This is a genomic window from Psychrobacter sp. 1176_08 (assembly GCF_052850615.1).
In genome coordinates this window covers 115,344-173,014 of the sequence record NZ_VXCU01000005.1, presented here as the reverse complement: position 1 = coordinate 173,014, position 57,671 = coordinate 115,344, and the positions used below count along the sequence as shown (strand labels likewise).

Sequence of the window (57,671 nt, the reverse complement as noted above, 5' to 3'; positions counted from 1 at the left end):
ATATTACGGCGCTCCGCTTCTCTTACCGTATGATAAATATAGCGACTGGCACGCGCTGTCAAACGGTTTAGATAATCTTGACGACTGGTAAACCAACTTTTTTGTCCTTCGATACGTTGGTTATAAATTGGCTGACCACCATTCATGCGATAACCAGCACGTAGACGATTCCACAAATCACCATATTGTTGAATCGCAAGTTTGTTACCTTCCACCATAGTCATGTCAGTGGCTTCTAGCAAATCTGCTAACTCATCCAAGCTTTCCGCATCCAAAAACGCAGTTGAATAGTCATCACTGCTATTTGCTTTAGGTGCCTGATTAGAAGGACGTTTAACAAGAACAGATGAGCCATTGGTCACACCTTTATCTTTTACCGCTGACGTATTACTACAAGCACTGATAAGTAAAGTGGATACCGCAAGCGTCAATGGCAGCGCGATAAATGAGCGAGATTTTGATAGCACAGTAGACATGATATTGGAAGTTTCCTAACGACAAGAAGTGATAAGATAAAGTTGTTTGGTAGTATAGTATGCAATGTAAAGCAAAGACTACTTTAATATTAAAAGATAGTAGACAAAAGCTAGACCCGCATTCATATCAATAATTAGTTAATTGTAACTTGCGATACTGCCCGCAGCAGTACTGCATTACCAGTTGCCACTGTCAAAGTCACTCTTGATGTCGTCACAAATGAAACCTTTTGGCCATCTTTTACCCAGCTTTCATTGGTCGTGACATTTGCTTTGGCCTGTGTGCCAGTAATAACGATATTATCAACAGAAATATCATAATTATAATTGGACGTGTCATTCCAGCTATTCTGCAATAATTTTAGATAGGCATCTTTATCTAAACTGGTAGACTTACCCTTTCTAGATAATGAAATCAGTGCATCATCAGAAACCAGACGAGCAACTTGGTTAATACTCTGGCTATTCGCTGACGACTTCATGGCTGCTATATAGTCTAGTACCAAAGCTTCCGTCATGGTTGCTGCTTGGGCAGTGACACTTACTGTACTTACCGCTGCAGCAACTGCAGCAACGCTTGTGCTTTTTATCAATAGCGCGAGCCACTTTTTACCCCATAATTGTTTCATGGTAATCCTTAGAAACCCTTTTTTCATTGCAGTTAACATCATTGTATTTAAATAATGACAATCAATATTTTTCAGACTTTATATTTTTGTCACTCACCTTTAATACCGAAGATTCATTTCAATAACATGTCAATCGATATCCATGACAGCATACTTGTATCATAGAGTGAGCGTATCATTCAATTCTCACAGCTATGTGACGCCCTGTGTAATTATTGCGAAGACTAAAATACACAGGGTGTGTTATAGAACAATCTTTACAGTTCCGATAACGCTGCATTCAAACCATCAAAAAAAGCCTGATCCATTGAACGTACTATACAATTTGCAGCTCTATTCTTTTGTAGCTTAGCAACTTTGTCTTAAAGCTTATTATTACCACTAATGTCTTCGTATTCTTCATCATCGCTAAGCTTCATACCTAAACGCTCTACCCGTCTGTCCATCATTTGACGAGCCAACGCTTGCATATCTTCAACGCGATCTATTTCATCTACAATTTCAAGACCCAATAAGGTTTCAAACACATCCTCTAGCGTGACCAAGCCTTTGACTTCACCGTACTCACCCACAGTAATGGCAATATGAATACGATTTTTTAGCATCAGCTCTAATAAATCAAACAGCTTCATTTTGGAGAATACAAAAGTAATTTCTCTTTTGAACTGTGTCAATGGCTTATGCATGGCATGGTTGACTTTCGCCAACAACATATCTGTTTTTAAGACAAAACCGGTAATGTTATCTAAATCACCTTCGTAAACTGGCAATCGTGAAAACGTAAGCTTGGGACGATCAACCAGTAACTCAGCCACGGTTTTATTTTCTTCAAACGCTAACATCACCGAACGTGGCGTCATAATGTCTTCAACCTTAATGGCACCAAACGCCAGTAAGTTACGAATAATACGCGACTCCAATGGATCAATTTGCCCTGACTCTTCACCAATACTGGCAAGTGCAGCAAACTCACGACGGCTAAACGCTTGAGGCTCTTTGCCACGCACAAGCAATTTTGTAAGTCGCTCTGAAATCCAAATCAAAGGATATAGCAGTAAAATAATACCTCGGACAAAGTAAGCGACAACGCCACTTATTTGACGCCAATACATGGTTCCTAATGTTTTTGGAATAATCTCAGATAAAAATAAAATCGCCAAGGTCATAAACGCAGAAAACAACCCAAACCACGCACTACCAAATACAATTGTGGCTTGCGCACCCGCTCCAATGGACCCCAATGTATGAGCCACTGTATTCAAAGTCAAAATAGCGGCCAAAGACTGATCGATATTGTCAACCTTCAGACGTCTTAGCATATTTGCTTTTTTTGGATTATGCTCTTGAATATCAGCAATGTACGACGGTGTCATACTCAATAATGCTGCTTCTGATAAAGAGCAAACAAACGAGATACCGATAGCGATAACCACAAAAAATATCAGTAAAAATATACTTGTAACCGTTGGATCTGCTATTGCATCTGTCGCTACCGCACCTGCTGCAAAAGAAGAATAAGGCACTAGCAACATCAAAGATACTATTAGCGCTGTTATACCAGAAACTGACTGATAACGACTAAGCCGCATGGTATGACGTATCGTCGGAGGAGGTTTGGCAGACGCTTTTTTATGAGCGCGTGAACGACGTAAACGAGGTATAAACATAAGAGTGTTAAACAAGTTAGGGGACCTAAACAGAAAAAAGGAAAAGGGATATAATAAGTAAGTTAAATCAGACAACAAAATCACTTGTCAAAATAGGTCAAGATGTCTGTAAAACTAATGACCAATAGCCGCTCAAAAACGATTTGTGACTTCATACTAGAACTTTATCACATCTCAGTAGATTGCATGCTAAATACAAGTAATTATTACCATTTGATAGTAGCATTGATGATAGCATTTCACAATAAGTCGCTATTTTTGAGCCTTGATTTTTTAACGTTTCTTATCACATAGACTTACCTATTAGTCATCAAATACTTAGAATTTGATATACTTTCAAAAATTTGGCAGCACTGTCTAGGTAGAATTACTGATTGGCAGGGCAAGCATGAATTATCAGTATACTGTTAACTCAATAAAAACGTACTTCGCCTATGATTAACAGTTACCAAGACTGAGATTTTTTGTTACTATGCGTTTAATTTTATTATTATCTATGACTTACTGAGAGAAATTATGTTTTTATTCATTCAAGCCGCTCATGCTGCTGAAACTGCCGGCGCAGCATCGTTATTCGGTCAGATCCTATTACCAGTCGCTTTCTTTGCCATTTTTTACTTCTTGGTGATTCGTCCACAATCTAAGCGTACCAAAGAGCATCGTGCGATGGTCAATGCATTAACGGTTGGCAGCGAAATCATCTTTGCTGGCGGCTTGATGGGTCGTATTAAAGCGATAGAAGGCGACTATGCTGTCGTAAGCTTAAACAACAACACTGATGTAAAAGTACAACGTGCTTCTGTTATTTCAGTATTGCCTGCTGGCACGATCGAAAGTGTTTAATCATCAATAGTATTTTATTGATGGTGATTTGATGGTCGTATTATCAGTATGTGCAATGATTCAAAATGACCGTATATGATTTACGGTCATTTTTTGCTATAAAACAGAGATTTAAATCAAATTTGTAGACTTAGAACGATCCGTCCGTACTCTGTTGAGTGACTGTTTTTATGGATCGTATCTGTTATATTTTTAATGACTATATAAAGATACGACTGTATCATTTGCCTTTCTGTTTTACGTTTTATTATTATCGCGGATGATTGCAATGGTGTTGAATAAATAATGCTTAACATAGCATTTGACCATTGTTATCGCTAACTTCCCATCTGCTAACTTGTGGCTCATGTCGCCAGTTGTTTATCAACTTAAAGAAGTGATTATGCAATATCCCGCTTGGAAATACTTACTTATTACCGTCGTGCTAATCATTGCCGGTCTATATGCTGCTCCTAACTTATACCCTGACGAACCTGCTGTGCAGATTACTAGTGCGGCAGCAGGTACACAGCTGTCTGAAGGTATTTTGACCCAGTCTCAAAGCTTACTTGAGGAGGCAGGTCTTGAAAACCATAATGGCACATTTGAGGACAACAGTGCACTGGTGCGTCTCAACAATCCAGTCGATCAGCTGAAAGCTCAAGAAGTACTACGTCAAAAATTGGGTGAAGACTACGTGGTCGCGCTGAATTTAGCGCAGACTACCCCGCAATGGCTACGTGATATTGGTGCAAGACCAATGAAGCTTGGCCTTGATTTACGCGGCGGTGTACGTTTTGTACTAGAAGTCGATATGGATAAAGCGCTCGAACAACGCTTGAATAGTGCCAGTCGTGATGTGCGTCGTGACCTACGTGCTGAAAAGGTTGCAATTAAAGGTATTAAGACTGAAAGTCAAAGCATAGTATTGCATTTTGCTGATACAGATGCGCGTAACCGTGCACAGAACGTTCTACAAAGCTCGATGGGTAGTACATTTAGTTTACAATCCTCTATTGATGCTCAAGGCTCTGCTTTAATCTTAGCATATAATGAAGCTACGCTTGATGAGATCAATAGCTATGCAGTCAATCAAAACTTAACGACCCTACGCAATCGTATTGCCGAGCTTGGCGTTACAGAAGCCTTGGTACAGTCACAAGGTGCCAGTCGTATTGTAGTAGAGCTACCAGGTGTACAAGATACAGCTGAAGCTAAGCGTGTTCTTGGCCGTACCGCAAACCTTGAGTTCCGTATGGTCGCCGAAAACAGTGAAAACTACACTGGTGGGATTCCTCCAGCGGGTACTGAAGCGTTCCCATTTGAAACCCTAGATGGCCCACCTGTACTGTTACAGCGCCAAGCAATTGTCACTGGTGATAAAGTCACCAACGCTCAAACAGGTGTTGATGAAAACGGTTCTCCTGAAGTTAGCATCACGTTAGATAGTGCGGGCGGCAAGCTGATGCAAAACGCCACGCGTACTGCAGTCGGTAAGCAGATGGCAGTATTGTTTATCGAAAATAAGCAAAGAATTACTTATGAAGAAGATCCAGCAACTGGAGAAACTGTCGAAGTAAGAACACCTTACGCCGAAACTAAAGTCATTAACCGCGCCAATATTCAAGCGGTGCTTGGCTCTTCTTTCCGAATTACTGGTTTGGATAGTACTGCTGAAGCAGCAGAACTTGCACTTTTATTACGTTCAGGGGCACTTGCTGCACCAATGTACTTTGTAGAAGAGCGCACTATTGGTCCATCATTAGGTCAAGAGAATATTGATAAAGGTCTATTTTCTACTCAGATCGGTTATCTATTAGTCTTTGCCTTTATGATTATTTTCTACCGTCTGTTTGGTGTAATTGCTAACGTGGCACTTGCTGTGAACGTCATTATCATCATTGCCATTATGTCGATCTTAGGCTCATCACTAACGTTACCTGGTATCGCTGGTATTGTTTTAACCATCGGTATGGCAGTTGATGCCAACGTACTGATTTTTGAGCGAATACGAGAAGAACTTGCAAATGGAGTACGACCAAAGTCCGCCATCGTAGCAGGTTTTGATCGAGCCTTTAGTAGTATTTTCGATGCCAACATCACTACCCTATTAATTGCTTTTATCCTATTTGCCATTGGTACGGGTCCGATTAAAGGCTTTGCGGTTACATTGGCTATTGGTATTGTCAGCTCGCTATTTACCGCTATTATGGTGACGCGTGCGCTGGTACAAATTGCTTATGGTAAGCGTAAATCTATCAAACGTTTGAGCATCGGTTAGGAGAATATTATGACGATTGATAAGAATAATCCTTTAGAACAACAAAACAATCCAGATCGAGACGGTTCAAATGGCTCGAATGTTGACGCAAGCACACGTCGCCGTAAAAAACCACGTCGCAACGGCAAAGGTAGCAATACCCAAACCAACAATTTTACTGCCGAGTCAACGACAAGCAAGTCTCGTCGCAGTGGTAAAGGTAGCGAAAAAGACAATAAGGCATTGGCAACTCAGGTAACTGATCCAAACTTACCATCAAGTGACGCTGCCGATGATGCAGCTGCAGCTGCTGAAGGTGGTATCAAAGCGGTAGGTGATCAGCGTATCATTCCATTTATGAAGATAGAAAAGCCAATGATACTTCTATCTTTGTTTCTTGTGATTGGTAGTATTATTGCGATTGCAGTCAATGGCTTGAACTTGGGTCTTGATTTTACTGGCGGCGTCTCAGCAGATGTACGTTATGAGCAGCCCGTCGAGCAGGTTGAAGTGGTACAATCATTGGCTGATAATGGTTTTGATGATGCAGTAGTACAGTATCTCGGCACTCGAGAAGAGCTATTGATTCGCCTTCCTCCCCAATCGGATAGCGTTGATGGATTGAATGCTAGCCTTAACGAAGCGCTGTCTCTACCTAATAATGACGTCGAAATCAGTAATGTTAATATTATTGGTAGCCAAGTTGGTAATGAAATTTACCTAAACTCAGTTATGTCACTCGTATTGGCACTGGTATGTATGTTGGGCTATGTTGCCTTACGTTTCCAGTTCAAACTTGCTCTTGGTGCGGTACTATCGCTGTTTCATGATGCTATCGTAACCATTGGTGTCTTTGCCCTATTTGGTTTTCCTTTCGACTTAACCGTTTTGGCAGCTGTCTTGGCATTGGTCGGTTATTCTATCAACGATACGATTGTCGTGTATGACCGTATCCGTGAGAACTTCCGTCGTGTCCGCGGTATCACACCGCGTCAGACTATTGACTTGTCATTGACAGAGACACTACGTCGTACCATTATGACAATCTCTACCGTGTTATTGGTGGTTTTAGCGATGTTGTTCCTAGGCGGGGATGGCTTGTTCTGGTTCTCAGTAGCATTGTTTATCGGGTTATTGGCGGGTACTTACTCATCAACCTATATTGCCAGCTCAATCCCATTACGTATGGGTCTGTCTCGCGATGATTTTATTGTCAAAGTAAAACCAGAGTTCGAAGAAGAAATTGTTACTTTTAATGATCCAAAAATGTTTGAGCAAGAAAAAATTTAACACTTTCAATATTTACTGCTGATTGCAAAAAAATGACTGTTAAATCGAAGCACCTGACTCATGAATAATGGGTCTAGGTGCTTTTATCTTTATGGCTATTTTTTTAATTATCAAACATGCTATGGCGATTTGGTGATTTGATTAACTGACAACCTTGATTAACTAACCGCACTCTCTTTATTACCTAAATATAAACGAGCCGCAAATGTCCATTACTACACCGCCCTCTAGTACGATGCCACCGATTGATACCAGATATGCGCGGATCATTGCTATTGCTTTGCCAGTATTATTGGCCAACTTAGCCATGCCACTACAAAGTGTGATCGATACGGCAATCGTCGGTAACATGAATGAAACTGCCAAACTTGCTGGGATGGGTCTCGCCATACAATTGCTATCCTTATTACTCGTCAGTTTTAACTTTTTGCAATACGCCTCCTCTGGATTATCGGCTCAAGCAATTGGACAACTGGCTGGTCATAGTAATGGCTCTGTCCAAGAGACAAATGGTTCATCAAACATAATTCCATCGCCTCTACTTTCTATCTTACAGCGTGCCTTACTATTAGCATTTGTCATTGGCGCTATTTTACTATTGGCAAAACCTTGGATCATTGACTTTGGTTTACAAGCATTATCAGCAAATCCTGAAAGTGGTCTCGCCGCAAAAACCTATTTGGATGTAAGATTTTGGGGTGTGATAGCTGAATTGATGAACTTTGCTTTTATCGGTTGGTTTGCAGGCCAAGGTAAAACACGTTATATGCTGTATCAACAAGGTTTTATTGCCATACTAAATATTATTTTAACCCTATTTTTTGTGTTTGGTCTGCAAATGGGCTTGGTTGGTGTGGCACTAGGGACTACTATTGCGTTTTGGTCAGGTGTTCTACTAGCACTATGGCTAAGCCGTCAACATCTAGGAATATCTTGGATAGAATTGTTTCAAGCTGATGCTAAGTATTTTACCAAGAAGAAGATACTTAGGCTATTTTCTCTGAATAAAGATATTTTTATTCGCACTCTCATCTTGACTCTTAGTTTTGCTTGGATCACCCGACTATCAGCCCAAAGTGGAGATGTCATACTGGCAGCCAATGCTATCTTACTTCAAGTGCTTAGCATCTCCGCTTTTGCCCTTGATGGCGTAGCGGTATCTGCTGAAACTTTGAGCGGACAAGCAGCAGGACGGCGAGACTGGCCACGTTTTCGCCTTATTGTTAAGCGAACGGGAATTGTTAGCTATGGACTTGCTATAATTCTAAGCACCATATGGTGGCTTTTGATGCCAACTTATTTACAATTTATGACCAATATTGACGCCGTTTTTGCCCTTGCTAATGACTATCGTCTGTACGCTGTCTTGCTACCGCTCGTGGGTGTGGGAGCATATTGGCTAGATGGTATATTTTTTGGTTTAACGGCTGGTAGTGTGATTCGCAATGCCGCCTTAATACTTGCTGCCATCTTCTTCCCATTGAGCTGGTTACTGTATCAACAATGGGATATGACAGGTATTTGGCTGAGCGTATGGTGTCTCCTACTACTAAGACTCTTTATTTTGGGTATCTTTTTATATCGTGCTCATCAGACAGGCAGCTATGAAAAGCTACAGCCCACTGTGTGATATTTGCTTAATAAACATGCTCTTGTCTAAATGAATTTTTTAATTCAGTATTTTTGATAATGCTTAATTTTTGATTAACCAATTTAACAACCAAAGAATAATAGTAAAAAACTAGGATGTTACGTGACGACTCGCTCAAATGAATTAAATCAACCGTTTGAAACCAACTATGATTGGGTTGAAGGCTTTAAAAAAAGTCTGCCAGTAGCCATGGGGTATTTACCCGCAGGCATCGCTTTTGGCGTACTGGCGCAAGTTGCTGGTATCCCTATATGGGCAGTAATGATGCTCAGTATCGTTTTGTATGCTGGTGCAGCTCAGTATGCTTGCTTACCTATGCTAAGCGCTGGTTTGCCGATTGGTAACATCGCCACCAATATTGCCGCCATCAACTTGCGTCATGTGTTCTATGGTATGCCGTTACTGAATTACTTACCCAAGCAAAAGCTTGCCAAAGCCTATTGTTTATTTGCATTGACTGACGAGACTTTCTCAGTCATAACCAGCCTACCTAACGAATCAAAACAGGCGTTGATGTTGCCCATAAGTCTGTTTAATCAAAGCTGGTGGGTGTTGGCAAGCTTGGTTGGCGTAATAATTGGAGGTGCGCTTAGTGACTTGGTGCCACACTTAGATTTTGCATTGGTTTGTTTGTTTGCCATTTTGGCTTATGAGCAGTTTCAAAGCATCAAACGCTATTTCCCTATTGTTATTGCTGTCGTTTCTTTAGCCATTGCCTCTTTATTTACGAGTAATTGGTTATTACTGGTGGCTATCACCATTTGTATGGTGATGATTTTAGTACGTGGTATTTGGACACAGCACAATGTAACAGGAGGAACTCATGAGTAGTAGTTATCTTATTTTTGCTACTTTTGCGATGGCGGCTGTTACTTTTGTCACTCGTGCATTGCCTGCTTTGATACCAAAAAAACTTTTAGATACGCCTTGGCTGCATCGGTTGAATGAGAGTCTACCCCTTTCTGTTATGGTACTACTTATTTTAACCAGTCTCTCTTATCAAGGCTTGTCTGCTACTACTGGTATCAATAGTGCAGAGCTACACTTATTGATGGCACAAGTTGGTGCTCTATTTTTGGTCTTACTCGTTTATCATGTTAGCCGTCAGTTGCTGGTCAGCATGGTCGTTGGTATTGCGGCAATCAATGGTCTATTATGGGTGTTTACTCATTTTTTAAGCTAAGCATAATCTCATATTGAATACTTTAATGAAGTCAGTTAATCGCAGCTTGTATTAAGTAAAGCATCAGTAAAGTATGAAATATAGCTTAGTCATATTTTGGACAAAAAAAAGCTGCATTCTAATGAAGATGCAGCCTTTTTTTGGAATTATTTTCTAGCTAGAACTATTTACATCTCTTCAACACCTGTCATATCGACTGGTGTATCAGCGACTATTTGTACGCCTTTTTTACCTGTCTTGGCAGTATCACTACGCTGTTTTTGTAGATGATCAAGGTAGGCTTCATTGATTTGACCCGTGATATAACAACCATTAAAGACGGCACAATCAAAGCCTTCAACTCTACTGTGCTTGGTGTCTTTGACGGCATCAATCAAATCGTCTAAGTCTTGGAAAATTAGACGATCAGCACCAATAATGTCTCGTACCTCTTCTGTGGTATGACCTGACGCAATCAGCTCACTACGCACAGGCATATCAATACCATAGACATTTGGGTATTTTACTGGTGGCGCTGCACTTGCAAAAAATACTTTATTCGCACCCGCGTCTCGAGCCATTTGAATAATCTCATGACACGTCGTACCACGAACGATAGAATCATCTACCAACAGTACGTTTTTACCTTTGAATTCTAACGGTACCGCACTGAGCTTTTGACGAACCGACTTTTTGCGTTGCTGCTGGCCTGGCATGATAAACGTACGACCGATATAGCGGTTTTTCATAAACCCTTCACGGTATTTAACATTCATCTTCAGCGCCAACTCCATCGCAGAAGTGCGAGACGTATCTGGAATAGGAATGACGACATCGATATCGTGATCTTCACCCCATTCAGCCAAAATTTTATCTGCCAGTTTTTCACCCATGCGTAGGCGTGACTTATAAACAGAGATATTGTCCATGATTGAATCTGGACGAGCAAAATAAACATATTCAAAGATACAAGGTGTGTATTCTTTTGGCTCTACACATTGATGCGTATGAAGCTTATGGTCTAAATCGATAAAAATGGCTTCTCCTGGCTTCACATCACGAATAATGCTAAAGCCTGAACCTGTCAATGCGACTGACTCTGAGGCAACCATATACTCAGTGCCACCATTTTCTGCCATACGTTTACCAAAGATAAGCGGACGAATACCATTCGGGTCACGAAAAGCCAATAAGCCATGACCGGTAATCAAAGCCACTACTCCATAAGCGCCTTCACAGCGACTATAGACAGCTTTTACTGCTTCAAAAATATCATCAGCTGTTGGATTGGTTTTACCCAAATTTTGCATTTCATGAGCAAGTACGTTTAGTAATACTTCAGAATCTGAGTCAGTATTGAGATGGCGACGATCTTCAATATACAGTGATTTAGCCAAGCTCTCAGCGTTGGTCAAGTTACCATTGTGAGCAAGCGTGATGCCATAAGGCGAGTTAACATAAAATGGCTGAGCTTCAGCACTACTAGATGTACCCGCAGTTGGATAACGTACATGACCGATACCAAACTTACCAACCAATTTCATCATATGATGATTCATGAAGACGTCACGAACCATACCATTTTCTTTACGTAGATAAAGTCGTCCATCCTGCAAAGTAACGATACCTGCTGCGTCTTGGCCGCGATGCTGTAGCATCGTTAAACCATCATAAAGAATCTGATTGACTGGCTCATGAGCTGCAACCCCAATGACTCCACACATAGTTATATCCTATTTTGACCCATACATTAGTATTACAATAACGGTAATTTTTGACAGCACGCTAGTAAATATTTGAGCTGTCAGTCACCGCTGACCTGATGATGTTAAACGTTTAAAAAGTATATATATCTTTGATTGTTAGAAAAATGAGCTATCGATACTTTATCTATCGTCATTTATGTAGCCTAAATGCTATCAAATAATTTTTTATCAAGGATAGGTTACAAAGACGAGGTTGATGTTATAGAGGCTATAAAAAGCTGAAACCATAAGGTATGAGTATTTGACTCATGAGGACGAAAATTCGAAGTATAACAATTATGATTGGTTGATTTGATCCCAAGCCATACCAAACACATTTGACACAAGCTCTCTGCCCATCGGTGCATAAGGTAATAACTCAGGCGCAAGAACTGAAGTTTGCCATTGCGGCATTTGTACCAATAAGGGCGCACTGACACTAAGGACAACCAATATCATCAGCACGTTTTTGGCAGCACCCAATACGCCGCCTGCCATTTTATCAAAAATGCCCAGGCGCAAGGTTTTCAGCACACCTGAAAACACAAACGCGACCAAATGCATGATGGCCAATATGATAATTACCACTAGTAAAAATGCCAGCGCCAACTGTAACACAGGGTTTTGCACAACTCCTGATAATTGAGGCGACACCGCACTTGCCAAACGCGTAGCAGCAATAAAGGCGATAAACCAGCCTGCCAAACCAACGGCTGTTTTAATCAGTCCTACTTGAAAGCCGCGCCATAAGCCAATCAAGACAACAACAGCAATCACGATATCTAGACCACTCATGTGTTACGCCTCATACTTTATTCATGTTTGTTGGGGTTTGTTCAGGTTCTATAACGTCATAGATGGTTAAAAGCGCTTTCAAGAGCCAGTATTTTCAAGTAAATAGCGAGGTCTTAATTTCACTCTAACCTTCCATAGCGTCGTAATAGCCACCGATTGCTTGAATACAGGATTGTACCAGCCCAGGACCACGGTAAATAAGCCCTGTATAAAGCTGTACCATATCTGCACCTGCCTCTATTTTTTTGACGGCTTTGGCACCACTATCAATACCGCCAACACCGATCAATGTGACTTTATCACCCAACTGATCAGAGAACTGTTGTAAAATCTGGGTACTAATGTGGTTCACTGGTCGACCTGATAATCCGCCCATTTGATCACCATCTTGTAAATCTTCAACCCCCACACGGCTCAACGTCGTATTGGTCGCAATCAAACCGTCTATTTCGAAATCTAGTAACTGCTGTGAGATGTAATCGACTTGCATAGGCTCTAGATCAGGTGCAACTTTGAGTATCAAAGGCACATAAAAACCGTATTCGGTTGCCAGCTGACTGTGACGATTTTTAATCGTATCCAATAGCTGAGTTAAGGCATCTCCACTTTGCAGATCGCGTAAATTCTTCGTGTTGGGAGAAGAGATATTCACCGTGATATAAGAAGCATGCGGATAAGCACGTTCTAAACAATAAACATAATCATCTGCTGCTTGCTCTACTGGTGTATCGGCGTTTTTGCCAATATTGATGCCAATATTACCTTTATATTTACAGCGTTTAACATTTTCGACCAGATAATCGATACCTTGGTTATTAAACCCCATACGATTGATGATAGCATCGGCTTGTTTTATTCTGAACAATCTCGGCTTATCATTCCCTACTTGAGGACGCGGCGTAACCGTACCGACTTCTATAAAACCAAATCCCAGTTCCGCAAGGGCATCAATGTAATCACCATTTTTGTCCAGTCCTGCCGCTAAGCCAACTGGATTCGAAAACTGTAATCCCATACAATCGGTTGGTTGCATTGATTGACCATATACCAGCCCTAAGACACGGGCTTTGTGAGCTTTGTCTAATAAAGACAAAGTCATCTCATGGGCATGTTCTGGATCCATATTAAACAAAAAAGGGCGAAGTAAGGCATAAGACATAGTAATGACAGACCCTGCTCGAAAGACATAGTGGATGAAAAGTGCTGATAAAATCAAGCGCTGCGATTATATCAGCTTAACAGAAATAAGAGCAAAGTTTCATGTGCTAATTTTTCAGATTTACCTCTCAGCAATTCATAAATCAATTATTACCAATTAATTAGGAGTAGTCACTAAACGTGATTGCTATTCAATGAATTTTGGATGAGACCTAAGGCACAGGACGATTATCCGTTAATGCGATCCACCCTCGAATGACGCGATAAAGATGCCAAATAAAGGTAAAGGTCATAATAAGAAGACCAAAAGCAGCCAAGAGCACAGAACCAATAGCAATGTTTCCACTGTCTGCCAATACACTCACACCTACACCGCCCAAAGCAAACACAATAATAATAATGCCTAAGAAAAACCAGACGATACTGTACCAAAAGGTTTTGATTTGCCAATCGAAATGCGTAGCAAGCCAGGACCCCTCTGCATCATGGCGCTTCACATAGTTCATGACAATCGGCACAATCCAAAGCAAACCTGCCGTAAAATAGCTGATGACATACAAAAAATAAGTAACGTGATTATAAGTGATTAAAGAACGGCGCTTATTGTCGCTCATCATGCTGTGTTTTCCTCGTTGGGCAATATTGTGATCAGACATTGTATCAACAGAATCATGGTAATGGTGGTCAGCAGTACGAGTTTTTTGACGCACAGCATCATCAGGTTTGCGCTCAGAAGAATGATTCATTGTAATTATCCCTATCTGACAGTGACTAATCATTATTTGATTGTGCCAGAGCAGTGGTTTTTCAATATCAGCAACTATGCGAGTAATAAGCGCTAAACAGCTTCGGTTATCAGCCATCACAGTAGAATATCATTGTATAGTTAATCCTAAATAAAAAAGGTACAACAATGATCATGTATTGCCAACGACATATTTTTGTAGCCTCTGTCTGCGAAGGCATAGCAAGCAAGAAAATATGACGTTGGCAGCACTGCTTTGGTTTTATATTGGATTGACTATAGGAAAAGGCTAGAGAGACAGCCGTTTATAGGGCAACTGTTGCTTGTACCTGAATGGACTTATTAGCGGGATCTTGTTGCATGGATAATTGAGTGAACTGCCAACCTTGCTGCTCAAGCTTACCAAGTGCTGTACTAACCACTGCTTGACTGCCATGAGTAAAGCTCAATTGAACAGCATCGCCAGCTGCCACTACTTGAGCGTTTGAAATACCAGCACTATTTAACACTGTATTCACGCTATTAGCAGGTGGCAATGCCTCACCATCAGGCGTGTTGGCCTGCATCGCATTGCTATCGATATTACCAGCTTGTGCGCGCAGCCAAAAATAATCAGCCACCTCCTCCTGATAGCCACTCTTGCTATCACTTGCCGCTTGGTGAATGCTATAACCGCCATAGCCACCCACAAATAATAATAAAAATGTAGACAATATGATTAATGCCAACTGATCACGTGGAGATAATGACTGCCAGCGCGTTGACAAAACATTTTGAAAGTTATTCATGCGCTTTGATAATGCATGCGTTTCTATACTGCTACTGAATGCAGGATTAACGTTATGACGTTTGCTACGGCGTAGTAATCTTTTCATTGTTTGACCTTGTTTGCCATGGCTAATAGAGATTATGATGCCGCCGTATTTGCTTGCGTATCGTTATTTTCTATCACGCTTACCGTGATTTGACCACTAAACTGCCCTTGCTCATTGCCGCTCACTTGCGCAAGCTTGGCGCTTAACCCTTGTGCCGTCAGTGTGCTTGTAAATGTATCCAAACTAGTACGGTCAGGCGCTATCAAGGTAAAGCTGAGTGATGAAGGCTGCATCACCAGTGCTTGTGCATGCAAGGAAGACTGTTTGATAAGAGGTGATATGCGAGCCAATGCAGCCATGTGCGAATCAGGCGCTTGGCTGTCACTACGCAATTTCGGTTGCAATTGTACTTGTAGCTTTGTACGAGTGCTCAAAGGCTCATCAGCAAACCACGATTGGTACTGCTTAGCAATCTCACTCTTGGTTGCGATAGCTGCATTATTATATTGATACCATTGCACACCATCCGTCGCCATCTGTAGTACCAATGCACTCAGCGCGACCATCATAGCCACGCGCAAATAAGGTGACAATTGTGAATCTGTGGACTTGATGAAGAAATTTAGCGCATGACGATCAGGGTTTTCAATGGGTTTTGGCGTCGTTGTCAGTGTGGTCAATAACAATTGATGCTCAGTGATCATCGCCGAGGTTTGCGCCATAAAATCGGTTGGCATGGTCGATGTTGGCGTTTGTAGCTCACTATTATGAGACGAAATAGAGTCACCAAATGTATCCGTAAGAGGATTACTGTTGAAGAGCGTTGACGTGTCTTCAACAGACGCTATGGGCGATAATACGTTGACTTCACTAAGATGCGGGAAACGCTCAAAAATCAATGGCAAATAGCTGACCGCCATACCTTGACGTAAAGATTGACGCAGCAGCATGGTTTGAGTGTCTTGATATAACGTCACTTGCTGTCCTGCCCCCTCTTCTGGCGTTGGCAGCAATAAAAAATCAGGCAGTAGCGCTGTAATGGTCATACCAGCAAGTTTGGTACTTTGCTGCCACGACTCGATATCATTTTGTGACAACGCATAAAGTTGATGACGATCGGCATGACTGATTTGTCGAATGGCCAATTGTTCAACTGGGGTCAATGACATCTCTTCAAATAGATACTGCTTACCACTAACGCCCAGTTGTTTAAGTTGGGCAGCCGTAAACTCCGTATCGACTTGTAATAGATGGCTTGAAGGAAAATACAAGCACAATGTTTTGTGAGCATTGTTTTTATGACTACCATAGATCGCTTGTAGCTGTTGCCACCCATCGACTGTTTGCCATTGTTGTGCATCTTCATGCCAGACAGCTAGTGGGCTATGCTGCGCTCGTAACCAAACATGTAACACTAAGCGTGTCCTTAATTATTGAAGCAATGATAGAAGGGCTATTATCAATAAGGCTGATCAGGAACAAAGCGGTCGATCTCTTTTGCCATACCGCTCATGACAAAGTCCATTTCGAACACGCGCGCTTCTGCCAGAGAAAATGACTCAGGATAATCTCCTGTCAGTAATCCAGCAATGTAGGCAACGATGGACATATGGCAGACCACCACAAGACAATCCACTTCGATATTACCGATATCTATTAAAGCTTGGCGCGCATCATCAGAAGGCGTAATATTATTCTGTATGGTTAACGGCACTTTTGGCGCTCGTGCTTGGAATTCAGCGAGTGTTTGCTGCGCTCTATCATAAGGGCTTACAACAAAACGATCAGGATGATAATGAGTTATCACGTATTCTGCGGTTTGGGCGGCTTGCTTACGTCCAAATTCAGTCAGCTGACGGGCGCTATCAGGACGTGTTTCATCTTCTGCTTGACCATGACGTACTAGTATAATTTTCATGACAGTCCTTGTTAGACATTTTTGGGTACAAGGCATAGCTTAATTTGATTTTATTGCTGCATGATGAAATTAGATGATGCAGCATTAATCGCAATGGCTTTACTTGTGGTCAGTGTCGTCCTTATTATTTTCAGCGCTACTACTCGATGTTTTCATATGGGCAGTCAGTGCCGCATTACTATGATCATGCGCCATGACGAATTCAACATCACTACGGAAACCAGCTTCCATCAAATGTAGGGCAACCCCTAGAGCCGCTTTATCTTCATAAATGACCGCATACAGAGCGTGAGTGATAGGCATATAGATGCCTTCTTTGGTCGCTTTTTCGTGTACCTGCTGAATGGTATTAACACCCTCAGCTGTTTGACCAAGTTTTTTGACAGCAGCGTCTATGTTCATTCCACGACCGAGCATCGTACCAATGCGATAATTGCGACTCAATTCTGAGCTACAAGTGGCATATAAATCACCAACCCCTGACAACCCTAAAAAAGTGAGTGGGTTTGCACCTGCTTCGACACCGAAACGACTCATTTCTGCCAAAGCACGTGTCAGTATCATCGCTTTGGTATTTTCGCCAACATCATAGGCCGCCGCCATCCCCATCGCAATCGCGTAAATGTTTTTGAGTGCACCACCAAGCTCAACACCTTTGACATCATCGCTGGCAAAAACTCTAAAAAATGCACTGTGCAGCGCTGCTTGTACCGCATGACGTAACGGTTCAGACTCACTAGCAATGACCGTCGCAGAAGGCATGTTTTTCATGATTTCTATGGCCAAATTTGGCCCTGACATCACGCCAAAATTCACTTCTGGTAGCTCATCCTTGATGATATCGCTCATTAAGGCAAACGTGTCCTTTTCCATGCCTTTCGTTAATGAGACGATAGATTGACCACTAATAAATGGGGCAATATTTTTTAAGGTTTCTCTGAAGGCCAAACCTGGTATAGCGATAAAAACAATGTCCTTGTCTTTTACCGTTGCTGCCAAGTCATGACTATATTTTAGACGGTCATCTAGCTTATAACCCGGCAAGTATTTTTTGTTGGTCTGAGTTTTTATCATTGCCTTCACGGTACGTTTATTGCGCACCCACAGTGTGGTATCACAGCCATTTCGTGCGGCCAAGTTCGCCATTGCCGTACCAAAGCTGCCGCCACCTAAAAAGGCCAATCGCAGCTTAGTAGGGTTGCTGTGAATCTCTGCCATGTTTTTTGCCACTGCTGATTCGACCGCACTAGGGTTCAGTTTTTTACGACCAAGACCGGATTTGGTCGCACGTTCGATGATGCCTAGTAACAAACTGTTTTGCTTATCAGGTGTGCTCTTCTCTGTGTTATTGTCATCGTTGCCAATGTTTTTATTGCTATCATTTGGGCTGGTCATGTTCTTTTATCCATATTGACTGACTGATTATTCATAAAATGTATCATTATGTGCCTACCAAGTTTGGCTACTGCGGCTGACTGTCTTGTTAGAAGATAGTTTTACTTAGTAGACAGCGCTTAGCTATATTATGACTCAAATCGTACCAATGGCTCGATATCAATGGGTTTACGTGTGGGTTCATTTTTTGGGCTGGTACCAGTATAAACAAAAGCCGTCACATAATCATCTGACCCAACATCAAAATAAGTTTTCACAGCAGGCTCGTTACATAGCAGTCCAGTACGCCATACAGTACTAAAACCTTGTGCTTTTAGTGCCAATATAAGGTTTTGGACAGCAGCACCCGCACTTAACATCTGCTCGAAGGGAGGAACTTTTTTATGCGCTTGTATTTTAGTGACCACAGTAATGATAAGAGGTGCTCGCAGTGGCATACTTTGGGTTTTTTTAATGTCTTTTTCAGACAACACCTTACCCTCCTTCGCCGCTTTTTCTTGAGCAGCTTCAAGCAATGCTTGCCCTAATTGATTACGAGCTTCGCCCTGCGTCACTATAAAACGCCATGGGTTCAACTTTTTGTGATCTGGCGCGGTGGCAGCACATTCGATTGCCGCTTCGATCTGGGCGCGCGTCGGTGCTGGCGCATCTAAGTTGCCCATACTGCGTCTTGAATTGATCCAACCAATCAGCGTCTCAGCAGCCAATGGTGAATCAGTAGCTGTGACGTTCTTAACGGCCAATTTTTTACCATTTTTTCCATTATCATCATTATTAGATTCGGTCATTGTCATTCCTTATTTATTATTATCTATATCTATTTGTGTTAATACATTCATTCTTTTATACGCTAATTTTTGTCAGCGTATACATTTTTATTAAAAAAAGCTAAAACTGAACGCATCATAGACATTCAGTTCTAGCAAAGGGTTTAAAAGATCCCTATTAGGCGCCGTCTTCGACGCGGTGCGCCATCCGTAAATAATCTTCTGATTGCATTTCAAGCAAACGTGAGCGCGTACGCTCAATCTCAAATGCCAGCTTCTCACCTTGATATAGATTTAAAATCGACTGCTCTGCTCGAACCAAGAGTTTTACGCGGCGATCATAGAACTCGTCCACAAGGTAAATAAAACGACGCGTCGGATCGCGCAAATCATCATCTAATGCTGGTACTGAATTGACTAAGACGGTGTTGAACTGCTTAGCGATTTCAATAAAATCAGAGGCTGAACGCGGCTCCATACATAGATGACGGAAATCGCAAAATAAGATGTCTTCAGTACGCGCGTTAATCTTAATTTCACGGCCATTGATCGTAATCGGAGCATGACTGATTTTTTGGTTATTAGACAAACTGGCAAAACGGTTGGCAAGCCAGTGATGGTTTGCCTTGGTCAAAGGCGACTCATAAAGTTCTGCTTGTTGCAGCACACGTAAGCGATAGTCAATACCAGAGTCGATATTCATCACTGTCGTATGACGCTCAACTTCAGCAATGGCTGGCAAAAAACGGTCACGATGCAGCCCATCTTTATAAAGCCCTGACGGCTCAATGTTTGAAGTGGCAACCAATGTGATACCACGATTGAATAGCATGGTAAATAGATCGCCCAAAATCATAGCGTCAGAGACATTAGATACAAAAAATTCATCAAAACAAATGATGACGGCTTCTGCATGAATAATATCTGCGACTTTTTCTAACGGGTCACTCTCACCTTGCAGCTTATGTAGCTCTTGATGCACACGCTTCATAAAATGATGAAAATGCAGGCGCATCTTACGATCAATAGTCAAAGAATCGTAAAACATGTCCATCATCCATGTTTTACCGCGGCCCACACCGCCCCACATATACAAACCCTTTGGTGCGGTCGGCTTGGACTTTAGAAAGCTAAAAAAGCCTTTTTTTTGCGGCGCACTATTGATGAGCTGATGATAAATCTCATCAAGGTAGCTCATGGCCTTAAATTGCTGTTCATCTTGAGTAAAATCGTCCGTACTGACGGCTTGCTCGTAACGTTGCAATGGAGATAAACTCATAATACGACTCATCGTTGGATAAAATGAATATGAAAGTACTAACGTGTTTCGGCTTCATCACATCAAGACAAAGCCATCAAAAACTTTATGAAATAAAACGACTATACGCTAAGACGAATGAGAAAAACTACATCTCACTACCAAAGCTGTGTTTTTCTAACAAACCTTTGAGCTCTGATAGGCGACCATGAAAAAAGTGACCTGCGCCATCCACGACGCTGACCTCAATTCCTAAATGATCAGCAAATGCCTGCATGTTTTTGGGATCAATGACTTCATCTGCATTACCATAAATCTCAAACGTCTTATCAACTGGCAAACGTATATCGCTACTCTCATTTTTTTCGATAGAGGGCGCAATCAGGGCAATATTAACAATTTCAAAATCGCTTACGCCCCAGATGTGAGAGGCCTCAATTACTTGCTCAGCCACACGCGCTGTCACATAGCCACCAAAAGAAAACCCGCCAAGCCATAACTTACGAGCATTGGTTTGTTCGGCAATCCATTGTAACACGGTCATCGCATCTACCACTTCACCTTCCGCGTAATCGTGCTCGCCCGTTGATTGACCCACGCCTCGAAAGTTGAAACGTACCACATGCATTCCACTATCACGGGCAAAGCGGTACATAGTCGTCACCACTTTATTGTTCATCGTCCCATCGAATAATGGATTAGGATGACAAAGTAACGCCACGGTATCCGTGTTAGGGTCATTAGGATTGTTTTGTTGCCACAGTGCGTCGACTTCGAGCACGCCAGCAGGAGCAGGAATCAATTGCATAAAATTGCTTACTCGTTAAGAATGAATAGACCAATTATCCTAGATATGGTTTTTATTTCAAGTGATTTGCTGTGTCAGCGTGCAGCTTGTGTCAATTTTTGATAGATAGCGACAAACAAAGTCTATCAATAGTGGCATTATCAGCACGTTTTACATACCTTTAAACTTAACCTAGTCACAATATAAAAGATAAAATATGCAGTAGTCATGCCACACAATAACAGTCTAGACACCCAAGATAAGAATGAGTTAGATTTATAATCTATATTGAGCAAACCACCACACCTGCTTAACTTTGATAGTCAACTGACAGAAATTAGGAATCATTTATGAATACTTTGAATAAAACCGTTACATTGACGGCAACTTTAGCCGCTGCACTTGCCTTGAGTGCTTGCCAAAGTACGCCTTCATCTCCCGTTATTCAGCGTGCCAACTCGGTTTATGAAACCACTGGCATCGCAGATACTAAAGTCAAAGCACAACAAAATGCGATTGATAGTGCACAAAAAACCTGTCGAAGCAAACAAGTCATTATCGTCAATGACACCGTCAAATATAACGGGATTTTAGATGAGCGCACTGGACGTATGGTCGGTCAAGTTGGCGCGGTTGTTGGGTCCATTTTTGGTACTGGCACACCAGACTTATCACGTAAAGATGATTATGAGTACACCATTAATTTCCGTTGCCAATAAAATATATCCGTTATCTCATTTTTCAGATAACGCCTTAGATCATCTCTGAGACTAAGACATCAAGACGACATTTTTGCTAGGACATATGTTTCGCATTGTCTTTGTTGAATGACGATTAACTTACATATTGCCAGCAAGTTTGCATGAATTTTATTGCTGCTTGTTGGCTTTACTTTTTGTGTCCGTACTTTTGCGTTAAACTATGATCAGTTTACTATAACTCCGGCATACAGAAGACAAGTGAAAATACTAAAAATAGTAGACTGATCGAGTCCGCTTGACAAAAAATTAACTATACCCTACTTAGAGCTTTCATATTTTGGCTCACTTCTACGCTCTTCTCATTTTGGTCTAATATTATGCGCAAACCTAAACTTTCAAATCTCAAACATGCTCAAGTATTAACCCCTGCCAAAGACTTGGCGACCTTGGAAGCCGAATTGGCAGAGCAAGAAGACCATCTAGAAAATACAGTATTGCGGTTAAGTGACTATTTGACCGCTGTTGACATGGTTATCAAACAAACCTTTGACCACCGTGTCTGGGTAAAAGCAGAGATTCGCAATCTATCGAGTAAAGGTGGTCATTATTATTTTGAATTAGCAGAAAAAGATGACGATGGCAAAGTCGTAGCCAGCTGCCGTGGCAATCTGTGGCGCTTTAAAGCGGCGCGTGTTTTGGCCAAGTTTGAGCGGGCGACGGGTATGCCACTTGATCGCGATTTGACTGTTTTGCTTAAAGTCGCAGCTGGCTTTCATGCCCAATATGGCTTCTCACTCACAATCGAAGACATTGATCCTAGCTATACATTAGGCGATTTGGCACGTCAATATGCCCAGATGGTTGATCGCTTAACAGGTGAAGGGTTACTGACCCTCAATCAGCAACTCCCTGCTCCCTTTGATATCGAACACGTGCTGGTCATCGCGCCTGAAAAAGCCGCTGGATTAGGAGATTTTCAAGCGGACGCCGATCGCTTAGCCGAGGCAGGCGCTTGTCATTTTCACTACCATCACGCGACCTTTCAAGGCAATCATGCCCCTGCTGAAATACGCCAAGCCATCGTCAGTGCCCAGCAGCAATTTCAAGACACGTACGGACGCTTGCCTGATTTGTTAGTCATTATTCGTGGTGGCGGTGCGGTCGGTGATTTGGCGTATTTGAATGATTATGAGCTTGCCGCTTTGGTGGCTGAGCAGCCAGTTCCTGTCTGGGTAGGGATTGGTCATGAACGCGACAAAGTCATCTTAGATGAAGTGGCTCATACAAGCTTTGATACCCCATCAAAAGTCATCGCTGCCATTAGCAGCCACCTAGCACAGTTGGTCTCTCAGACGCTGCAATATCAAGCACAAATAAAACAAGCTGCCCAGCGTCAACTCAATATGGCGGAACAGCGAGCAGAGCGTCAATTAAGCCAAATACAAACGCAAACCACAGGGCAACTCACTGCTCTACAAAAAGACAGTGACTATGCATGGCGCAGCATTCAGCAAAGTGCTCAGCGCCAAGTAAAACAAGCGGCAAGACAAACGGCTGAATTAAATACCCAGATTCAAGCCGCGGCTTACCAGCAGTTATCCATTGCTTCTACTTACAGCAACAATCAGCACAAAGCCATCATGCACCGTACTCAGCAGCAGCTGATACAAGCGCAGCGAGACAGCGAGCATCTGCGGGATATTGTATTACTGCACAGACCTTCCCGCATACTTAAGCAAGGCTACACCTTACTTACAGATGAAAAAGACAAACAGATACTCACCAGTCGTACCCAGCTTCATACTGAACAAATGGTACACATAGTCTTGAAGGATGGCAAAGCAAAAGCACAGATCATGGATGTAAAAGCTACATAAAAAGCTAACTACCAAATACCACTAAAAATAATGGCTTTGCGATATTTAGAGTCAGTTTTTTTACTTAACACTAATTACTTAAACTTAACCTTAGTGACTTAACCCTAATTTTGAACATCAGGACAGATTATGACTACCCCTACTCGCAAACGCAAAAAAGCCGCCCCAAAAACCTTTAAGGCGGCTTATGATATTTTAAAAACCAATGCCACTGAGTTACAGCAACAGGACGAGCCTGATATTGACAATCTAATGACTACCGTCGAAGAATCTATTGCCGCTTATCGCGTTTGTGAGACGCGTATCAATGCAGTACAGCAAGCCTTGGACGCCGCGTTCGCTGAAGAAAACAAGACAAACAATAGCGATAGTTAAGCACGCTATTCTAGTTCATCAACCTCAAAAACTTGGCGCAAATAGGCAAGATACGTATCATTATTGATCATGGTCTTGCCAGGGCTGTCAGACAGCTTGGCAACTGGCTGCCCATTGCATTCAACCAGCTTGAGAACGATATTAATCGGCGTGATGCCCATATCATTAGTCAGATTGGTGCCGATACCGAAACTGGTCTTGATACGACCTTGGAAGTATTGATGCAGCTCCCATGCCTTTTCAAGGTTTAGACCATCACTAAAGGTGAGAATCTTGGTTTTGGGATCTATTTTTAGTTTTTCGTAATGAGCAATGGCTTTATCACCCCAAATATAGGGATCGCCACTATCATGACGCAGCCCATCAAAAAGTTTGGCAAAATACAAATCAAAATCTCGTAAAAATGCGTCCATTCCAACGACATCCGTCAGTGCAATGCCCAAATCACCGCGATATTCATGTACCCACGCTTCGAGTGCCGCTTTTTGTGAATCACGCAAACGTACATCTAATGCCTGAAACGCCTGCATAAACTCATGCGCCATCGTACCGATTGGTGTCATACCGAGCTGTTTTGCTAAATAGACATTAGAAGTACCGCCAACTATCTTCGGTTCAGCTTTGTGTATTGTTTCAACCACATGCGCTTGCCACGCTTTACTGAACCGTCTACGAGTACCAAAATCAGCAACGATGAATGGTGGTCTGCTACGATCCCCTTTGGCTTGTTCTGCTGCATAATGATGTAGCAATTCAACTTTTTCATTCAGCCTACGCTGACCTTCTTCAATCACATGCTCATCTGATAAAGCACTGAAATAGAGCTCATTGACAATAGCCAGTACAAAGACTTCAAAAAACATGGCCTGAATCATCGGGCCTTCAATATCGATGAACAAACGACCTTCGCTGTCTGTACTGACTGTGATAAAACGACGCTTAAGTTTAAATAATTCAAGATAGTCCACGAAGTCTGAGCGCATAAAACGTAGGCTGCGCAAATACTCCAATTCATCTTCTAAAAAGCGCAACTCACATAAACTGTCTAACTGTTTTTCAAGCTGCTCTTTGATATCAGCCAATGGATAGAGCGCTTCTTTATTATTGCGGCAACGAAAGCGATAGACACCATGCGTTTGTGGGAATTGATGCAGCATGGCTTGTAGCATGGTAAATTTATACAAATCATTATCAAGTAACGAAGTAATAATAGGTGTATAGGTAACGGTCATACTATGGCCTTAAAAAACAAAAGCAAGAATAAGAAATAAACGTCACCTGATACTTAAAGCGACATAATAGAACGATGAAAAAAAGCGCACAAACAATCAGCACTCAATAAACCGTTAAGTATAACGAAGTTTGCAGCTTATTTCAGAGTTCACGATTAATCGCAGCAAAATTACTACGCTTGTTTGCTATTTTTACCAACTACCATAAAAGATTTCCCATAAAAAAGACGCTAAGAGAGTTCCTAGCGTCTTTTTTATGAATAATACTGTTGCAAAGCTATTATGATTTTACCAGTTTGACCAATGGTGCATAGCCTGATTGGGGCATCACATTGACGGGAATAAATTGCAATGCACCACCATTGATGCAATAACGCAAGCCGCCACGATCTTTTGGACCATCAGGGAATACATGACCAAGATGCGAATCCGCGACTCGAGAGCGAACCTCAGTACGCACCATATTAAATGCTTTATCTTCATGCTGAGTGATTACTTGCATGTCAATCGGCTTAGTGAAACTTGGCCAGCCACAACCGGATTGATATTTATCAGTGGATAAGAAAAGTGGCTCACCGCTTACCACATCGACATAAATCCCAGGCGCAAACAACTCATCATACTCATGACTAAACGCGCGTTCGGTTCCTGCATCTTGAGTAATATCATACTGAGCTTTCGTTAATGTATTCTTCAAAGCGCCTTTATCGAACCCAGCGTAACGCTTAGGATCTAATGCTTCAGCCACTGTATTGGCAGGAGCAAGTTTGGTAGAGGGCGTGCCTGCAGGTTTCTCATCCGCCAAACTCAAATCAACGTGACAATAGCCATTTGGATTTTTTGCCAAATAGTCCTGATGATACGCTTCAGCCAAGTAAAAATTGTCTAATGCTTCGTTTTCGACCACGACTTTTTGTTTGTATTGACTCTGCACTCGCTTGAGAGCCGCATCAATAACCGCTTTATCTTCTTTATCGGTATAATAAACGCCAGAGCGATACTGTACGCCGCGATCATTGCCTTGCTTATTGACGCTAGTTGGGTCAACGACACGGAAGTAATATTTTAAGACCGTATCTAAATCAATTTTATCAGCATCGTAAGTAACTTTAACGGTTTCGGCATGTCCTGATCCGCGAATCACTTGCTCATAGCTTGGATTGGCAGTATTACCGTTTGCATAACCTGAGACGGCATCTACGACACCATCAACCCGCTCCATATAAGCCTCTATACCCCAAAAGCAACCGCCCGCCAGATAGATTGAGCGCGTATTGATCGCTTTGCCTTTGTCATTATAGTAGACCCCATCTTTTTGCTTGATGGTTTCGATCTTGCTGTTATTATCCATTGCTTGCGCGTTGGCAGGTTTGGCATTACCCGCTTTGAGCTCAGCAAAATCATTGTTGGCATTTTCAGCAAGCGCATAGGCTTGCTCTGCCGTTATATTGCCTTTAACCAAATGAACCAAATTACCCTTTTTATCGAGTATGGCCCAGCTTGGATACACCTGCACGCCAAGTTTGTTAATCAGCTCGCCTGAAGGATCGGACAGTACAGGCAGTTTTGGATAGTCTGCTTGAACGCCTGCATACCAAGTACTAAAGTCATTGTCTTCTTTTTCGTTCAAATGACCCGGACTTGCCACAGTAATCACGTTTAGATCAGCGAACTTAGGATCAGTACGCCATTCTTCTGTTTCTGCCAACGTCCCTAAGCAAAGCGGGCACCAACTTGCCCAAAACTTTACCAAGGTTGGTTTATTAGGATCTATCACATCAGCGCCTGTATCGCCCAGACCTTTTGTCAACTGTGGCAACGCTTGTATTTGTTTAAGCATATCGGAGGGCAACATATCACGAGAAGTTTTTGTCGCACTGGTTTGCTTACCAGCGCTACTGCTCGTTTTATTGTCCGCATTGCTCATTTGACCACAAGCAACTAATATGCCTGCACTCAATACGGTCGTCATGCCAAACGTACTAGCATTTTTAAACCAACGAGACGAAGCACGTGGTGAGCCAGAAGCCAATTTATTAGCTTTCTTATGGTCTTTATTTGGAATATGTTTATTTGGCATAATATGTCCCTTCTACGAAGTCTGACGTCCATAGGTTGAGTTAGATGATACCTCATGGTCTTTTTATGCAGTTTGCGAAAAAGAATAGAGTCAATCTTTTACAAAAATGGAGGCCATATATATAAATATAAGCCATCTACGAATGAAAAATATAAGAATGATATGATCACTTGATAGAAAGCTCATATATCATCAGTAGATAATAACTACATGCTTATTCGCATTAGCTTATCTTAACAGTATACATTGACAATGGAATTTACTTTAATAGTAATTAAGAGGTCACTACACTTTTTTAACAACGTAGTAATAGTGGTGATATAGAAAAATCACTACTCTAGAGTAAGCATACTTGTTGTCTCTACATGCTTATATGGAGATAAATTGAGGAAAAGACAAGGTTTTTTATAATCGATGCTCAATAAGCATGAATATTGTTAAAATCTCATACAAGTATTTTCGCAGTACCGAATGATAAGGATGAAATGACCAGGATTAGTTTTTAGCATGCATAAACTGTGCGACATAGTCATCGGCTGGATTGAGACGCAGCTCTTGCGGCGTACCCGTCTGTATCAAGCGCCCACCATTTAAGATGCTGATACGTTGACCGACTTTAATCGCTTCATCAATATCATGAGTGATAAAGACAATCGTTTTATTTAGGCGCTCTTGCAGCTCCAACAGCTGGTCTTGTAACTGAGCACGAATAAGGGGATCAAGCGCAGAGAACGCTTCATCCATCAGCAAAATCGGATTGTCCGTTGCCAAAGCACGCGCTAAACCAACACGCTGCTGCATACCTCCCGATAGCTCATCAGGATAACTGCGCTCTAAGTTAGACAGCCCCACCTCATTGAGCCAGTGCCGAGCCACGTCATGACGCTCTTTGACACTCATTTTACGCACTCGTAAGCCGTAAGCAACGTTTTGAATCACAGTCATATGCGGTACTAAGCCAAAATGCTGAAAAACCATGCTGACCGTTTGCTGGCGATAGTGTTGCAGCTCTTTATCATTGAACTCCAGTACGTTGACAGCAGAGGTCGAACGTTCAGTTTCTGCTACGTTTGCCGCATCTATCTGCGTTTTTTTTGCACTCGTCATGGGCTGACGATCGTTGACAATGCTTGTTCCGTTTGCAGACACCGTTTCTTTGGTAGCATGATGTGCGTTGATAGAAGTATCTACCCATATCTTGCCACTGGTTGGATCAATCAAGCGATTGATATGACGTATTAAGGTGGATTTACCCGAACCGGATAGTCCCATGATGCAATGTAGCTCGCCTGCTTTGACCGCGAGATTGATATCATAAAGTCCCACTGAGTAGCCTGTTTGCTCTTTTACCTTGATGCTGTCCATACCCTCTGCCAGTAACGCCAATGCAGACTGTGCTTGCGAGCTAGTGGCGTTATATATCTTACTGATATTTTCGAGCTGGATATGGTTCATCATTGTTCTCGCTGTTGGTATTATTTTATGAGCGTCGTTTTTGCAAATGTAACTTAACTTATTGACCTGGACTGTCTTTACCACTGATCAGATGCCTAACCAACTGGGCGTCTACCGGCTTCGATGGTTTTTTGGCGCGCACGTTTGCCTTGACCGAATGCCTGAGTGATACGGTCAATGATAATTGCTACAATGACAATGGCAGTACCTGCTTGTAAGCCTTGACCAATATTGAGCGTTTGTATTGATTGTAAGACATCTTCGCCAAGACCTGGTGCTCCAATCATAGAGGCCAGCACGACCATCGCAAGAGACATCATCACTGCTTGGTTAATACCTGCCATAATGCTCGGTAACGCTTGTGGCAACTTGATCCAAATCAGTAATTGTAAGTGCGTGCTACCAAATGAGCGCCCTGCCTCCACCATTTCATGATTCACTTGCGTGATGCCGAGCATGGTCAAACGAATGAGCGGTGGCAGTGCATAGATAATGGTGGCAAACAACGCAGGCACTTTACCAATACCAAATAACATCAATACCGGTATCAGATAAACAAAGCTTGGCATGGTCTGCATCACATCCAATATAGGCGTCACAATCCTGCGGAGTAACTGACTGCCTGACATGGCAATACCAATAGGGATACCAATGACCACTGTGACCAATACAGAGACAATTAGAAGCGCCAAGGTATCAATCAATGCGCCCCACAATCCGAATGCGCCAATCAAAAACAGTCCTGCACCGCATGCCAGCGCAAACCAAATTTTGCGGACGCCAAACCATGCAAGTATAGTCACCAGTCCAATAATTAACCATGGCGGAATGACGGTCAGTAAGCGCTCAATAGGTAACAATAAATATGTCAATGCCATGTGACTAATCGTGCGAAACACATCACCGTAGTTTTGGACGACATTTGCTAGCGTATTGTTCAGCGGCGTCTCAAGCGACCACGAAGGGAAACTTGAAGACAAACCCAATAGATTACTGTTGGTTGCTACCTTGTCAACACTAGCAGCTCCATCCAGACTAGTACCTAACTTATTCGCAAGATTGGTAGCCGCTTCTTCAGATACCCACTGTTGCCAAACGTTTGGGTTTTCACGTAAAAATACTAACGCTTGCTCTTCGCCGCTACGCTTATTTTCACTCATCTCCAAAATAGCGCCATTAAGCTCGTCTGAGGTAAACTGTACTTGTTTAAACACCTCTGCCAATTCAGGATTACTTGCGAGGAACGGCGTAGAGACCGCGATGCCGAGAGGTGACACAGGGAACCCAGAGACGCAATCAGCGGTACCATCTACTCGCAATAAATCTTGCCAGCAAGCATCATTGTGAGCAGGAAACGCTAATGGTGCAAAATCATACTTTGCCATCAGCCCTGTGGGCTGCCAATAATAAAATAGGAGTGGTTTATGCTGCTCAAAAGCAGAGGCAATCTCGGCATCAAGTGCCGCACCAGTACCAGGATGGGCATTGTTGAATGTACTGTCTAATCCCGTGTTTTTGAGCAGGCGGGTATTGAAAATCTCACACGTCCAACCAGAAGGACAGTTCATGAAGCGGGATTTACTTGGGTTTTCAGGATCCTTAAATAACTCAGCATATTTGGGCAGATCTTGGTAGCTGCGCAAACCAGGGTTTTCTTCTAGGACATACTTAGGCACATACCAGCCTTGGGTGGCGCCGCCTTTAAGCGTGTCACCAATGACCGCGACTTTATTCTCTTCGATGGCTTGCTCCATAATTGGAGAACGCCCTACCCACTGTTCACCGATGATTTGGATGTCATCTTGTGACAAGGCAGTCTCAAGCGCAGGGCCTGCGCCTGGCACTTCCTCAATTGTACAATCATAGCCATCTTCAGCGATATATTTGAGCACGCCAGAGATGAATTGGCCACTCTCCCACGTAAGTGCCCCAAATTTGATTGGCGATTCACAAGCGGCAGACGCTGATATGGGCAGTAACAGCATGCTCATCCACAGTACACTTAATGCAATCCATTGACGCATGCTCTGTCCTATTTATTATTTATATCAGTAGCAAAATGACTATTAATGTCACAGTCTTTTGGTCGTGCCACGCCTGCTCTCACTGTGACTCAAAACCCTCATTGCTCATTCATGTTTCTATTACTTATTTATGTAGGTGTTTTTCTACACTGTTTAAGCTTATCGACAAAATGTAGCGATTTATAACGTTGATAATAAATACTTATTCACTGGTTGTTAAGGTCATATTTTGATCTGTAACACTTATAGAACACTCACTATCAACTGTCGTGGCTCGTAAATATAGAATTTTTGGCAAAAAAATAGCACCGACTTGCGTAGATGCTATTGTGTATGGATCCATGGATTTGATACGGCTGTTTTACCATCGTCATTTTTATAGTTGCTTGAGAAGCAGTTACTTTAAAAATAGTTATTTTAAAAATAGCGCCATCGCTTTTTTAAATAATCCACCATAAGGAGGCAACAGCAGGTTCAAACCATTAAGCTTGGTTTGTACAAAAATAGGCTTCATATGGCTTAAACGCTCAAACCCAGCTTTGCCATGATAAGAACCCGTACCAGAATCTCCAACCCCGCCAAACGGCAAGTCATGCTGAGCCACATGCATAATCACCTCATTAATACATAGCCCACCAGACACCGTGTTATTGCGTACTTTTTCTATACCGTTTTGGTTATCACCAAAGACATATAGGGCCAAAGGTCGTGGGCGTGAATTGACAAATTTAATGGCATCATCTAGCGTTTCGTAATGAACGAGCGGCAAAATGGGTGCAAAAATCTCTTCTTGCATCATATCGCTATCAGACGAAGGCTCGCTCACAATGATGGGCGGCATCAGGCGCGTTTCAATATTTGCCTCAACCGATGTCAGCGGATGTATCTCAGTACTCGGTAACGCATCTAAATAGCCTTTGACTCGCTTAAACTGAGCACCATTGATGATACGAGAATAATCTGGGTTATGTTCTATATTGGGATAGTGCTTCGCCATCCATTCTTTTGCTAAGCTGATAAACGTTTCGTGATACTGACGCGGGACCAACACATAATCTGGTGCAATACAGGTTTGACCAGCATTCAAGGTTTTGCCCATCATCACACGATTGACGACCGCCTCCAAATTGGCATCCTCAAAGACGATCACAGGTGACTTACCACCAAGCTCAAGGGTCACTGGCGTTAGATTGGGCGCTGCTGCTGCCATCACTTTTTTGCCAACCGCTGTAGAGCCTGTATAAAGCAGATGGTCAAAAGGCAGCTCACTAAACGCCGCAGCGATATCAACCTCACCCAGCACCACACAAATCATGTCTGATGAAAAATAACGCGCAATCGTATCCGCAAATGTCTGGGCAAATTGCGGCGCAGCTTCACTCATTTTAATCATGATGCGATTGCCTGCGGTGAGCGCATCAATCATGGGTCCTATTGCCAAAAATAATGGATAATTCCACGGCACCATGATACCGACCACGCCCAATGGCTGCGGCTGAATCTCATTATGAGCAGGTCTATATAACGCTGAAATAGGCGCACGTTGCGCTTTCATCCATTTTTTGCCATGTTTTTTGGCATGGCTGATTCCAGTAAAGCTCGGAAATAACTCGGCAAACTGGGTTTCTGATTCACTACGATAGCCAAAATCGGCGCTGATCGCTTTAGCAAAACTTGCTTGATTGTCGCTCAGCATGATTTCTAAATTGTCGAGTTGCGTCTCACGAGTGACCCAATCGTTGATCGGCTGCGTACGACTCAATGTTTTTAAGTGAGAAAATTGCGCGTGCATCTCATCAATTGTCTTGGCGATACTCGGCACTTCGGGCACTTGGTACTGTATCAGATCAGTATTGGTCGATGTCTGATCATGGCTTGTTTGGTCGGTACTAATCATTTATCTTCCTTGTTATATATTGGCATTGATACGTTATATTGGGTAAGAGATGCCCTATTTCTAGGGACTATCCAAGTTAAAACACCCCATCAGTGATAACCTCTGAACCTATCAATATTACCGAGATCCTATTCATTATACTTCAATGTAGCGCATCGAATACTCAATGAACAGCACATTAAACTGACTGCTGCGTTTGTGACAAACAAGTATTCACTCAGTATATAAGCCAATGATACTACACTCTTTTGTTCCAATTATTCTATACGCATTTACAGTATCAAAAATAACCTGATAAGAGATATTTTTGGGCGTTGCTCTTTAAAACTGCTACACTGAATATCGGTAATTCATACTTCTAAATCTGACAATAATAAGACCTTCATTCTCATGCAAAACCCAATACAGCAACTCAATGACACACTGATTAGTAAATCCATCTTAGCAGCTGACTATGTACCGACGCTCGATGCCATGCTAGCACGTACCCTCGCGCGTATTGATTTAAAAAAACAACAAGGACAGCGTACACCTGACGAGCTATGGATCGTTGACCATAACGATGTCTATACGCTTGGACAAGCAGGTAAAGAAGAGCATATCTTGCAGCGTACTGATACGCCAATTATCAAAACCGATCGCGGTGGACAGGTCACTTGGCATGGTCATGGGCAACTGGTTATTTACTGGTTGTTTGATTTGGACAGTTTGAACTGGAGTGTGCGTAATCTGGTTTCTCACGCTGAACAAGCCATCGAAGACGTCATCAATGAATGTTTGGCGTCGTCGTCTTCGAACAGTGTCAATGATGATAATACTCATATCAGTGCGCATTCTCGCCGTGATGCGCCTGGTGTTTACTTGTATGCTGATATATCCAATCAGGTGACTAGTGATGCGTCTACGACATTCTCTCCCGATGATAAGATTATGCTGGGAAAAATGGCATCATTAGGCTTTAAAATTAAACATGGCTTTAGTTATCATGGTATTGCAATCAATTTAGATTGTGATTTGTCGGCATTCAATGCGATCAATCCTTGCGGATACGCGGGCATGCAAATGTTGCGTCTATCAGATTTTGTGTCCATGCATCGCGATGCTCAGGGACATGCATGTGACAGCCAAAATAATGAGCAAAATCGCTCTTCATTAAGCTACGATCAAGTCACACAAAAGCTCATTGATAATATTGCTAAGCGTCATGCTGGCCTAATTGAATTACGGGCAATTGCACCAAAATAACTCTTTGAGTCCATTTTTGCATAATATCTTGCACGCTTAGACTTAAGCATTATGAGAAAACTTGAAACAAACTTGTTATAATCGCAAGCGGAACAAAAATAAGGGGCAGCGACCATATTATTTAGATAGTATTATCGCGTTCGCTGATAAACCCTTTTCATTATTCAAACACTTAAAACAAAAGAAAATTGGAGTACTTCATGGCAGATTTTAATAAAATTCTAGATGCAGGCGACGTAGATGGCGGCATCATCAATGTAGTAGTAGAAATCCCAACTGGTAGCAGCCATAAAATTGAATGGAATCGCGAATTGGCGGTATTTGAGCTTGATCGTATTGACCCACAGATTTTTGCTAAGCCTTGTAACTATGGTTTTATTCCACAAACGCTTGACGAAGATGGTGATGAGCTTGATGCGTTGATTTTGACTGAACAACCTCTACCGACTGGCATCTTCCTAAAAGCCAAAGTCATTGGTGTGATGAAGTTCGTTGATGATGGCGAAGTGGATGACAAAATCGTTGTGGTACCAGCCGACGACCGTGATACTGGTAATGCATATAACAGCCTAGCCGATCTGCCAAAACAACTTATCAACCAATTAGAGTTCCATTTTAGCCACTATAAAGATTTGAAAAAATCAGGTACCACTGTGGTTGAATCTTGGGGTGATGTAGAAGAAGCCAAAGAAGTCATCAAAGAATCTATCCAGCGCTGGAAAGATCTATAATCTATCCAAGATTGATATTTATGCTCGTACAGATAAATATGATTCAAATACCGCCGTTACTATCGTGACTGCGGTATTTTTTTGCTTGAACGTTACTTATATAAAATGGTTATAATAAAACATTCTCTTTACCCCTATTGCACGCTGCTATAAGGAAAATCATGTTCAATCCTGATCCCAGCTCTAAATCAGCCAGTAAAAAACTGCCAAAAGCGGTCATCATGATGATCGAAAAAAATAACCTAGTCATGGCCATTAAGACATTGGCAGCCGATGAAAACATCAGTATGGATGAGGCCAAGGTACGAATTGATGCCTACGAAACCCAGCTAAAAGTACAGCAGCAGCAAAAACTCAATACCATTGCCAACAAACAAGGCATCTCTAATCACGCTATTAGCTTTGATAGAGAACAAGAACCTGATGAGGATGAAGACCCATTAGTAAAAAATCGTGTCAAAACCACCAAGTCACACCAAGACTTTCAAACATTGCAAACAGGCGTTGACACTCGGCTCAAAGATTTGGGCTATAAAAAACCACTGATACCTTATTGGCTAAAAAGAGTACTGGTCATTGCGGTGATTATGCTGGGTATGTTTTGGATATTATGGCGGGTGTTTGGGTAAGTGGCGTCTGTTAGTTTCTACCAATCTGTTTTAAGTAGTTCCAATATAGCGGTCTACTTTAAGTAGTCTGTTAATTGATTAAGAGGCATGTTTTGAAGGTACCCTTGGGGTATACCCTATAAAAACCCTATGCTTTATTTATAGAGAATTCGAGCTGCATTTTTACTTTTTAGAACTCACACATCTTTCCCATTCCTTCATAGGGATATAGTATTCATCAAGCTCAGTCTGATCTAAGTCGCTAACTGACCTCATATATAAACCAGGCCAACTATCTTCTTCAGAAATATAAGCGAAATCAATTTTAAAATTACGATCTTCATTTAAGACAATTTTAAACTGTGTCCAAGGTTCTTTATTGAAAATTAAGCATTGCTTCAAGTCTTCCATCAGCTTTCGTAAATCAAAGAAAAGATCATTTGTCATTTCTACATATTTAGGCCCTTCATTTGTTTCACATAGTAACTGAAAATCTTGATGTTCAGAATAAATACGTCCTCTAAAAACAATATTATTATCTTTCAGAGACATTACTGACCATAGCAATTCACCTATTTTTTGATAAATAATTTGATCATCTGTTTTCATGTCATTTTCCTGTATCAGTATTTTTTTTGATGCCTTAGCAATTGATAAATGATTTATTATTAAGACTGCCGCTGATTATTTCATAATTACTAAAGTTGCATCTAACACTAGAAGCTCGATGCCTGTATAGCGCACCAAACACGTTCCCATAACAGACGTTATTAAATATAAGGCTTAGCAGTATGTTGAATATAAACGATGTTATTAAGGTATCAAAAAATATTCAAGACGATATCAGAGCAGGTCATTTGGGTACTGTAGTACATATTTTTGATCAAAATCCCCCTATGTACTTAATTGAGTTTATTGATAATGAAGGCCGTACAACTGAAATGGCATCTCTAAAAGAAGAAGACATGAGCCTTTATTGGGTTGCCAGCACTGAAACATATGTCGAATAGTTAACGGTGAATTGTCCTGACTATTGATGACTACCTGATAACCTAGTCAAAAAACCATTAAGCCAAGCTCATTCAGTACACTCAGATGTACATTGATTCAATATAAAATCTATATCCATTGGAATCACGTGGGCTATAGCCGAAGATTCAAGTCCTCACTAGGGTACCGAACCAGTGAAGGACTGATTGGTTCGGTGTAGATATATCTTAATATAAAAATACCTGTAAGGCATTTAGTTTAGTTGGCTCATATCCTTGTCTATCAGAGTACAGTGGTCAATTTTAAATATTGGATACACATCAATAATAGTCAGTCTTTTAGCGTATAAATCCTGATAATTTAGATATTCTATAATGATCTGATTTTCATATATCATGACCCTCATCGCTCCTTCTTCATATATCTTAAATATTACTGCTTCATCTTGATATACATAAGCAGATATTGAGTTCTGCATATCACTGATAGAAAAAACCATTTTTTTATTTTGTGTATCAATGAATGTGGACTCTAGCAAACCATCATTATCTATATGACTCTCGCATCCAAACATTTTTATAAAATCTACATCTTTAGGATAAAAGAACGACATTTTCTTTCCTATGGTCAAAGTCTGTGGTCAATTAATTTCGTACAATTTAGGATAATAGACTAAAGAATGCTAATTATGTAGCCAATGCTTCGCTACCTGTATGGCAAACGGAATATGTTCCCATAACGGACGTTATATTAAATAGGTTTTGGATAGATTTTGATCAAGATAAACCACTAAGAGAAAAATGCTACCAACGCCCTACCCATTTATACTATACGAGCATTAATATAAATAGGTAAGGAATTAAAAAAGGATACCGTCGTATCCTTTTTTATGTCAGGACTAATAACAACATTATTTTAGTGATGCTCACCTGGAAGGATTCTAGCAAAGGCGCGCTGCGCCAAGTTTGGCTTACTGTCAGTTGTCTGCGCCGCTGTCGAGCTTGGAAAGATACGATAGCCAATTGACTGCACACCGACGTTAAATGCTGGCATCAAAGAATAGCTGGCTGAGGCAAACTTACCCATATTACTGGCAATACTGTTGGGCTTATGCACAATGGCTTTTGCGACCATCATTGCCGCTTCATCAGGCATCAGCGCTGGCATATAACGATACAATTTGGTTGGTGCAATCATTGGCGTGCGTACCAATGGCATAAAAATATTGGTCACTTTAATGTTATCGCCTTTGACTTCGGCCGCCAAACAGCGACTAAATGCATCTAGTGCTGATTTTGATGCGACATATGCGGCAAAACGAGGACTGTTTGCCAGTACGCCAATGGATGAGATGTTGACAATTTGACCCGTTTGGCGACCAATCATAGTCGGCAAAAAACCAAGAATTATTTTGACAGCACCAAAATAATTAATATCCATGGTGCGCTCAAAATCATGAAAACGATTGACAGACTCATGTACTGAACGACGGATAGAGCGCCCAGCGTTGTTCACCAATACATCAACATGCTTAAAATCTTCAAGAATCTTTTTACTGGTTCTCTCAATATCATCCATATCAGTGAGATCGCATGGATAATAGCTGGCCTTGCCACCAAGTGTTTCGATATTTTCTTTAACCGTTTTTAGCTTATCTTCAGTTCGAGCCAGCAAAATCACATGAGCACCACATTCACTAAGCAAAAAGGCGGTACGCTCACCGATACCGCTTGAGGCACCTGTAATGATAATATTTTTATCTTTAACGGTTTTGGTAATTTTTTTCTTAGAGGGATTAGCCATAAAAAGTCCTTTTTGTTGTCCTGTGCCTATATATGTTCAATTACAGCATAGCAAAAAAGTATATGATAAAGTGAATAAAACAACCAGCTCATCCAGTTAATTTGACTATTTTAAACGCGCATAAAGCTATATGAGCGTTTTTTGCGTATTTGGTTTTTGTTCACTATTGATGAGGAGTATCTGCCTTGCTTGAAGACCTTACCTACTATATTGATTTGGTGGCCAAAATCGTCGAGGTTATTGGTGTCTTAATTATGTTTTTTGGTCTATTTCTGGCTTTTTATCGAGGTATTTTTTCAACTCATGGATTTAATCATGATACTTATATCGAAGTTAGGCAAACGGTTGGTAAGTCAATTCTGCTAGGATTAGAGGTACTGATTGCTGCTGACATTATGGCCACTGTTGTCACAGAACCCACTTTGCGCAGTATTCTTGTATTAGGGTTTATCGTACTCATTCGAACGTTTTTGAGTCTGTCTTTACAAGTCGAGCTCGAAGGTCGTTTTCCGTGGCAAAAGGAAAAAACTGTACCCGAAAGCAACTCAGAGGCAAGTCATGCAATCAAACATGACAGCCCTTAATCTTTTCACCAACGTTTGATTACTCATGCGCGTGTAAAAAAGCTTCAACCACCTGAAACTGACCAGCGGTACTCTCTTCACTATACATTGCCTGTCTAAAGGCATTGGAGTTTGGAATACCGGTTGTGTACCAAGCGATATGCTTACGTGCTATCCGGCAACCCGAGTATTCACCGTAAAAATCATACAGTTCTTGTAAATGTGCCAGCACAATTTCTTTGATGTCGCTCACACTAGGTGCTTCCAAATTTTCACCTGTCTGCAAAAAATGTCCGATATCCCGAAATAACCAAGGCTGCCCTTGTGCTGCACGTCCAATCATCACAGCATCACAACCTGTCAACTCATAGACTTGCTGCGCTTTTTGCGCACTATCAATGTCTCCATTGGCAATCACAGGAATGCCGATACTTTCTTTAACGTCACGAATCAGCTCATAACGCGCTTCACCCGTGTACATGTCTTCACGCGTACGTCCATGAATCGCAATTGCCGCAATTCCCGCTTGCTCTGCCCGCTTAGCCACTCGTAAAATATTTTCACGTCCATTCTCAAAACCCAATCGTGTCTTTAATGTCACGGGAGCATCGACTGCATTCACTGCCGCATCTAACAAACGTGCAACCAAATCTTCGTCTTGTAGAAGCGCTGAGCCTGCCAGCCTACGACAGACTTTTTTGGCAGGACAGCCCATATTGATATCGATAATTTGCGCGCCATTATCAATCTGGTAACGAGCGGCTTCAGCCAGTTTATCTGGCTCGGCGCCTGCTATCTGTGCAGAAATAGGGGCTATCTCATTATCAAAATTGGCTCGATATAAAGATTTTTTGCGTGCATAAAGCGCCGTATCAGCGATGATCATTTCGCTGACCGCATGGCCTGCCCCAAATGATTTACACAATCGGCGAAACGGATTGTCTGTTACGCCTGCCATGGGTGCAACCATAAGACGATTTTCAATCGTCAAACCACCGATATTTAATGGCTGTAATAATGGATGGTCAGTAGCAGATGAAGACGGAGATACAACAGAAGAGTTATTAGACATAAAAAACGGCTTGTATCACGAGAGGGACAAGCCGTTATTCTAAGGAATCGTACATATAATGCAAGCTATTCACGTGAATAACTTGCATCGATGTACACTAAATTTTTAACAATAAGTCTTTATTTATCAAACACACTACCCTGTTCTAACGTGATATCTTCATCATGTTCTTGCATACGCCACGGCAGGCTGTCAGGTGCCATGTTTAAGAAGTGGAGATATTTTTCGAACTGATCAATGATGTCATTGATGATAGATTCCGATTGATAACCATACAAATCATAAGTTTGACCGCCTCGGCGCAGATACACCTCAGCACGATAATGATGCTCTTGTGGCACACCATCTGCCTTATCATCTATATAATAATTGGGCACATCATACTCAGACAAACGAACCTCATACCAGAATTCGACATTATCACCACGTCTTAACTCCAGCACAGCACGATTATTGATTTCATCATAATTGACATCAGGTAGCCAACCTGTTTCTGCAAATTTCTCTGCCACTTCATTCATCGATGTCAAAACTGTGCCTTTGATATAATTCAGCACCTTCTCACGTGTTGGCTGATTGGTCATGTAGTCAATACGATCACGCCATGCGTCGAGTTTGAGTAAGTGAGGCGGCAAATGATTGTCATTGGCCAAACTTTGATTGCGATGTCCTTCAATCCGTAGCGCTCGCCACATACCAAATGTTGAGATCAGTATAATAATGGCAAACGGTAGCGCGCTAACAATCGCTGCTGTTTGTAAGGCGCTTAAACCGCCCGCTATCAACAGAACCGCAGCAACTGCACCTTCAGTTAGAACCCAAAACGAACGTTGCCACCATGGTGTGTCACTACGTCCACCTGCCGCCAGCGAATCAATGACTAATGATCCTGAATCCGACGACGTTACAAAGAAGGTAATAATTAAAAGAACCGTCAACGAAGAAACAATCTGCGTGAATGGCAAGTTCTCTAATAATTTGAACAGAGCGATTGCTTGGTTATTTTGCACTTCATCAATCAATGACGTATAGCCATCGACCATGATCATATGTAGAGCAGTATCACCAAAAACGGCGAACCAGAAGAACGTAAAGAATGTTGGTACCAGCATTACACCAAGCACAAACTCACGAATAGTACGGCCACGGCTAATTTTGGCTATAAATAGACCGACGAAGGGTGCCCATGCAATTGTCCATGCAAAGATAAACAATGTCCAACTACCGATCCAATCGCTTGATTGATAAGCTTGCAAGCTAAAGGTACGCTCAACGATATTACCCAAATAGCTTCCCGTATTTTCCATGAAAGCATTTAGAATAAATATCGATGGACCAACGATAAATACGAATATCATCAATGCCGTTGCTAAAAGCATGTTTAAGATGGACAACCGCTTTACGCCCTTATCCATACCTGCTAACACAGATACTAAAGCAGCTGCTGTCACACCTGCAATAATGATGACCTGCACCGTCGTACTCACTGGCACCAGATTTGGTAGCAAATAATTTAGACCAGCGTTAATTTGTGCTACTGAGAGCCCTAAACTGGTTGCGATACCGAACATTGTACCCAAAATTGCAAACACATCTACCGTGTGACCGATAGGGCCATAAATTTTATCACCAATGAGCGGATATAGGGTTGAACGTACGGACAATGGTAATCCGTGACGAAAAGAGAAATATGCCAACGACAAACCTACTACGCCATAAATCGCCCAAATATGAAAACCCCAATGAAAATAGGCTATTTGCATGGCTTCTTTTGCCGCTTCAATCGTTTGCGGTGTAGATATCGGCGGACTGGCAAAATGTAATACAGGCTCTGCTACTCCATAAAACAGTAAGGCAATACCATACCCTGCAGAAAACAGCATAGCAAACCATTCAAGAAACTTATATTCGGCTTCAGCATGATCAGGGCCAAGTTTGATACTGCCATAAGGCGAAAACGCTAAGGCAATAATAAACAGTAAAAAGATAGCCACTGCCAACATATAAAACCAACCAAAAGTATCGGTGGTAAATGCTAGAACTGTACTAAATAAATCGCCAGCAGCTTCTGGATTAATAGCGGTGCCAATTACTAACAACAGCATAATGGCAGCTGCGGGTACGAATACTGGCAGTAAAATGGTGGAGCGAGGTAATTTATTCATGAAAAAATGATTCCCTCAAAAAATGAATAATAAAAGTAGCAACTCCTTCTTCAAGTGAGCACTAATAAATAATGTTAAATATGGAGCAAAGTTTATATAGGTGGCACAGTTTTTACCATAGTATGTCCCAAAACCCCAGATTATCACTGCTTTTGTAACAATACTTTAAGGAATATTACATCATGATTACCAAACAATAAAAAAGACAGCTATTCAGCTGCCTTTCGATTCATTATAAGAAAAACTGATTATTAGGCTAATAATATGCCTGAATACAATTAACTTTCAATAGCCGTAGCAAGCTTTTCAGCCATATCAGCCAGTTGATCATTCTCTACTTGTGTCACAGCATGACGACCCAATTCATGAATACTGGATGGTATGAGATGCACATGATAATGAAAAACGGTCTGCCCTGCTTGCGCGCCATTTAGCTGCATCTGAATGATACCTTCACGCTCAAATACTTGGCGCTGTGCTTGCATCACTTTTTTGCAAGTCATCAAGACGGCGGCGGCATATTCTGGCTCAAGATCTGCTAAATCAACAGCCCTTTGCTTGGGTATGACCAGTACATGACCTTCCGCTTGTGGCATGATATCCATAAAGGCGAGGGTTTTGTCGTCTTCATAGACTTTATGATAGGGAATATCACCACTAAGCATTTTTGCGAAAATGTTATTGTCATCGTAAGTCACTTGCTTATTATTTTGGCTCATATTTATTCCTTTATTAGTTTGATGTTAAATAATTCAGTAGGCTTTTCGAGTCATTGGACGGTCTTGAATATAGTGGACTAAACGTTATGTCAGTACAAGATATGATAGTGTGCTTCAAAGAAGCGATAAAGTCTATTCTCACTGTTGTTCGCTAATTTATTAGCGAGCTAGGTGCTTTAAATGTTATATTACTACCCTACTTTAAGAACACAATGCTTATGGATTCGTCTACTTTGCCCACTCAATCAAATATGAATGAGACTCCTACAAACGCTGATAATTTGGCGCCTAAATCTTTGTCAGAAAACGTTGTACCGACGAGTTTTGTACATACCGATTCTGTACATGGTAGCACTGAGAACGAAAGCGGTGTACAGACTATTGAGCCTAACGCTATCATCTTAGCAGAAGCCTTGACTGACAAAACCATCAGCTGGCAAATACACAATTGTAAGATCACCAAAAAGACAATCACACAAGATCTACCATTACCCTTTTTGTATCATTACGATAGCTTAGATGAGAGTATCAAGGCAGCCTACCCACTAACGCCTGCATTACTTGCCCAATTTAATACGCCTATGACGACTCATGAAGCCGCCACACTGATTGGTATCAACAAAGATGCCTTGTCTGATCCTTGGCATGTAAAAATCATCGGCTCATTGGTCGTGTTTAGTGAGGCATTGCAATTAGCTGTACGTTTGCATTGGACCAATACAGGTAAAGAGACCCAGCAGGTATATACTAAAAACGAAGCAGAAGCCGTTGTTGCCGCTTTTAAAGACTGGCAGTTTTTTGGTCGTGTTGATGTTCTTTATAAAAATGACAAACAGACGTTAGTGAGTATTGATGAACAACAGTCTCAGCCTGAATCGCTATTGACCATTAATGCTAGAAGTAATTATCAACAGCTTTTACCTGCTCATGCATTGGCAGCGATTGCGAAGCTAGAAGCGGACAAAGCAGATCTGCCTTGGTTTGATAAGGCTATTTTAGCGCGCCTTGAATAGTGTCTTTAACGTATTTTTGATTACATTCAAACCATTACCATAACTGAGCTATTTTTATTTATTCATAGCTAATGGTATGGTATTGACTTAGTATTATTCACTAGTCCTCACTCTCTATAAAAAGCAAACTATCCTCATCACACTTGAGGAAGCACTTTTAACAAACCTCGCCTATTTGTAAGGAATTTCACATGGATTATCGCTCAAAAACCTCTACTGGTGGTCGTAATATGGCAGGTGCTCGTGCACTATGGCGTGCAACTGGTATGACTGATGGCGACTTTGGCAAACCAATCATTGCCATTGCCAACTCATTCACCCAGTTTGTACCAGGTCACGTACATCTAAAAGACCTTGGTCAAATGGTCGCACGTGAGATTGAAAAGGCAGGCGGGGTGGCAAAAGAGTTTAATACTATTGCTGTCGATGATGGTATTGCGATGGGTCATAGTGGCATGTTGTATTCATTGCCAAGTCGTGACTTGATTGCTGATTCAGTAGAATATATGGTCAATGCACACTGTGCCGATGCGCTGGTTTGTATCTCAAACTGCGATAAAATCACCCCCGGCATGCTGATGGCGGCGATGCGTCTTAATATTCCAGTGGTATTTATTTCAGGCGGACCGATGGAAGCGGGCAAGATTTTAGCCAGCACCGTTGGTAAGAGTCACAACACCGATGGCGATGACAGTAGTGCCATCCGTAAACTTGACCTTGTTGATGCAATGATGGACGCGGCTGATGACAGCATTAGTGATGAAGATGTGGCCGCTATTGAGGCTTCAGCCTGTCCAACTTGTGGTTCATGCTCTGGTATGTTCACGGCCAACTCAATGAACTGTTTGACTGAAGCGTTAGGACTGGCCTTACCAGGCAACGGCTCACTACTTGCCACCCATTCGCTGCGCCGCGAGCTGTTTTTAGAAGCGGGTCGTACCATTGTCTCACTAGCCAAACGTCGCTATGAGCAAGATGATGACTCTGTATTGCCCCGCTCTATTGCAACCAAAGCGGCTTTTGAAAATGCCATGAGTTTGGACATCGCCATGGGTGGTTCAACCAATACGATATTGCATTTACTTGCTGCTGCCAATGAAGCCGAAATCGATTTCAAAATGGCTGATATCGACCGTTTAAGCCGCGGTGTGCCTTGTCTAGCAAAAGTTGCCCCTGCTTCGCAAAAATACCATATGGAAGATGTGCATCGTGCGGGCGGTGTCTTTGCACTACTGGCCGAGCTTGATCGTGCTGGATTACTAAAAACGGATGTGCCAACCATCCATAGTAATACCATGAAAGAAGCGATTGATAAATGGGATATCATGAATCCTGCTAATCATGAGGCGCGCGCACGCTTTCTGGCAGCACCTGGCGGTGTACGAACCACTGAAGCGTTTTCACAATCAAAAGAATGGTCAAATCTGGATGTCAACCGTGAATCCGGCTGTATCCGTAGCGCAAAACACGCTTACTCAAAAGATGGTGGTCTTGCGGTGCTGTATGGCAATATCGCTGAGCGTGGCTGTGTGGTCAAAACCGCTGGCGTCGACGAGAGTATCTTAACCTTCACAGGTCGTGCGCGTATTTTTGAGTCCCAAGACGATGCAGTTGCTGCCGTTTTAGACGACAAAATCGTTGCCGGTGATGTGGTTATTATTCGTTTTGAGGGACCAAAAGGCGGTCCTGGTATGCAAGAAATGCTCTATCCAACAACCTATCTCAAATCAAAAGGGTTAGGAAAGCAGTGTGCGCTACTGACGGATGGTCGTTTCTCTGGTGGTACCTCAGGTCTATCGATTGGCCATGCCAGCCCTGAAGCCGCTGAAGGCGGTGCTATTGGTCTGGTTGAAGAAGGCGATACCATTCATATCGACATTCCAAACCGTACTATCAATATGCAAGTAAGTGATGCAGAGATAGCAGCTCGTCGTGACGTGATGGAGGCTCGTGGTCGCGATGCATGGAAGCCTGTCAGTCGTGAACGTTATGTGACGCCTGCTCTGCGTGCTTACGCTGCCATGACGACCAGTGCTGATACTGGCGCAATACGCGATGTCAGCCAAGTAGAGCGTTAAGCCAAACAGCTATTTATAAGTCTTACCTTATAAATTGTTAGAAAATCCTTATAGAAGTATGTAAAGCCTGCACTATGCAGGCTTTTTTTTCACCAAAAAACAACACAGCTGTTGTTTTGATAACGATTTTTTGCGACATTTGAGTCAATTTATCGTCATGATAAGCAGGTCTCCTACTTCTTATGGCAGACACCTCCATTATCTAAATATATCCACGTTACGTTTAATAACCAATCATTATCAGTTGCTCATTTTGTACATTTGCAAGCCTTAAAAATCCTATACCGGTGCATGAAAACCTTATGATAGAAAACTATAATTTATTCTTATTAATCTGCGGTGTCGCCTTTTTATTCGGCGCCCTGTTTCCTATTATTTTTAAAAAGACCCCTATTTCATTACCCATGTTACAAGTCACTTTAGGAGTGATAGTAGGCTATTTTTGGATCACTCTTACTTTTTTAGATCCTATTGATAATGGCGTGATTATCGAGAAGCTCACCGAGTTTGTGGTGATTGTTTCGTTAGTCAGCGCTGGTATTAAAATTGACACCCCTTTAAGTTGGCGATTGTGGCGTCCTACGACACGCCTTTTGCTCATTACCATGCCGATCGGTATCTTTTCGATGGCGGTATTAGGCTATTATGCCTTTGGTCTTACTTTAGGAGCTGCCCTCTTACTCGGCGCAGTCCTAGCACCTACTGATCCTGTTTTGGCTTCTAGTATTCAAGTAGGTCCACCCAATACAGGCGGTGAAGACACACCACGTTTCGCGCTAACCTCAGAAGCAGGGTTGAATGATGGATTGGCCTTTCCTTTCGTGTATTTGGCCATAAAGATAGCAGAAGCATTTAGTGAGGGTAATGGTATTACCAGTGAACTGCTTTGGGAATGGTTCACTCACGACGTACTGTGGAAAATTGGTGCGGGATTGGTGACGGGTATTATCGTTGGTAAGGTCATGGCCAAAATGGTATTCTCGAAACATACCAAAGACACAACCATCTCACAAGGTTATGTCGTCATTGCTCTCACCTTAGTCGCTTATGGACTAGCAGAATTCGTTCATAGTTATGGTTTTATCGCTGTGTTTATCGCCGCATTTGCCTTCCGACGTTCAGAACACAAACACGCATATCATGAAAAGCTACACGACTTTGCAGAGCAATCAGAAGGCTTGCTGATGACTTTGGTGTTGGTCACTTTTGGGATATTTTTGGGTCAAGGATTGCAATCTGGGGTTGAGCTAACGTGGCGCGTATATATCGTCAGTTTTGCTTTCTTATTATTCATACGTCCGATTGGTGGTTTTATTGCTCTTTCAGGGTTGAAGCTTCCTCGTACCGAAAAATATGCAATCTCAGCACTAGGTATCCGCGGTATTGGCACCTTGTACTATTTGGCTTATGCACTCAATCAGGGATTTTTCGGCGAGGAAGATGCACTCAAACTATGGGTCGTGTGTTCAGTTGTTATTTTAATTTCGATATTTATGCATGGTCTTAGTGCCAACAGACTGCTTAAAATGGTACCAAACAAGACCTAGTAAATGAATATTATCAGCTCATGTTAACTGGCTAAGCGCGTCTCATTGATCAGAAGTAGTACAGCTTCTGTTAATGCGAACTGACGAATATCATTTAGCATGGTGGTATCGAAGTTATGAATAAAAGCGAATGACAATTGACGTGAGGGGTCACACCAGGCAACTGAGCCGTTATAACCCATGTGCCCAAACCCTGATGTTTGAGGCTTGAGTGCCTCGTCAGCACTTTTATCATGGGTGCACAAGGTAAACAACCGATGATAGCCCAAGCGCCATTGCATCGAGGCTGGCATAACGGCATCTGGACCTGTCACTTGCGGTGTAGAGAGCTGCTGAAAGGTTTTATGATCAATAAGCGTCTGTCCTTGCCACTCACCGCCATTTGCTAACATGGCATAAATAGTCGCTAGCGCATCTGCTGAGGCAACACCATTGGCAGCTGGAATGACTGCTTGTAATGTCTCACGCTTGTGATAGTCAATCGGTTGTTTACTGGCAGGTATGAGTGCTGCCTTGTAGTTTCTTAGATTGAGCTGACTGGTATCAAAGTACAGACGAGTGATACGCGCTGTGTCTAGTTTTGGCAACTCATTATGCTCATCAGAGTCTACTGTGTTCTCATTATCCATGGTCTTCTTATTGGCTACAGCCTGCTGCCGCCAACACGAATAACTGGGTAGATTTTCATAAGTGCGTAAGGTACTTAAAGAATCAGGTTTTAAAACAGGCTTACGATTGTGACGTTTATGACGTAGTAATGCGCCCTCATTCTCTGACGCATCAAAATCTTGAACCAGCGTTGCTACCTGCTCTACTTTGCTATCAGGTACGCCAAAATAGCAGCTGTCTGCAATACCCAAAGGCTCTGTTAAGTAATGTCTCAACGCTTTGGCTAACGACATATTGGTGACAGCCTCTATTACACCGCCTAATACCCAGCCGTAGACCAAGGCACTATAAGCGCTATCATAAGCTGCTGCATTTGTGGGTGATATGATGGGCATAGCCGCCACTTTTTCTAACATAACAGACCAGTCAAGCATTGTTTCGCTATTGGCATCAATGCTTTGAATAGAGAACAAATTTGCCTGATGCGATAGCACACTACGCAAAGTAATGTTTTCTTTACCATTTGCTGCAAATGCTGGCCAGTAGCCAGCAATAAACGCATCATAGTTCAGCAATTGTTTTGAAACCAATACATGTACCAGCGTTGCCAGCACCCCTTTACCAGTAGAAAAATTGATCGCCAACGTATCAGGCTGCCATAGCATATTCGAGCGCGCCATACCTGTGCTTGCCTTGGCAATACACTTTCCCGCTTGATAGACCACCACAGCGCCGCCTGCTGGTCCATCTTCTAATTGCAAATCGGTTAATATTTGTTGTAGGCGCTGCTGAAATTCTGAATTAATCTGTTGATCCACGCTCTGATTGTTCTCTTTGTGGTGGTCAGTCATGGTGGCTTTGCTCCATTTTTATAAAATAAAACACAATGTATTATCATTTGAGATTGAACGGCCCTATGATAAACACAAATCAAACATTTACCCATAAAAAAGGCCACCTAGTGGTCGCCTTTTATTATCAAACGATGATACATGAATGAAGTATTGGCTTAGCGTGGTACAAGCAAACGCTTAAAAACCTCATCTTCAAGTTTCGTCAAGCCATGACTACGACCACGTTCCATTGCTGTATCCATCTTACGACCACGTAACCAGCCCGCACGCAAAGCAATCGCTGCCCCTACTCGATTCCCAGACCCGCAGTGTACGGCTATTTTTTTGCCATGATGTTGCCGCAAGATATTATCAAATGCCAGTATTTTGAGCTGCTTTAAATCGGCAGCACCGCTAATTGGTAAGTGCTCGTAACCCATGCCTGCGCGCTCAACTGCAGCGGCTTCATCAAAGCTTAACTCTTCGTCCGGTTGCAAGTTGATCACTACGTCGATTCCCGCTTTTGCTAACGCTGCTACTTTTTCTTCGTCAAGCGCACCACATACGACAGTGTTTGCATCGGGACGAAAGTACGGCTCAATAACAGAAGCAAGATCGATGCCATTGTCAGCATGAACAGAATCGTCATTAATCAAACTGTCGCTGCTCACATTTTCACTCGTAGAACTATTGTCAGTCACGTTGTCATTAGCAGCTATATTAATGGCTACTGAACTGTCTCGCTGATCTTTGCTTGTAGCATTGTCTTGTAAACTGATGTCTTGTGAGCTAGTGTCTTTTGGACTGGTATTTTGTGAAGTCATAGTTATAAATTGGTTCGTTAAATATGGCTATATAAAATAAGAGCTGTCTTACGCTATTTACTACCACTCTGTAAGGTAACAGTGCCAGCCAAATGTGGTTTGTCATTTTTTGAGCTGTACAATCCAAATTGGCAATTATCTTCTGCACTCTCAAGCTGTGAGACTGGATCAGCAATCAGCTCAACCTCAGCTGGCAAAAATATCGGCAGCTTAAATGACACATCAACGGTACAAGCATCAGGCAATTCATCCATCATAGCAAGACATTTGGCCTTTGACCACATACCATGCGCAATCGCTTTGGGGAACCCAAAAGCACGAGCTGACAACGGATGCAAATGGATAAGGTTAAAGTCACCTGAAACAAATGCATAACGACGACCGATATCTTCTGGCACTTCAAAAATACTATGCACGCCCTGCTCTTTAACTATTGGCTTAACCGTTGCTGAACGTGGCGCACTCTTTTTATCTTTGCTGCTACTGGGTTTTTTGCTGCGTGATAGGTAAGTTGATGTTCCTTCCCAAATCACCTCATCTTCTGATTTGACTGTGGTCACAAAGTCAAATTGTTGACCTTGAGCATGGTCACGTAAATTATCAAAAGCCACCGATAGCGCCACTGTTTCGCGCTCACCGATAGGACGATATTGGGTAACACTATTGTCAACGTGTACTAAGCCTAACATAGCAAACGGAAACGGTTCTTTGACCATCATATTCATTTGTAGCGCTTGAGACAGTACAGAAAAATACGTAATAGGGACTTTACCATTGTTAGCAAAACCGCAAATCTTTCGGTAATCGTTTAAGTTTTCTTGATCAATATGCAGATCATCGACATGATAGGTCGCTTGCGGCAGCTGATCTTTACTAATTTTGCCGCTATTACCCATAGGCAGTAAACTTTTTACAATATTGGCGTAGGTAGTATGCGCTTTTGGCAACGCATCATAATGTTTGTCTGACATAAATAAATCCTAAGTGGGGCTTGAACAAATTTTCTGTGTGCATGTAAAGATACTATAGATACGTTGACTAAAGCCTATCGATGCGCAAAATAGCAAATCCTGCGTTTAATCAATCGTACAAGTGGCTATTGCAGCAAAAAACGATCTGGCGTATGGTTCTTGTGTTTTTATCATAAAAAAGCCACCCTTGGGCAGCTTTATTAGCAATTTTTCGTAAGCATATGTGAGGTAAATAAAAAATTACAGATTATATCAGATATTTACCGACCTCTTTATAACACTTATCTCTGCATAAAAATGGCTGCTATGCCCCAAGTAGGCTCTGACCACAGACGCGCACTGTGTTGCCATTCAGGCCACCAGACGCAGGTGATGCCAACCATGCAATCGTCTCAGCGACATCCACTGGTAGACCGCCTTGGCTCATTGAGTTCATGCGGCGACCTGCTTCACGAATAGCAAATGGAATGGCTTCTGTCATTTGTGTTTCGATAAATCCTGGCGCCACGGCATTGATGGTCATACCTTTTGCATTGTTTTCTAATTGCTTGGCAGTCGCATCAACCAAACCAATAACCCCCGCTTTAGAGGTCGCATAATTGGTTTGACCCATATTACCCGCAATACCTGAGATTGATGATACACAGACAATACGTGCATTTTCTTTTAAGACATCGTTATCTAATAGATAACGGTTTAATTTGGCCACACTCCCCAGATTGATATCGATGACCATGTCCCATTTTTTCTCATCCATTTTTGCAAGCGTCTTATCACGAGTCACACCAGCATTATGAATGATTGAATCCAAGCCACCACGTTTCTGCGCAGCATCTGCAATTTGTGCACCCGCATCTTCACTGGTAATATCAACGGTTAGAATAGAACCACTGATTTCACTTGCTACTTTTTGCAAGTCACCTTGTTGCTGCGGTACATCTAAGCAAATAACATGAGCGCCTTCACGTGCCAATACACGAGCAATCGCTTCACCAATACCACGACTTGCACCAGTGACTAGCATAGTTTTTCCGCCCAGTGGTTGTGTCCAATCAACCTCAACCGAATCCCCCTTGCTAACGCGTACTACTTGACCTGACACATAAGACGAGCGTGCCGAAGTAAAGAAGCGCAGCGTTGAATCCAGATTCTTTTCAGCGCCTTCCTCTACATAAATAAGCTGTGCGGTGACGCCGCGTTTGAACTCTTTACCAACCGATTTTACAAAACCTTCGAGCGCACGCTGAGCCAATGCCGTTTCGATATCTGTAATCTGCTCAGGTGGACGACCAACAACGATCACTCGGCCTGACGTTTCTACGCGGCGTGCAACAGTATGGAAGAACTCATATACTTGCTTGAGCTCATCCGAATTACGGATATTACTGGCATCAAACAACAATACTTTAAATTTATCATCACCACCCGTATTGGCTTTTGCTTCTACGCTTGCATCAGCCAATGCGTCTTTGACATCGTCATGACTGTTAACGAACACCTCAGCATGCACATCCGATAAGATGCGTGCAACTGATTCACTGACACTTTTGTCTTCACCATTGGCGCGACCCACCAAAACACTACCGCGGACCAAACGCTCACCACTCTCAAAACGGTCAAGTGTGACTGGCAAAGGCAAGCCTAAGTTCTTTGCAACTTTTTTGCCAATAGAAGACTGAACAAAATCACCGTAACGGTCTGACATAATATAATCCTATAAGTAGTGGTTAGAGAATAATGAATAAAGAATGCAAATTGCCTAATACTAAATTACCTAATGCTATAGGCGCTCTGCTTTTATAATTATCGATATTGAATAAATGGCTCTCAAATCGTCTTAACTATACACTCTCATCATAGACAAGTCCAAAAATCGCGACTGTCTACAACAATCTGTAAACAAGCTAGTATACAAGTACGCTACTTTTCCTAGCATCAAGCGCACAACATCATGCTAAAATCAGGCCTATAAGTTATGTATAATTAAAAAATAGATAACAATATATTATCAAAAGCGCTGTTAAGCAATGCTGGTAATCAGTACTCATCAGTCTAATAGCTGTCTAATTATTACTTTTTAAGCACCTATTAAATTTGTCTGAGTTTGATATGGTTTGCCAAAGATATACAGTAAGGTCATAAAAACGCCTTATCATAAACAGCTGTATCAGGTAATAAATGATAATATTTGCTTATTGTTATTTTGCTGATTAAACCGTATTTTATTTTAAACACTCTTTTTCTCTCTTAAGGATAATACAATGAGTAATAAAAACAATCACGCTGATAGTCCTGTAGTGGAAAGCACTGTTGTAAAAGCCAGTAATGAAAAAAAACAAAAGCCAGCGGCAACCAAAAGTCGTAAATCTGGACTAGCCTCGGGGCAAAATCGAGTGGCTATCTTAGGGGGCAACCGTATTCCGTTTGCTCGCTCAAACGGTTCATACGCTGATGTTAGTAATACAGACATGCTAACGGCTGCTTTAGACGGTCTGATTGAGCGCTATAACCTACAAGATGAAGTACTGGGTGAAGTGGTGTCTGGTGCTGTCATGAAATTGAGCCGCGATATCAATCTTACTCGTGAAGCAACATTGAACACAGCGCTCAGCCCGCATACGCCAACTTACGACATCTCACAAGCTTGTGGCACAGGTTTACAAGCGACTTTCGCTTCTGCCAATAAGATTGCATTGGGTCTGATTGACTCAGCCATCACAGGTGGCGTTGATACGACCTCCGATGCACCTATTGCCATTGGCGATGGTTTACGCAAAGTCCTTATCAAGTTAGGTGCTGCAAAAGACAATAAGCAACGCCTAAAAGCCTTAATGGGTCTAAACCCAAAAGACTTGATTGACTCACCACAAAATGGCGAGCCGCGCACAGGTCTATCAATGGGTGAGCATCAAGCCATTACGACACTTGAATGGAATATCAGTCGTGAAGCACAAGATGAGTTGGCTTTTAATAGCCATAAAAACCTTGCCCGCGCTTATGATGAAGGCTTCTTTGATGACTTAATCACGCCATATAAAGGTTTGACGCGTGATAATAACTTGCGTCCAGACACAACTTTAGAAAAGTTAGGCAAACTAAAGCCTGTGTTTGGCAAAAAGAATGCCAACCCGACAATGACAGCGGCCAACTCTACTCCCTTAACCGATGGTGCCTCTTGTGTACTATTGGGTACTGATGAATGGGCAAAAGAGCACAATCTAAAACCACTGGCTTACATCGTACACCAAGAAACAGCAGCCGTTGATTTCATTGGTAAGTCTGGTACCACAGAAGGCTTACTCATGGCACCAGCTTATGCGGTACCACGTATGCTTGAGCATGCTGGTCTGACACTACAAGATTTTGACTTTTATGAGATTCACGAAGCGTTTGCTTCACAAGTATTGTCAACGCTTGCCGCTTGGGAAGACCAGAAGTTTTGCGAAGAGCGCTTAGGTCTTGACGCGCCACTTGGCGCTATTGATCGCAACAAACTTAATGTAAATGGGTCATCATTAGCAGCAGGTCATCCATTTGCTGCCACTGGCGCTCGTATCTTAGCAACTGCGGCAAAATTATTGGACCAAAAAGGATCTGGTCGTGCGCTTATCTCGATCTGTGCAGCAGGTGGTCAAGGTGTGACTTGCATCCTAGAAAAGTAGATCATTCAGCCATCCGTTACTGATTAGAAAGTAACGTAAGCCAAAATATTAAAACATCCTTTAATCTGCTGATTAGAGGATGTTTTTTTGTGCCTATATATCCATCGAAATGAACCACCTAATAAAAAATTCACATTTAGACAGCCAGTTCTCGTCATTATTTTTATCTTTATCTTTATCTTTATCTTTATCTTTATCTTTTGAATTAACTTGTCTTTTGAATTAAAAGCACCTTTACTCTAGGAACTTATAGGTATAACTCTATAGAAATACCCTTGTATCAATTCTATTTTAGAAGCTTCATACATTCGGTAACAAAATACGTGAAAATAAAATAAGAAAGCACAGCCAAGTCATAGGCCTTCTTGCTAAATATGCTAAAGTAAGACGCACTATTAATAAAAACTATAACAATATTTATCAGGAGCTTTTGATGGGTAATATACCTTCAGCCATTGACCCAAAATCTTTAACGACGCAAGAGCGCAATGAGCTTAGCGTGCTTGAGCAGGAAAATTTTGTTGAACGCATGGACAAAGAAGTCTTTAACGATGAGTTGCGTCGTAAGATGCATGAAGATTTGATCGACAATTATGATGAAGAGCTTGAAAACGAGATAGATGATTATATCCGTGACTTTCGTTTTGATGGTATTGAGATGAGTGAAAAAGAAAAGCTAAACCGTCGTACGTATTTTCAAGAATTGGTACGGCTACAACGAGAACTTATCAAGTTACAAGATTGGGTCGTCGATCGCGGTGAACGTATCGTAGTGATATTTGAAGGGCGAGACTCTGCTGGTAAAGGTGGCGCGATTAAGCGTATTACACAGCGCTTGAACCCTCGTGTATGCCGAGTGGCTGCCCTGCCTGCCCCTACTGAACGTGAGCAAACACAGTGGTATTTTCAGCGTTATGTGGCACACTTGCCAGCAGCAGGTGAAATTGTTTTATTTGATCGCAGTTGGTACAACCGTGGCGGTGTTGAACGAGTCATGGGATTTTGTAGCGATGCTCAATACGAAGAATTCTTTCAGTCCGTACCCGAATTTGAACGTATGCTGGTACGATCAGGCATTCGCTTAGTTAAATATTGGTTTTCAATCACTGATGATGAGCAGCACTCACGCTTTATGAGCCGTATTCATGATCCTCTCAAGCAATGGAAACTTTCACCCATGGACTTGCAATCACGAAGACGTTGGGAAGATTATACCAAAGCAAAAGAGACCATGTTTGAGCGTACTCATATCCCTGAAGCACCATGGTGGGTGGTTGAAGGTAATAATAAGAAGCGCGCTAGGCTAAACTGCATTGCGCACTTACTTGAGCAAATCCCTTACAAAGAAGTGCCGCGCGAAGAAGTTGAGCTACCTGATCGCAAGCGCGATGATGAATACTATCGTGAACCCATTCCAGATGATATGTATGTACCACCGCGCTACTAATTTCCTATGCTTCATAAAAAACAGCCTTATAAAATTATAAGGCTGTTTCTATACGTACTCAAAATCAAATACAGTTCTGGTAAATGCTGCATTCAATAAATAGCACTGCCACTAACTTTCAGCATTACATCGTATAAGTAGACTGTAAGCCATCTATTTTACCGGCCAATAAGCGCTCAACTTCGTTTTTGATTCTTTGACCTGCGATGTCTGTACCAATCTGTACGGCAAAACCTGCTGGACGCCCACCTTGTGTTTTAGTATTTACCCAAACCACTTTACCATTCATTGGTAACCGCTCGCTTGAGTTGGGTAAGGTGATGGCAATAAACACTTCATTACCCAATTTTTGAGGTTGATTGGAAGGCACAAATAATGCCCCATTACTCACAAAGGATAAGTAACTGGCATATAACGTCTCAATATTTTCAATATGGCAGGTTAAAATCCCGCCACGTCCTGGCATTGCCATGGTCAGCCTCCTTCATGAGTTAGATTTTTTTATACGACAACTTAGCGGTATACAGCGCATGATAATGATAAATACTCGAACTGCCGCCAGTGGTTATCATGCCATTCTATAAGTACGCCAATTCTTGCATCAGCTTATCATAGGCAAATTTTTCTTGCACATTTTGTTGTAGTGCAATTTTGGTCTGCTGTATGCTACTGGCAAATGCCTCTAATCCACTATCAGCTGGTTGATACGCGTCTAAAACGCTTGATAGATTGACGTCTTTTTGTAGTTCGCCAAGTCCAAGGCAGACACGGCGCATGTCAAGTAGCATCATTTCAGACAAGTGCATAAATTCTACGATACTTAACTGATTTTGCCAGTAGTCGCTCGCCGCCACGCTACTGCGCTTACCGCTACGTAATGCTTGCCACGTCGTTAACCATAAGCTTCGTTTACTGTACCATGGTGCTTGCGCCATGGCTATTGCTGCTAGAGGCGCACCATTTGCTAGTTGAATAAGTTGTTCAATAGCAGCTGTACCCACTGCCTCACGATTGACAGTGTGGCCCAATGCATTGGTTACGTAATTGACAGCAACTGTAGTATCAATTGTTTGTAATGGCAACTGCTGGACACGGCTTTTAATGGTAGGAAGCAATTGGGCAGGCGTATCACTGATCAAAAACAAATGCACCTGTGATTGTGGCTCCTCTAGCGTCTTAAGTAGTGCATTGGCAGCCGCAACGGTCATTTGCTCTGCTTGATCTAGTACACAAATACGTATTCCTTGACCACCTTGATAAATAAAAGGCTGCAAGGCACGAATGTCATCTATTTTTATTTTGAGCGCGCTGTTGGATTGGGACGCTTTTTTGTCTTTTGCTTTGCTATTCGACTTTTCTGTATTATCCGTAGACTCTGCACTACTTGGCATACGAACAATAGGTAATACTTGCAAGCTTGGATGCGTACCTGATCTGAGCCATTGACAGCTCTCACATTTTGCACAGGCCCCTGCTGGATGCGTTGCGCGCTCACGGCACAATAACCAAGCAATCAATCGCCATACAAAAGCACGCTTACCCATGCCTTGCATACCTGCGGCAAGTAGCGCATGAGGCAAGGGTTGTTGTGATTGCACTCGCGTTGTCAGCTGCGACCACAAAGCCTCTTGCCATGGCAACAACGGCGCAAAATAAATATTATCTGTGGTATCAACGACACTGTTGTTTTCCATGATGTTATTCATGACTATTTTTCAGCAGGGTTTTGAAAATCGGCTAGACTCATCGCATTTAAGCGGTCCAAGTCTTCTTGAGTATCAACACCAGCTGGTAATTGACAAGCTGCTGC

At 42.1% G+C, this 57,671-nt stretch carries 51 protein-coding genes (2 of these 51 cut by a window edge); 19 read left to right on the top strand and 32 right to left on the bottom strand.

The window, feature by feature from the left end; translation table 11 throughout:
- The 3 genes from FW759_RS08255 to FW759_RS08245 form a co-directional block, all read right to left on the bottom strand.
- On the bottom strand, positions 1–476 hold the beginning of the coding sequence (locus FW759_RS08255) for a LysM peptidoglycan-binding domain-containing protein (RefSeq protein ID WP_446442688.1). The gene continues 2,527 nt to the left of window position 1, outside the view; 476 of the gene's 3,003 nt are visible here — the first part of the coding sequence; it begins with the start codon at positions 474–476; its stop codon lies beyond the left edge, outside the window.
- Between the two features lie 134 nt (positions 477–610).
- Positions 611–1,105 carry a hypothetical protein gene (locus tag FW759_RS08250; RefSeq protein ID WP_443531251.1) on the bottom strand — a complete coding sequence of 165 codons (495 nt, stop codon included), beginning with the start codon at positions 1,103–1,105 and terminating at the stop codon, positions 611–613.
- A 362-nt stretch (positions 1,106–1,467) separates the two neighbouring features.
- Entirely contained in the window at positions 1,468–2,772 is a 1,305-nt protein-coding gene (locus tag FW759_RS08245; protein WP_446442761.1) for a hemolysin family protein, read from the bottom strand.
- A 516-nt stretch (positions 2,773–3,288) separates the two neighbouring features.
- On the opposite strand from FW759_RS08245, the gene yajC reads away from it, so the two are divergent.
- The 6 genes from yajC (at position 3,289) to FW759_RS08215 (ending at position 9,978) form a co-directional block, all read left to right on the top strand.
- A complete protein-coding gene (gene yajC / locus FW759_RS08240; protein WP_062844345.1) occupies positions 3,289–3,615 on the top strand; it encodes a preprotein translocase subunit YajC in 327 nt (108 codons plus the stop codon).
- A gap of 382 nt (positions 3,616–3,997) precedes the next feature.
- Positions 3,998–5,875 (top strand): protein translocase subunit SecD, encoded by a 1,878-nt coding sequence (gene secD, locus FW759_RS08235; RefSeq protein WP_446442687.1) that lies wholly within the window; start codon positions 3,998–4,000, stop codon positions 5,873–5,875.
- Between the two features lie 9 nt (positions 5,876–5,884).
- Positions 5,885–7,144, top strand: coding sequence for a protein translocase subunit SecF (gene secF, locus FW759_RS08230; RefSeq protein WP_446442686.1), 1,260 nt, complete (start codon positions 5,885–5,887; stop codon positions 7,142–7,144).
- Between the two features lie 205 nt (positions 7,145–7,349).
- The gene (locus FW759_RS08225; protein ID WP_446442685.1) at positions 7,350–8,774 is read left to right on the top strand and encodes an MATE family efflux transporter; all 1,425 of its coding nucleotides are present in this window, start codon (positions 7,350–7,352) and stop codon (positions 8,772–8,774) included.
- A 123-nt stretch (positions 8,775–8,897) separates the two neighbouring features.
- Positions 8,898–9,626: an AzlC family ABC transporter permease gene (locus FW759_RS08220; RefSeq protein ID WP_095568584.1), complete on the top strand. Its 729-nt coding sequence runs from the start codon at positions 8,898–8,900 to the stop codon at positions 9,624–9,626.
- The gene (locus tag FW759_RS08215) at positions 9,619–9,978 is read left to right on the top strand and encodes an AzlD domain-containing protein (RefSeq protein WP_443567469.1); all 360 of its coding nucleotides are present in this window, start codon (positions 9,619–9,621) and stop codon (positions 9,976–9,978) included. Before FW759_RS08220 ends, FW759_RS08215 begins: the two co-directional genes overlap by 8 nt.
- Positions 9,979–10,145: 167 nt before the next feature.
- On the opposite strand, the gene purF is transcribed toward FW759_RS08215, so the two are convergent.
- From purF to FW759_RS08160, 11 genes are all read right to left on the bottom strand, one after another.
- Positions 10,146–11,681, bottom strand: coding sequence for an amidophosphoribosyltransferase (gene purF, locus FW759_RS08210; protein WP_062844339.1), 1,536 nt, complete (start codon positions 11,679–11,681; stop codon positions 10,146–10,148).
- A 318-nt stretch (positions 11,682–11,999) separates the two neighbouring features.
- Positions 12,000–12,497, bottom strand: coding sequence for a CvpA family protein (locus tag FW759_RS08205; protein WP_062844338.1), 498 nt, complete (start codon positions 12,495–12,497; stop codon positions 12,000–12,002).
- A 124-nt stretch (positions 12,498–12,621) separates the two neighbouring features.
- The gene (locus FW759_RS08200; RefSeq protein WP_446442684.1) at positions 12,622–13,656 is read right to left on the bottom strand and encodes a quinone-dependent dihydroorotate dehydrogenase; all 1,035 of its coding nucleotides are present in this window, start codon (positions 13,654–13,656) and stop codon (positions 12,622–12,624) included.
- A 211-nt stretch (positions 13,657–13,867) separates the two neighbouring features.
- Positions 13,868–14,401: a DUF4870 family protein gene (locus FW759_RS08195; protein WP_228139920.1), complete on the bottom strand. Its 534-nt coding sequence runs from the start codon at positions 14,399–14,401 to the stop codon at positions 13,868–13,870.
- Positions 14,402–14,705: 304 nt separating this feature from the next.
- Entirely contained in the window at positions 14,706–15,275 is a 570-nt protein-coding gene (gene gspM / locus FW759_RS08190; protein ID WP_446442683.1) for a type II secretion system protein GspM, read from the bottom strand.
- Between the two features lie 32 nt (positions 15,276–15,307).
- Positions 15,308–16,630, bottom strand: a complete 1,323-nt coding sequence (gene gspL / locus FW759_RS08185; protein ID WP_446442682.1) for a type II secretion system protein GspL — start codon at positions 16,628–16,630, stop codon at positions 15,308–15,310.
- Between the two features lie 44 nt (positions 16,631–16,674).
- A complete protein-coding gene (locus FW759_RS08180; protein ID WP_446442681.1) occupies positions 16,675–17,133 on the bottom strand; it encodes a SixA phosphatase family protein in 459 nt (152 codons plus the stop codon).
- A 99-nt stretch (positions 17,134–17,232) separates the two neighbouring features.
- Positions 17,233–18,528 (bottom strand): NAD(P)H-dependent glycerol-3-phosphate dehydrogenase, encoded by a 1,296-nt coding sequence (locus FW759_RS08175; RefSeq protein ID WP_062844333.1) that lies wholly within the window; start codon positions 18,526–18,528, stop codon positions 17,233–17,235.
- Positions 18,529–18,656: 128 nt separating this feature from the next.
- Positions 18,657–19,316 carry a nitroreductase family protein gene (locus FW759_RS08170; protein ID WP_446442680.1) on the bottom strand — a complete coding sequence of 220 codons (660 nt, stop codon included), beginning with the start codon at positions 19,314–19,316 and terminating at the stop codon, positions 18,657–18,659.
- A 157-nt stretch (positions 19,317–19,473) separates the two neighbouring features.
- Positions 19,474–20,574, bottom strand: a complete 1,101-nt coding sequence (gene zapE / locus FW759_RS08165) for a cell division protein ZapE (RefSeq protein WP_095568592.1) — start codon at positions 20,572–20,574, stop codon at positions 19,474–19,476.
- A 127-nt stretch (positions 20,575–20,701) separates the two neighbouring features.
- Complete coding sequence (locus tag FW759_RS08160) at positions 20,702–21,361, bottom strand: alpha/beta hydrolase (RefSeq protein WP_062844330.1); 660 nt, start codon at positions 21,359–21,361, stop codon at positions 20,702–20,704.
- A gap of 329 nt (positions 21,362–21,690) precedes the next feature.
- On the opposite strand from FW759_RS08160, the gene FW759_RS08155 reads away from it, so the two are divergent.
- The 3 genes from FW759_RS08155 to xseB all read left to right on the top strand — a co-directional run bounded on the left by FW759_RS08155 (position 21,691) and on the right by xseB (position 24,293).
- Complete coding sequence (locus FW759_RS08155) at positions 21,691–22,059, top strand: hypothetical protein (RefSeq protein WP_095568593.1); 369 nt, start codon at positions 21,691–21,693, stop codon at positions 22,057–22,059.
- Positions 22,060–22,418: 359 nt separating this feature from the next.
- On the top strand, positions 22,419–23,918 hold the full coding sequence (gene xseA, locus FW759_RS08150; protein ID WP_446442679.1) for an exodeoxyribonuclease VII large subunit: 1,500 nt from the start codon (positions 22,419–22,421) through the stop codon (positions 23,916–23,918).
- A gap of 129 nt (positions 23,919–24,047) precedes the next feature.
- Positions 24,048–24,293, top strand: a complete 246-nt coding sequence (gene xseB, locus FW759_RS08145; RefSeq protein WP_095568595.1) for an exodeoxyribonuclease VII small subunit — start codon at positions 24,048–24,050, stop codon at positions 24,291–24,293.
- Between the two features lie 5 nt (positions 24,294–24,298).
- On the opposite strand, the gene pncB is transcribed toward xseB, so the two are convergent.
- The 5 genes from pncB to FW759_RS08120 all read right to left on the bottom strand — a co-directional run bounded on the left by pncB (position 24,299) and on the right by FW759_RS08120 (position 32,876).
- The gene (pncB, locus tag FW759_RS08140; protein ID WP_095568596.1) at positions 24,299–25,525 is read right to left on the bottom strand and encodes a nicotinate phosphoribosyltransferase; all 1,227 of its coding nucleotides are present in this window, start codon (positions 25,523–25,525) and stop codon (positions 24,299–24,301) included.
- Between the two features lie 280 nt (positions 25,526–25,805).
- A complete protein-coding gene (gene msrAB / locus FW759_RS08135; RefSeq protein ID WP_131392181.1) occupies positions 25,806–27,605 on the bottom strand; it encodes a bifunctional peptide-methionine (S)-S-oxide reductase MsrA/peptide-methionine (R)-S-oxide reductase MsrB in 1,800 nt (599 codons plus the stop codon).
- Positions 27,606–28,100: 495 nt separating this feature from the next.
- Positions 28,101–29,060 (bottom strand): ATP-binding cassette domain-containing protein, encoded by a 960-nt coding sequence (locus FW759_RS08130; protein ID WP_446442760.1) that lies wholly within the window; start codon positions 29,058–29,060, stop codon positions 28,101–28,103.
- A gap of 95 nt (positions 29,061–29,155) precedes the next feature.
- Positions 29,156–31,084 (bottom strand): glycine betaine ABC transporter substrate-binding protein, encoded by a 1,929-nt coding sequence (locus FW759_RS08125; protein WP_446442678.1) that lies wholly within the window; start codon positions 31,082–31,084, stop codon positions 29,156–29,158.
- 412 nt (positions 31,085–31,496) lie between these two features.
- Entirely contained in the window at positions 31,497–32,876 is a 1,380-nt protein-coding gene (locus FW759_RS08120) for a coniferyl aldehyde dehydrogenase (protein ID WP_446442759.1), read from the bottom strand.
- Positions 32,877–33,371: 495 nt separating this feature from the next.
- Here FW759_RS08120 and lipB point away from each other — a divergent pair, with 495 nt between their 5' ends.
- The 3 genes from lipB (at position 33,372) to FW759_RS08105 (ending at position 35,586) form a co-directional block, all read left to right on the top strand.
- Entirely contained in the window at positions 33,372–34,226 is an 855-nt protein-coding gene (lipB, locus tag FW759_RS08115; RefSeq protein WP_443509422.1) for a lipoyl(octanoyl) transferase LipB, read from the top strand.
- A 200-nt stretch (positions 34,227–34,426) separates the two neighbouring features.
- Positions 34,427–34,957, top strand: coding sequence for an inorganic diphosphatase (locus tag FW759_RS08110; protein ID WP_443567460.1), 531 nt, complete (start codon positions 34,427–34,429; stop codon positions 34,955–34,957).
- 161 nt (positions 34,958–35,118) lie between these two features.
- Positions 35,119–35,586 (top strand): hypothetical protein, encoded by a 468-nt coding sequence (locus FW759_RS08105; protein ID WP_062844320.1) that lies wholly within the window; start codon positions 35,119–35,121, stop codon positions 35,584–35,586.
- A 162-nt stretch (positions 35,587–35,748) separates the two neighbouring features.
- Here the strand turns inward: FW759_RS08105 and FW759_RS08100 are convergent, their stop codons facing one another.
- The gene (locus FW759_RS08100; protein ID WP_443515203.1) at positions 35,749–36,174 is read right to left on the bottom strand and encodes an immunity protein YezG family protein; all 426 of its coding nucleotides are present in this window, start codon (positions 36,172–36,174) and stop codon (positions 35,749–35,751) included.
- A gap of 182 nt (positions 36,175–36,356) precedes the next feature.
- Between FW759_RS08100 and FW759_RS08095 the strand changes: the two genes are divergently transcribed.
- A complete protein-coding gene (locus tag FW759_RS08095; RefSeq protein ID WP_193011768.1) occupies positions 36,357–36,575 on the top strand; it encodes a DUF4926 domain-containing protein in 219 nt (72 codons plus the stop codon).
- 233 nt (positions 36,576–36,808) lie between these two features.
- Here FW759_RS08095 and FW759_RS08090 read toward each other — a convergent pair whose 3' ends face one another.
- Positions 36,809–37,168, bottom strand: a complete 360-nt coding sequence (locus FW759_RS08090; protein WP_446442677.1) for a hypothetical protein — start codon at positions 37,166–37,168, stop codon at positions 36,809–36,811.
- Between the two features lie 302 nt (positions 37,169–37,470).
- Positions 37,471–38,358, bottom strand: a complete 888-nt coding sequence (locus tag FW759_RS08085) for an SDR family NAD(P)-dependent oxidoreductase (RefSeq protein WP_131392189.1) — start codon at positions 38,356–38,358, stop codon at positions 37,471–37,473.
- Between the two features lie 185 nt (positions 38,359–38,543).
- Between FW759_RS08085 and FW759_RS08080 the strand changes: the two genes are divergently transcribed.
- The gene (locus tag FW759_RS08080) at positions 38,544–38,942 is read left to right on the top strand and encodes a DUF1622 domain-containing protein (RefSeq protein WP_062844315.1); all 399 of its coding nucleotides are present in this window, start codon (positions 38,544–38,546) and stop codon (positions 38,940–38,942) included.
- Positions 38,943–38,961: 19 nt separating this feature from the next.
- Here the strand turns inward: FW759_RS08080 and dusB are convergent, their stop codons facing one another.
- From dusB to FW759_RS08065, 3 genes are all read right to left on the bottom strand, one after another.
- Positions 38,962–39,993, bottom strand: a complete 1,032-nt coding sequence (gene dusB / locus FW759_RS08075; protein ID WP_446442676.1) for a tRNA dihydrouridine synthase DusB — start codon at positions 39,991–39,993, stop codon at positions 38,962–38,964.
- A gap of 119 nt (positions 39,994–40,112) precedes the next feature.
- A complete protein-coding gene (locus tag FW759_RS08070) occupies positions 40,113–42,158 on the bottom strand; it encodes a BCCT family transporter (RefSeq protein WP_062844314.1) in 2,046 nt (681 codons plus the stop codon).
- Between the two features lie 278 nt (positions 42,159–42,436).
- Positions 42,437–42,877 (bottom strand): HIT family protein, encoded by a 441-nt coding sequence (locus tag FW759_RS08065; protein ID WP_446442675.1) that lies wholly within the window; start codon positions 42,875–42,877, stop codon positions 42,437–42,439.
- Between the two features lie 218 nt (positions 42,878–43,095).
- On the opposite strand from FW759_RS08065, the gene FW759_RS08060 reads away from it, so the two are divergent.
- The 3 genes from FW759_RS08060 (at position 43,096) to FW759_RS08050 (ending at position 47,515) form a co-directional block, all read left to right on the top strand.
- Entirely contained in the window at positions 43,096–43,890 is a 795-nt protein-coding gene (locus FW759_RS08060) for a hypothetical protein (protein WP_446442674.1), read from the top strand.
- Between the two features lie 191 nt (positions 43,891–44,081).
- The gene (gene ilvD / locus FW759_RS08055) at positions 44,082–45,968 is read left to right on the top strand and encodes a dihydroxy-acid dehydratase (RefSeq protein WP_095568609.1); all 1,887 of its coding nucleotides are present in this window, start codon (positions 44,082–44,084) and stop codon (positions 45,966–45,968) included.
- Positions 45,969–46,270: 302 nt separating this feature from the next.
- Entirely contained in the window at positions 46,271–47,515 is a 1,245-nt protein-coding gene (locus tag FW759_RS08050; RefSeq protein WP_446442673.1) for a cation:proton antiporter, read from the top strand.
- Positions 47,516–47,538: 23 nt separating this feature from the next.
- Here FW759_RS08050 and FW759_RS08045 read toward each other — a convergent pair whose 3' ends face one another.
- The 4 genes from FW759_RS08045 to FW759_RS08030 all read right to left on the bottom strand — a co-directional run bounded on the left by FW759_RS08045 (position 47,539) and on the right by FW759_RS08030 (position 52,457).
- A complete protein-coding gene (locus FW759_RS08045; protein ID WP_446442672.1) occupies positions 47,539–48,975 on the bottom strand; it encodes a serine hydrolase domain-containing protein in 1,437 nt (478 codons plus the stop codon).
- 158 nt (positions 48,976–49,133) lie between these two features.
- A complete protein-coding gene (locus tag FW759_RS08040) occupies positions 49,134–49,781 on the bottom strand; it encodes a phosphatase domain-containing putative toxin (protein ID WP_446442671.1) in 648 nt (215 codons plus the stop codon).
- A gap of 53 nt (positions 49,782–49,834) precedes the next feature.
- On the bottom strand, positions 49,835–50,752 hold the full coding sequence (locus FW759_RS08035; protein ID WP_446442670.1) for a MaoC family dehydratase: 918 nt from the start codon (positions 50,750–50,752) through the stop codon (positions 49,835–49,837).
- 304 nt (positions 50,753–51,056) lie between these two features.
- Positions 51,057–52,457: a 3-oxoacyl-ACP reductase gene (locus tag FW759_RS08030; RefSeq protein ID WP_446442669.1), complete on the bottom strand. Its 1,401-nt coding sequence runs from the start codon at positions 52,455–52,457 to the stop codon at positions 51,057–51,059.
- Between the two features lie 556 nt (positions 52,458–53,013).
- Here FW759_RS08030 and FW759_RS08025 point away from each other — a divergent pair.
- Positions 53,014–54,414 (top strand): acetyl-CoA C-acetyltransferase, encoded by a 1,401-nt coding sequence (locus FW759_RS08025; protein ID WP_446442668.1) that lies wholly within the window; start codon positions 53,014–53,016, stop codon positions 54,412–54,414.
- A 433-nt stretch (positions 54,415–54,847) separates the two neighbouring features.
- Entirely contained in the window at positions 54,848–55,861 is a 1,014-nt protein-coding gene (gene ppk2, locus FW759_RS08020; protein WP_228139918.1) for a polyphosphate kinase 2, read from the top strand.
- A 124-nt stretch (positions 55,862–55,985) separates the two neighbouring features.
- Here the strand turns inward: ppk2 and FW759_RS08015 are convergent, their stop codons facing one another.
- The 3 genes from FW759_RS08015 to kdsB form a co-directional block, all read right to left on the bottom strand.
- Positions 55,986–56,333: a PilZ domain-containing protein gene (locus FW759_RS08015; protein ID WP_062844305.1), complete on the bottom strand. Its 348-nt coding sequence runs from the start codon at positions 56,331–56,333 to the stop codon at positions 55,986–55,988.
- A gap of 106 nt (positions 56,334–56,439) precedes the next feature.
- Complete coding sequence (locus FW759_RS08010; protein WP_443571570.1) at positions 56,440–57,555, bottom strand: DNA polymerase III subunit delta'; 1,116 nt, start codon at positions 57,553–57,555, stop codon at positions 56,440–56,442.
- A 14-nt stretch (positions 57,556–57,569) separates the two neighbouring features.
- Positions 57,570–57,671 carry the final stretch of a 3-deoxy-manno-octulosonate cytidylyltransferase gene (gene kdsB / locus FW759_RS08005; protein WP_443571569.1) on the bottom strand. 714 nt of this gene lie beyond the right edge of the window, so the window shows 102 of its 816 coding nt (coding positions 715–816); the start codon falls outside the window, past its right edge; the stop codon is at positions 57,570–57,572.

Excerpts from the sequence above, each read along its gene's own strand:
- FW759_RS08090 (WP_446442677.1), bottom strand. The coding sequence starts at position 37,168 with ATGTCGTTCTTTTATCCTAAAGATGTAGATTTTATAAAAATGTTTGGA.
- FW759_RS08160 (WP_062844330.1), bottom strand. The coding sequence starts at position 21,361 with ATGCAATTGATTCCTGCTCCTGCTGGCGTGCTCGAAGTCGACGCACTG.
- FW759_RS08120 (WP_446442759.1), bottom strand. The coding sequence starts at position 32,876 with ATGCACGCGCAATTTTCTCACTTAAAAACATTGAGTCGTACGCAGCCG.
- purF (WP_062844339.1), bottom strand. The coding sequence starts at position 11,681 with ATGTGTGGAGTCATTGGGGTTGCAGCTCATGAGCCAGTCAATCAGATT.
- FW759_RS08175 (WP_062844333.1), bottom strand. The coding sequence starts at position 18,528 with ATGACCAGCCCAAATGATAGCAATAAAAACATTGGCAACGATGACAAT.
- xseB (WP_095568595.1), top strand. The coding sequence starts at position 24,048 with ATGACTACCCCTACTCGCAAACGCAAAAAAGCCGCCCCAAAAACCTTT.
- FW759_RS08030 (WP_446442669.1), bottom strand. The coding sequence starts at position 52,457 with ATGTCAGACCGTTACGGTGATTTTGTTCAGTCTTCTATTGGCAAAAAA.
- FW759_RS08125 (WP_446442678.1), bottom strand. The coding sequence starts at position 31,084 with ATGCGTCAATGGATTGCATTAAGTGTACTGTGGATGAGCATGCTGTTA.
- FW759_RS08200 (WP_446442684.1), bottom strand. The coding sequence starts at position 13,656 with ATGTCTTATGCCTTACTTCGCCCTTTTTTGTTTAATATGGATCCAGAA.
- lipB (WP_443509422.1), top strand. The coding sequence starts at position 33,372 with ATGCAAAACCCAATACAGCAACTCAATGACACACTGATTAGTAAATCC.
- dusB (WP_446442676.1), bottom strand. The coding sequence starts at position 39,993 with ATGTCTAATAACTCTTCTGTTGTATCTCCGTCTTCATCTGCTACTGAC.
- FW759_RS08170 (WP_446442680.1), bottom strand. The coding sequence starts at position 19,316 with ATGACCGAATCTAATAATGATGATAATGGAAAAAATGGTAAAAAATTG.
- FW759_RS08205 (WP_062844338.1), bottom strand. The coding sequence starts at position 12,497 with ATGAGTGGTCTAGATATCGTGATTGCTGTTGTTGTCTTGATTGGCTTA.
- FW759_RS08085 (WP_131392189.1), bottom strand. The coding sequence starts at position 38,358 with ATGGCTAATCCCTCTAAGAAAAAAATTACCAAAACCGTTAAAGATAAA.
- FW759_RS08250 (WP_443531251.1), bottom strand. The coding sequence starts at position 1,105 with ATGAAACAATTATGGGGTAAAAAGTGGCTCGCGCTATTGATAAAAAGC.
- FW759_RS08015 (WP_062844305.1), bottom strand. The coding sequence starts at position 56,333 with ATGGCAATGCCAGGACGTGGCGGGATTTTAACCTGCCATATTGAAAAT.
- FW759_RS08095 (WP_193011768.1), top strand. The coding sequence starts at position 36,357 with ATGTTGAATATAAACGATGTTATTAAGGTATCAAAAAATATTCAAGAC.
- FW759_RS08060 (WP_446442674.1), top strand. The coding sequence starts at position 43,096 with ATGGATTCGTCTACTTTGCCCACTCAATCAAATATGAATGAGACTCCT.
- ilvD (WP_095568609.1), top strand. The coding sequence starts at position 44,082 with ATGGATTATCGCTCAAAAACCTCTACTGGTGGTCGTAATATGGCAGGT.
- FW759_RS08105 (WP_062844320.1), top strand. The coding sequence starts at position 35,119 with ATGTTCAATCCTGATCCCAGCTCTAAATCAGCCAGTAAAAAACTGCCA.
- FW759_RS08130 (WP_446442760.1), bottom strand. The coding sequence starts at position 29,060 with ATGAACCATATCCAGCTCGAAAATATCAGTAAGATATATAACGCCACT.
- FW759_RS08040 (WP_446442671.1), bottom strand. The coding sequence starts at position 49,781 with ATGACTTCACAAAATACCAGTCCAAAAGACACTAGCTCACAAGACATC.
- FW759_RS08195 (WP_228139920.1), bottom strand. The coding sequence starts at position 14,401 with ATGAATCATTCTTCTGAGCGCAAACCTGATGATGCTGTGCGTCAAAAA.
- FW759_RS08025 (WP_446442668.1), top strand. The coding sequence starts at position 53,014 with ATGAGTAATAAAAACAATCACGCTGATAGTCCTGTAGTGGAAAGCACT.
- secD (WP_446442687.1), top strand. The coding sequence starts at position 3,998 with ATGCAATATCCCGCTTGGAAATACTTACTTATTACCGTCGTGCTAATC.
- FW759_RS08155 (WP_095568593.1), top strand. The coding sequence starts at position 21,691 with ATGAATACTTTGAATAAAACCGTTACATTGACGGCAACTTTAGCCGCT.
- yajC (WP_062844345.1), top strand. The coding sequence starts at position 3,289 with ATGTTTTTATTCATTCAAGCCGCTCATGCTGCTGAAACTGCCGGCGCA.
- FW759_RS08050 (WP_446442673.1), top strand. The coding sequence starts at position 46,271 with ATGATAGAAAACTATAATTTATTCTTATTAATCTGCGGTGTCGCCTTT.
- FW759_RS08225 (WP_446442685.1), top strand. The coding sequence starts at position 7,350 with ATGTCCATTACTACACCGCCCTCTAGTACGATGCCACCGATTGATACC.
- FW759_RS08100 (WP_443515203.1), bottom strand. The coding sequence starts at position 36,174 with ATGAAAACAGATGATCAAATTATTTATCAAAAAATAGGTGAATTGCTA.
- secF (WP_446442686.1), top strand. The coding sequence starts at position 5,885 with ATGACGATTGATAAGAATAATCCTTTAGAACAACAAAACAATCCAGAT.
- xseA (WP_446442679.1), top strand. The coding sequence starts at position 22,419 with ATGCGCAAACCTAAACTTTCAAATCTCAAACATGCTCAAGTATTAACC.
- ppk2 (WP_228139918.1), top strand. The coding sequence starts at position 54,848 with ATGGGTAATATACCTTCAGCCATTGACCCAAAATCTTTAACGACGCAA.
- FW759_RS08045 (WP_446442672.1), bottom strand. The coding sequence starts at position 48,975 with ATGACTGACCACCACAAAGAGAACAATCAGAGCGTGGATCAACAGATT.
- FW759_RS08215 (WP_443567469.1), top strand. The coding sequence starts at position 9,619 with ATGAGTAGTAGTTATCTTATTTTTGCTACTTTTGCGATGGCGGCTGTT.
- pncB (WP_095568596.1), bottom strand. The coding sequence starts at position 25,525 with ATGACCGTTACCTATACACCTATTATTACTTCGTTACTTGATAATGAT.
- FW759_RS08180 (WP_446442681.1), bottom strand. The coding sequence starts at position 17,133 with ATGAAAATTATACTAGTACGTCATGGTCAAGCAGAAGATGAAACACGT.
- FW759_RS08110 (WP_443567460.1), top strand. The coding sequence starts at position 34,427 with ATGGCAGATTTTAATAAAATTCTAGATGCAGGCGACGTAGATGGCGGC.
- zapE (WP_095568592.1), bottom strand. The coding sequence starts at position 20,574 with ATGAGTTTATCTCCATTGCAACGTTACGAGCAAGCCGTCAGTACGGAC.
- FW759_RS08070 (WP_062844314.1), bottom strand. The coding sequence starts at position 42,158 with ATGAATAAATTACCTCGCTCCACCATTTTACTGCCAGTATTCGTACCC.
- gspM (WP_446442683.1), bottom strand. The coding sequence starts at position 15,275 with ATGAAAAGATTACTACGCCGTAGCAAACGTCATAACGTTAATCCTGCA.
- FW759_RS08065 (WP_446442675.1), bottom strand. The coding sequence starts at position 42,877 with ATGAGCCAAAATAATAAGCAAGTGACTTACGATGACAATAACATTTTC.
- FW759_RS08245 (WP_446442761.1), bottom strand. The coding sequence starts at position 2,772 with ATGTTTATACCTCGTTTACGTCGTTCACGCGCTCATAAAAAAGCGTCT.
- FW759_RS08010 (WP_443571570.1), bottom strand. The coding sequence starts at position 57,555 with ATGGAAAACAACAGTGTCGTTGATACCACAGATAATATTTATTTTGCG.
- msrAB (WP_131392181.1), bottom strand. The coding sequence starts at position 27,605 with ATGCCAAATAAACATATTCCAAATAAAGACCATAAGAAAGCTAATAAA.
- FW759_RS08035 (WP_446442670.1), bottom strand. The coding sequence starts at position 50,752 with ATGTCAGACAAACATTATGATGCGTTGCCAAAAGCGCATACTACCTAC.